Origin of the sequence: Streptomyces sp. NPDC101225 (assembly GCF_044767585.1) — a bacterium.
GTDB lineage: Bacteria > Actinomycetota > Actinomycetes > Streptomycetales > Streptomycetaceae > Streptomyces.
In genome coordinates this window covers 112847-170517 of sequence record NZ_JBIWOE010000004.1, presented here as the reverse complement: position 1 = coordinate 170517, position 57671 = coordinate 112847, and the positions used below count along the sequence as shown (strand labels likewise).

Below are 57671 nucleotides of genomic sequence, written 5' to 3'. Positions count from 1 at the left end.
CGCCGAGGAGATCGCCGAGTTCTGCTCGGCGACGTACGGCGTGAGCTTCCCCATGACCGAGAAGGTCGAGGTGAACGGCGACGGCCGGCATCCCCTCTACGACCGCCTGACCGGCTTCGCCGACGCCGAGGGGCACACCGGCGACATCCGCTGGAACTTCGAGAAGTTCCTGATCGGGCGGGACGGAAAGGTCGTCGCCCGCTTCTCCCCGCAGACCGAGCCGGAGGCGGCCCAGCTCGTGGCCGCGGTCGAGAGCGCCCTCGGCTAGCGCCCGCTCACCGTCCGGTCACTTCAGCTCGTCGGGGCAGGGCGTGCCGCGCGGCAGCTGGTACGGCGCCCCCAGCCGGTACAGCCCCGCCTTCGGCGCCACCAGGATCGTCCACTTGTCCCCCTTGCCGTCCTCCTCCGTCTGCATCAGGCAGCCGTTGACGTTGCTGAAGGACTTGGGCGTGCCGTCGGGGCGGTGCTTGGAGGCCTCGGTCTCCTTGGGCGGCTTGACGCCCTTGCCCTTGGCGTCGACGAGGCCGAGCCAGGGCGAGTAGGGGACGCGGATCAGGACGCGGCCCGGCTTCTTGACCTCGATGGTCAGCTCGCCCTGCTCCGCGCGGTCGACGGTCGCGGGCGGGTCGGCCAGCGGCACCGGGTCGGTGACCCGGAACAGCTGCCAGTTGGCGTCGCCCCAGATCTGCTTCAGATACGGCATGCCCCGCTGGACGAGTTCCCGCTCGCGCTCGCCGCCGTCGCCGTCCGGTTCGTCCTTGGGCAGGACGACGTAGTGGACTGCCCAGCGCTGCAGCCACTCGTGGTAGTTCGCCGAGTTGAGCGTGTCGTCGTAGAAGAGGGGGTTGCGCTCCATGTCGGCCTGGCGGTTCCAGCCGCGGGCCAGGTTGACGTACGGGGCGAGCGCGGAGGCCTCGCGGTGGGAGCGGGCCGGGACGACCTCGACGCGGCCCTTCTCGGCGCCGACGTCCTGCAGCTGGTTGACGAGGGGTGCGAGCTCACGCGCCCAGGACGCGGTCGGCGTGGTGTGGACGACGTCGTCGACCGCCTTGAAACCGATCCAGAAGGTGAAGCCGAGGAAGGCCACCACGGCGACGTACCAATTCCGCGAGCGAGGGATCTGGAACGGCAGCGCGGCGACCAGCGTGACGCCCGCGAAGAGCATCGCCAGGCGCGTGATGTTGGAGCCGATCTGCGAACTGACCAGCCACACCGCGACGACCGACAGGCCGTAGACGGCGGAGGTCAGCCGGACGGTCGTCCAGTGCTTCGGGACGAGGACGAAGATGATGACCGAGTAGAGGAAGGGCAGGATCACCGAGCCGAACGCCATCGGCTGGGTGCCGGAGAAGGGGAACAGCCACGCCGAGAGGGCCACGACCACGCTGGGGGCGATGCCCAGGGCCCAGGCACCGGGACGGCGCTTCTCCAGGAACAGGGCGACCGCGACCAGGCCCACGAACAGGCCCGCGACCGGGGACGCCATCGTCGCCAGCGCGGCGAGGGGCGCGGCGCACAGGGCCTTCGCCCAGCGCTTGTAGCGCCACTTGTGCGGCCAGCAGAAGACGACGGCCACCGCGCCCAGCGCGAAGGCCGTGCCGAGCCCGAAGGTCACCCGGCCCGAGGCGGCGTTGCACAGGAACGCGAACACACCGGCGAGCGAGGCCCACAGGGGGTTCTTCACCGACCGGCTGCGGATGAGGATCAGCGTGAGCAGCCCGGCCGAGACGGTGCCCGCGATCATCATCGTCGTACGGACGCCGAGCACCGACATCAGATACGGCGACACCATGCTGTAGGAGACCGGGTGCATGCCGCCGTACCAGGCGAGGTTGTACGCCGAGTCCGGGTGCCGGCCGACGAACTCGGCCCAGGCGTCCTGCGCGGCCAGGTCGCCGCCACTGTTCGCGGACGTGAAGAACCAGACGATGTGCAGGATTCCGGCCAGGGCCGTGATCGAGAGCACGGGATGGCGTAGCAGACGCTCCCGCAGGGCGAGGACGGCCGCTCCCACGCGTGACGGATCGCGCTGTGCGCCGCCCGTCGTACGAGCCGTGTCCCGGCTGTCCGTACGCGGTGCGGGCACCCGTATTCGCGGGCCGGTTCCCGGGCCCGGATCGGCGTCGTCGGCGCGTGTCGGCTCCGCAGTGGCCACCTGAAGGCACTCCCCGTGGTGTCCCGTCTTCTGTTCTGGGACGTGTCCCGTTGCCCGCCCGTTCGCGGCCGCGTCCCCGGGGGTTTCCCGGCCGCGTCCCGTGAGCGACCGCATGCCCCGTTTCGTGACGCTAGCACGCACCCCGCCGGGAAGCGCCCTGGTGGGCACCCCGGCGGAGTGTGGAGATCCCGTGACCGGATCAGGTGATGCGCTTGAGCTTCGCACCGAAGCCGGGCTCGGTGAGGTCCTTCTGCAGGGCGACCGGCACCTTGACCGCGCCGCTCGTGCCGTCGCCCACGGTGAGCGTGCCCACCTTGGTGCCGGCCTTCGCGGAGTGCGGCACGTCGTCGGCGTCGAAGGACAGCTTCACCTTCAGGCCGGCCCAGCCGACCGCCTGGACGTCCTTGGTCAGCACGATCGGGGTGTGGCCGCCGAGCCGGTCGTCCACGTAGCCGACCACGTCGCCCTTCTTGAGGATCTTCCTGGCCTTCAGCGCGTCCTGGGCGCCGATCATCGCGGTCTTGCTGACCGCGTTGACGGTGTCGATGATCGGCGGCGTGTGCTGGCCGAGGATCGCGCCGACGACGGTGACCGTCTCGCCGCCGACCTCCTTGGTGGCGGCGAACAGGAGGTTGCCGCCGGCCTTGGTGGTCGTGCCGGTCTTGATGCCGAGCGCGCCGTTGTAGGGGACGAGCGAGTTGTAGTTGCGCCACTTGTGGCCGGACGGGTCGACCCAGTTCGGCAGCTTGGTGATGGCCATCAGGGCCGGGATCTTCACCAGCTCGTTGCCGAGCAGCACCTGGTCCTGGGCGGTCGAGACGGTGGACTCCTTGAGACCGGAGGCGTCCGTGTACGTCGTGTTCTTCATCCCGAGTTCCTTGGCGGTGTCGTTCATCTTCTTGATGAACGCCGCCTCGGAGCCCGCGTCCCAACGGGCCAGCAGGCGCGCGATGTTGTTCGCGGAGGGGATCATGATGGCCGACAGGGCCTGCTTCTCGGTGAGCGTGTCGCCCTGCTTGACCGTGTTGAGGGTGGACTCACCGTCCTTGTCGTAGCCGCCCTCCTTCTCCGCCGTCGCGTCGACCGTGATCTTCTCGCCCTCCGCACCCGGCTTGAGCGGATGGTCCTTGAGCACGAGGTACGCGGTCATCGCCTTGGCGACGGAACCGACGGCGACGGGGGTCTGCTTGCCGAAGTTCCCCATCGTGCCGATGCCGTTGACGTCCATCCAGCCCTGGCCCTCGCTCGGCCACGGGAGGTCGGCCCCGCTGCCGTCGAAGGTGAAGGAGTCGTCGGCGGTGAGCGTGAGCGCAGGGGTGGGCAGCGGGCGCACGGCCTGCGCGATCGCAAAGACGACCGCCAGGAGCAGGACCAGCGGGGTCCAGATCTTGACGCGGCGGACGATCGTGCGGACCGGGGTGACCGGCGGAGGCGGCGTGTTCGTCAGTTCGGCCAGCAGGTCCATCGGCGGCTTCGGCGGCAGCGGCTGCTGCGCGGTGCGCTCGGGACCGACCTGCGGGATCGCGGCGGTGGCGTCCGCGGGCTTCTTCGCGGACGGCTCGTCCAGCGGCTTGAGCGCGACGAACTTGCTGGTGCGCTCCGCCTCCGGTGTCGGGGCGGGGGTCCTGGCCGCCGCGTCGCCGAGCTTGAGCATGGTGGTGGGCTGATCGACCTGCGGCTTGGCCGGCCGCTTGAAGACGGCGGTCGGCTGGTCGACGTGCCGGGCCCCGCCGGGCTTCCCGCCTTCGCTGTCGCCGTCCTCCGCGTCCTCCGCGTCCTCCGCGTCCTCCGCGGGGCGGTCACCGCGCTTGTCCGCGGCGGCCGCGCCCGTGCCCGCGCCGGGTCCACCGGAGTCGCCGGCACCGGCCGGGACGGCGTCCTCAGGCTCCCCAGGGGTCTCAGGGGGCTCAGGGGCCTCAGGAGCCCCAGGGACCGCGTCCTCGACGTCCTCGACGTCCGCGTCAGTCGCGGCGGTCGCGGCGGTCGCGGCGGTCGCGGTGTCCGCGCCGCCCTCCGCCCGCGCAGGCGCGTCGTCCCCGGCCTGGTCGGCCTGCGGCGCGTCCGCGTCCGGGCCCGTTTCCGCGTCAGGGCCGGCGTCCGCGTCCGTGCCCGCGTCCGGCCGGTCGTCGCCGGAGGCGCCCGCGGCGGTGTCCCGCTCTCCGGCCTTCCGCCCACCGGCCTTCCGCTCACCGCCGGCCTGCTCACCGTCCGTGCCCGGGCCGGGCGCCGCGGAGGCGTCCGCCACGTGGCCGGGAGCCTCGGAGTCCGCGGAATCGTCCGTTCCGGCACTCTCAGGCGCCTTCTCCGGGCCTCGCACGCCCTCGGAGTCCTCGGAGTCGCCCGAGCGGACCCAGGCCGCCACAGCGGCGCGCAGGCGGGCGTCGCCCGACGCATCTGACCCGTCACTGTCCGTCGCGGCGCCCTCGGAATGACCGTCCGCGTCGGCGGCGGTGTCCGCGGCTTCCGTCGCCTCAGCCGATCCCGCGCCTTCCGCCGATCCCGTCGTCTCAGCCGATCCCGTCGTCTCAGCCGGTTCCGTCGTCTCAGCCGCTTCCGCCGCTTCGGTCGATCCCGCGGAAACGTCCCCGCCGCTCGTCGCGGCCTCCCCGGTCTCCGCGTCGCCCTCCGGCTCCGGCTCCGGCGCCGCATCGTCCTCCGGCTCCAGGTCCCGTACGGAAAGGACCCGCGTCGCCGTGTCCACGCCACCGGAACTCCGGGCCTTCCCGGACGCCGAGCCGCCCGAGGACTCCGCGTCCCGGGCCACCGCGAGGCGGGGATCACGCGCTTCGGTGCGGGCTTCGGGAACCGGACCCGTGCTCCCCGACGTCGCTTCTGCCGACGACTCGCGCTTCTTGGACCTGTCGGGGGACTCGCCCGCCACCGATGCCTCCTCCATGCCGCACGCCCTCCGTGCGCCTACCGAACCGTGAACCGCCGCCCGGACACCGGTCAAACACGTTGTCCGAACCATGTACCAGTGTCCTGTGTGCGGACCTGACCCCTGCAGTAGACGAGAACGACATACCTACCGGTTCCCTCACAAAGAGGTCACGCACCCTCGACAGACCAATGTGAGAGGGGTCACCCTGTCTTTCATCCACGCGGGGAGGCATGGATGGGCAGGAGCCGCAGAACACTTCCGGAGGAGCTTCTGCTGCTGGCACTGGACCCGGCCACGGGTACCACTGCACAGCCGCAGTCGCTCGACCTCGGTCTGGCCGGAGCACAGCTAGTGGAGCTGGCGCTGGCCGGACGGATAGCCCCAGACGGGGATCGTATCGCCGTGGTAGCCCCACGGCCGACTGGAGATCCGACTCTGGACTGCGCGTTGGAGTTGCTGCGAAGGCGTGGCGCTCCCGTGCGTGCCGTCCACTGGATCGGCGGGCCCCGTCTCGGGCTGCGCCAGACCTATCTCTCGCATCTGGAGCGGTGCGGCATGGTGCATGCCGTGGCGGGCCAGATGTGCGGAGTGCTGCCGACGACGCGGTACCAGGCGACGGACACCGAAATCAGCCGGGAGATCAGGGCCCGGCTGGATTCCGCGATCCGTACCGGCGTACCGCCGGACCCGCGGACCGCGGCGCTCGCCGCCCTGGCCCACGCGGTCGGCCTCGGCAAGCATCTGTATCCGGGCAACGAGGGACGGTCCTCGCGCTCCCGGCTGCGGGATCTGATCAGGCACGACCCCATGGGCGGCCTCGTGGCGCACGCCGTGATGGACGTCCAGAACGGCGTGGCGGCCCAGCCGCGCCGCAGCCCGGCCGCACCGCCCGGCCGGCAGGCCACGGGACCGGCCAGGTCCGCACCGGAACCCGCGCGCGGCGTTCCGATGCAGCCGCGCCGCGGTTCCATGGCGCGCGTCGTGGCGCACTGAGCCGCATCACCACGACGAGCGGCAGGAACCACCACCGCAGCACCACGCACCGCCGAGCGCCGCACCGAGCCTGAACAGGCAGTCCCCAAGACCCGGTACGGGAGCCGCTGGGTCCGCGCGGAGCGGCGGGACCGTCGCACGCATCCGCCCCTGCGGATGGCATGACGGTCCCGCCGCTCCGCGCGGCCGTGTGTGCGGACAGGGCGGTGAACTGGCGCGTATGCAGCGCACATCCGACAGTTTCCCAGCGGCGGCGAGCACCTTGGTGGCAGTCTGCTCAACAGCAGATACGCAAAGTGGCAAGTCGAGGCACGCAGCCGGAGGTGCACGTCCCGTGGCGTCCAATGTCAATCCCACCGTCAGGCGGCGCCGACTGGGCCAGGAGCTGCGCCGGCTCCGCGAGCTCAAGGGCATGACGGCCGAGGAAGTGGCGGAGCGGCTGCTGGTGTCGCAGTCGAAGATCAGCCGGCTGGAGAACGGCCGCCGCAGCATCAGCCAGCGAGACGTCCGTGACCTGTGCGGGGTCTACGAGGTGGAGGACCACCGGATCGTCGACTCACTCATGCAGATGGCCAAGGACAGCCGCCAGCAGGGCTGGTGGCACTCCTTCGGCGACATTCCCTACAGCGTGTACATCGGCCTGGAGACGGACGCGGCGAGCCTGCGCGTCTACGACCCCCAGGTCGTCCCGGGACTGCTGCAGACCCGGCAGTACGCGGAGGCGCTGATCGCGGGAGCGCTCCCGGAGACCGCGGCCGCCGACATCGAGAAGCGGGTCCAGGTGCGGCTGCGTCGGCAGGAACGAATCACCGCCCCGGAGAACCCGCTGCGGCTGTGGACGGTGATGGACGAGGCGGCGCTGCGGCGCGTGGTGGGCCACCGCTCGCTCATGCGCGACCAGTTGGAGCACCTGGTCGAGCAGTCCCAACTGCCGCACGTCACCGTGCAGGTGATCCCCTTCGACATGGGGGCGCATCCCGGCCTCAACGGCCAGTACGCGATCCTCGAGTTCCCCGACGCGGCCGACTCCAGCGTCGTCTACATCGAGGGCGTCACCAGCGACCTGTACCTGGAGAAGGCCAACGACGTGCAGAAGTACAGCGTGATGTACGAGCACCTGCGCGCCCAGGCCCTGAATCCGGACCAGTCCCGGCAGTTCATCGCGGACATCGCAAAGGAATATGCCCGCTGAAAAGCCGCACCGTACACCTTCCCGGGGTCGAATTGGAAGACCCACCTGGAATATGCCACCCGGTCGAGCGAATAGTCGCTTCGTACGCCGAGGTTCGCGAGTAGCGTCGATCACGCCACCACACACCAGAGGTTGGCGCAAACCGCGCTGTGGATCCGGAGCCGGATCCGCCGTGCGGTGACAGCAACTCCACAACTGGCACTTCGGAGCGAACATGGCAATTCGTCAGGGCGGCACGCACACGTGGACCAAGTCCTCGTACTCCACCGGCAACGGCGCGTGCGTCGAGATCAAGTCACCGGTCCGCGCGGCCATGGCCGTCCGGGACTCCAAGGTCCCGGCGGGCCCCGTGCTGGCCTTCCCCGCCGACGCCTGGAACACCTTCGTCGGCTCGATCAAGGCGTAAGGGGAGGATCTTTCTGATCCTCGACCTGCGTTCACGTTCCACAACTGCACAAGCACCACAGGAAGAGCCCTCTCGTCCAGCTTCGCCGTCCTTGCCGAGGGGGCTCGGCTTGTGCCCGGCCACACCGGCCGGCCGCTACCTCAGGCGGTCCACGTACTGGTCCGTCCCCGGCACGGTCGGGACGAACGGCGCGACCAGCTCCACCCGCCCCAGCCCGGCCTCCCGCACCGGCACGTCCAGGTCCGCGAAATACGCCTCCCAGCACGCGCGCGGATCCGCCTGCAGAAACCACAGCAGGGTCAGCCTCGTGTCCACGCCCTCGACCTGCTTGACGTACGTCATGCGATCGCCGGGCAGCGGCGTCGGCCGGAAGACGGTCACCATCGCGGCCGGCGAGCCCGCCACCCGCTTGGGCAGGTGCCGCGAGCGCAGCCAGTCCAGCAACGCGGCGCGCCGCTCCCCCGATTCGGCGTCGATCACCTCCATGACCAGGCCCGCGTAGGGATGGTCGAGGGCGTGGACGTCGCGCGGTCCGGCCGCCCCGTCCCGGTAGACGGTCGCCTCGTGGTCCTGGAACGCCGTGAAGACGTGCGTACGGTCCTGGTAGACGCGGGCGTCACGGTTGAGGCGCCTGTTGATGGCGACGGTCCACCGCATGTGGTCGTCGTAGCGGCCGTCCGTGATCCAGTACGTGGAGAGGTAGCAGCCCGCGGTGACCGGCTGCGCGACCGCCGACTGCCCGGGATAGCGCAGCAGTTGGAGGTCGCGGGTCGCCACCCAGCGGCGGCCGGCGTACATCCAGGGCATGGCCATCGCGCCGGCGTAGTAGTGGTCGTCCTCGTACCAGCGGTTGTACGCGTACTCGTGGCCGGGGTGGGGCTCGACCATGGTGATCAGGGCGTGGCCCGGGCGGACCCCGTACGGGCCCACGGCGGCCAGCTCCGCGTACGCCTCGCTGCGGGTGTCGGTCTCCTCGGACATGGGCGTTCCCCTTCCTTCGTCGGCCGCTCGCCCATACTCTGACGCCCCGTCAGAAAATGCGCCAGGGTCAGGGCGGAGGTCAGTCATGTCACTGCTAGCGGGCAGAACGGTCGTCGTGTCGGGGGTCGGCGCCGGGCTCGGCCATCAGGTCGCGGCGGCGGTCGTGCGCGACGGCGGCAACGCGGTGCTCGGGGCGCGCACCGAGGCCAGCCTCGCCAAGAGCGCCGCGGACATCGATCCGGACGGGGCACACACGGCGTACCGGCCGACCGACATCACGGACGAGGAGCAGTGCGAGCGGCTCGCGGCGCTCGCGCACGAGCGGTTCGGGCGGATCGACGCGGTGGTCCATGTGGCCGCCTGGGACAGCTACTTCGGCGGCCTCCAGGACGCGGACTTCGCCACCTGGCAGTCGGTGATCGACGTGAACCTGCTGGGCTCGCTGCGGATGACCCGGGCCTGCCTGCCGGGTCTCAAGGAGCATGGCGGTTCGGTGGTGTTCATCGGCACGCAGTCGTCGGTGGCGGCGCCCAGCCAGGTGCGGCAGGCGGCGTACGCGGCCTCCAAGGGGGCGCTGACGAGCGCGATGTACTCCCTCGCCCGCGAGCTCGGCCCGCACCGCATCCGGGTCAACACCGTGCTGCCGGGCTGGATGTGGGGTCCGCCGGTGCAGGCGTACGTGCAGTTCACCGCCCACACGGAGGGCGTGCCCGAGCCGGACGTGCTGCGGCGGCTCACGGAGCGGATGGCGCTGCCGGAGCTGGCGACGGACGGGGACGTGGCCGATGCGGCCGTCTTCCTCGCCTCCGACCGGGCACGCGCCATCACCGGGCAGTCGCTGCTGGTCAACGCCGGGGAGCTGATGCGCTGAGCGCCCTTCCCGATCACCCTTCATTGTTCATGTGAGTGAACACAGGTCAGCAAGACGAACATCTTTACTTGCTCTTGACCTTACGTCCGCTTGTCGTGTCCGCGCTGACGCACCCACGATGAGCGGGCACTTCGCGGCCTCTCCCGGCTTCCCACGCCCCTACCCCGCTCAGGCGAAGTGCCAACCAACTGAGCGCGGTTCACAAGGCGGACCCTGGAAGGGGGCACATGAACAGTCTCGACTGGGCCGTGCTCATCGGCTACTTCGGCGTGATGGTGGCCATCGGCATCTGGTCGCACAAGCGTGTCGACAACGTGAGCGACTTCTTCACCGCCGGCGGGAAGATGCCGTGGTGGCTGTCCGGCATCTCGCACCACATGTCGGGCTACAGCGCGGTGATGTTCACCGGCTACGCGGGCATCGCCTACACCTACGGCGTGACGTCCTTCGTCACGTGGTCCTTCCCCATCGCACTGGGCGTCGCCATCGGCTCGAAACTGTTCGCGCCGCGCATCAACCGGCTGCGCTCACGGCTCCACGTGGCCTCGCCCCTGGAGTACCTGAAGAACCGCTACGACCTCAAGACCCAGCAGGCGCTGGTCTGGTCGGGCATGCTGCTGAAGGTCGTGGACGTCGGCGCGAAGTGGGCGGCGATCGCCACCCTGCTGTCGGTCTTCACCGGCATCTCGCTCAACCAGGGCATCCTCATCACCGGCGCGATCACCGCCGTCTACTGCACCATCGGCGGGCTGTGGGCGGACGCGCTGACCGAACTGGGCCAGTTCCTCATCCAGTTGCTCGCGGGCATCGCGATGTTCGTGGCGGTGGTGCTGAAGCTGAACGACAAGGGCATCGGCCTCTTCGACGCCTTCGACCAGCCGGCCCTGCACGGCCACGGCAAACCGCTGGTGGGCCCCTACGGCACGGTCTTCCTGCTGGCGTTCCTCTTCATCAAGCTCTTCGAGTACAACGGCGGCATGCTCAACCAGGCCCAGCGGTACATGGCGACGGGCAGCGCCCGTGAGGCCGAGCGCTCGGCCCGGCTGTCCGCGGTGCTGTGGCTGGTCTGGCCGGTCGTCCTCTTCTTCCCGATGTGGATATCGCCCCTGCTGGTCCACGCCCAGAAGCCGGACGGCTCCGACTCCTACGGCCTGATGACCGAACAGCTGCTGCCGCACGGCCTGCTGGGCCTGGTCGTCGTGGGCTTCTTCTCCCACACGATGGCCATGTGCTCCTCCGACGCCAACGCGATCGCGGCGGTGTTCACCCGGGACGTGGCTCCGGTGGTGTCGGAGAAGGCCCGGGGCTGGGGCGAACGTTCGGGCCTGATCGCGGCGCGGGTGACCACGGTGCTCTTCCTCGGTCTGTCGATGGCGGTGGCGACGCAGGTCAACTCCCCCACCTTCAAGGACATCATCACCGTCGTCATCAAGTGGGTCGCGGGTCTGATGGGCCCGATCGCCATCCCGATGATGCTGGGACTGCTGCGCCCCTTCCGCCGCTCCGGCCCGACGGCCGCGCTCGTCAGCTGGTCGATGGGTCTGCTGGCCTTCTGGCTGGTCAACTACCCGATCAACTGGAGTGTCGACGGCGGCGTCCCGCTCCAGTACCAGGTGTCGATCCCGCTGGCCGTCTCGCTGGTCCTGTACGTCCTCGTCGGCCATCTGAGGCCCGAGGACACCCCGGAACGGCTGGCGGTCATCGAGAAGATCAACACGGACGACGACGGCGCGGCGGTCGCCGTGCCGGTGCCGGCGGGCGAGGTGGAGGACGTCACGGGACGCACTCCGGTGAAGGACTGACGTTCTGTCAACCCCTTCCGGGGACCCGGGCCGTGAGCCAGGCCCGGGTCCTCCCGCGTGCGCGCGGCGGTGACGCGCGGCGCCGGCATCGGCGTGCCGGGAGATCGTCCGGGCGGCAGACTGTCCGGATGACTCCACCCGATCCCAAGGCCGACCTGCTGCGCTATCTCCAGGACGCCCGCAACGCCCTGCTGTGGAAACTCGAGGGCCTGCGGGAGTACGACGTCCGGCGCCCGATGACGCCGACCGGCACCAACCTGCTGGGCCTGGTCAAGCATGTGACGTTCGTCGAACTGGGCTACCTGGGCGACACGTTCGGCCGCCCGTCCGGCGTGCCGAGCCCCTGGGCCGCGCCCGCCCACGCCGACGATCCGAACGCCGACATGTGGGCCACCGCCGACGAGTCCCGCGAGGACGTCGTCGCCCGCTACCGCGAGGCGTGGGCGCATGCCGACGCGACCGTGCGGGCGCTGCCGCTCGATGCAGCGGGCCATGTGCCGTGGTGGCCGCGCGACAACGACATCACCCTGCACCACGCCCTGGTGCGCGTCCTCGCCGACACGCACCGGCACGCCGGGCACGCCGACATCCTGCGGGAGACCCTCGACGGGGCCACGGGCATGCGGGAGGACAACTCCAGCCTGCCGACCACCGACGCGACGTGGTGGAAGGAGTACCGCGAGCGGCTGGAGCGGACGGCCGAGGAGGCGGCGCGCAAGGCACCATGACGGCGGGGGAACGGGCACTCAGGCCCGCGGATACCGGGCCAGCCACCCCGGCGACGAGCCGGCCGGTCCGTGCAGGGCGGGACCCTGGGTCATCTCCATGGCGAAGTCGTCGGCGAGCTCCAGCAGCGTGGGGCGGCCCTCCAACTCGGCCAGCCAGCCCGGCGGCAGGGCCGTCTCGCCGTGCAGGGCGCCCAGGAGACCACCGGTGAGGGTGGCCGTCGCGCCCGAGGGGCCGTCGTGGTTGACCGCGAGGCACAGGCCGTGGCGGACGTCCTCGCCCACGAGGGCGCAGTACACGGCGGCGGCCAGCACCGCTTCCGCCGTGCCGTCACCGGCCAGTTCGGCGACCCGGGCGGGCGTGGGCATCCCCTGCCGTACCGCGCCGAGGGCGTGCTGCAGCGCGTCCGAGACCGACTGGTGCCCGGGGCGTGCGGCGAGCAGGGCGAGCGAGCGCTGCACGGCGCCGTCGAGGCTCTCGCCGCGGGCCAGGCCGTGCACGATCACGGCGTACGCCCCCGCCGAAAGAAGAGCCACCGGATGCCCGTGGGTCTGGGCCGCGCACTCCACCGCGAGCTGGACCACCAGCTGCGGCTCCCAGCCGACCAGCAGCCCGAAGGGCGCGGACCGGGCGGTCGCCTCCGGGCCGGCCTCGCCGGGGTTCTTCGGCGCCTCCAGGGTCCCCATGTTCTCGTCGCCGAACCCGAGCAGGAGCGACCGGGCGGGGTCCCGCCGGGCGTAGAGCCACTCCTCGCGTGCCAGCCAGCCGTCGTCCTTGCGGCGCTCGTCGGGCCCCCAGTCGCGCTGGGTGGCCGCCCAGCGAAGATAGGCCCGGTGCAGATCGGTCGGCGGATGCCAGGCGCCGGTGTCGCGGCGGACCTGGGCCCGGATCAGCCCGTCCACACTGAACAGGGTGAGCTGGGTGAGATGGGTCACGGCGCCGCGTCTGCCGTAGGCGAAGGTGAGGTCGAGGACGCCGTCGCCGCCGTACTCCTCCCGGATCGCGTCGAGGTCCAGGCCGTCCACGGGCGCTCCCAGGGCGTCCCCGACGGCGCCCCCCAGCAGCGTTCCGCGCACCCGGCTCCGGAAGTCCTGCTGCTCGGCACGGCCCCATACGGCCCCAGCTGTCGCGTCCACAGGACCTCCCTCCGGCACCGTCCGACGCATGACAGTTCAGCACTGTAATCGAACGGGGACGGTGGGTTGAGAGGGCGGTGTGCCATGCGAAATGTGCTCCGAGTGGTCCCGAACGATCCCAAGTGATCCCGAACGACCGAAGTGCGGCCCCGGTGAACTCGCCGCCGCCGCAGGCCCGGTCCGGGTCCGTCGCCCTCCGGGGCCCCGGGGAGAATGGCTGTCATGACCACTACCACCCCCCGCAACGCCCTCTCCCTGGCCGCCGCGCTGCTGACGGCCACCGTCGCCCTCTACATCGCCCTGGTCGCTTTCGGGAACATCACCGACTTCGGCACCAACCAGGCGTTCGTGCAGCACGTCCTGGCCATGGACACCACGTTCAAGGACGACGACCTGATGTGGCGGGCCGTCACCAGCAAGGGACTGCAGAACACCGCCTACGTCGCCATCATCGTCTGGGAGACCGTCGCCGCGCTGGTCCTGATCTACGGCACCTGGCTCTGGGCCCGGCGCGACCACGCCCGTGCGCGTGCCGTGTCGACCTACGGCCTGCTGATGCTGATGCTGCTCTTCGGGGCCGGTTTCATCGCCGTCGGCGGCGAATGGTTCTCCATGTGGCAGTCGAAGACCTGGAACGGACTGGACGCGGCACTGCGGGTGTTCGTGCTGAGCGGCGTCGTCCTGATCGTCGTGCAGCTGACCGGCCGGCGGAGCGAGGGCTGACCCCCGGGCCTACTTGACCACGGCCACCTTCGTCCCGGCCGTCCCGAACGTCCACATCGCCGCCCCGTCCGCCGTCCGCATCCGGATGCCGCCCGTCGGTGTCCCGGAGGCGGGCGGCGGCGAGGATCCGTCGACGGCGTTGGAGAAGGCGATGTTGGAGCCGGAGCGCACGGTGAAGTACACGATGTGCTCGATCTTCACACCGTCCGAGCCGGTGATGGGGCCGTCGGCGCGGGTGCCCACCGTGTAGGTCCCCGGCTGCGGGCTCACCGTCCCGGGCCACACGGCGAAGGTGCGCCGGGCCGCGTCGCCCGCGTCGACCAGCCAGACCGTCTTCCGCCCGAGCGAGTAGACGATACGGCGCCCGGTCCCGGAGCCGTCCGGCACCGCGGCCGGCGCCGTGGACCGCGTGGGCTTGGGATGCGCCGTGGCCGACGCGCTGGGCCGGGCCGCGGCCGCGTGCGGTTTCGGTCCCTTGTCGGCCTGCACGGCCAGGACGGTGACGGCGGCTATCGCTCCCACCGTCAGGCCGGTCACCCAGACCTTCGACGCTGGCACGGCACGCATCTCCTCGGTGACGGGACCCCTCGGACCCGTTGGAACAGGGGTCCGATCATCGTACTGTGGCGCCCTCACTGCTCCGTCCGGGACGGTCCGGGTCCGTGGCTAGTCCAGGACCGGCAGCAGCTCCGGGAGATGCCCGTCGGACGCCGCCGCGGCCCGCTGCCGTTCCTCCGGGACCTCGCCGTACAGCGTGGTCCGCGGCCTCGCCGGCCGGCCGGCCGCCTCCGCCACCGCGATCAGGTCCCGCACCGACTTGTAGGAGCCGTAGGAGGAGCCCGCCATCCGGGAGATCGTCTCCTCCATCAGGGTCCCGCCCAGGTCGTTGGCCCCGGACCGGAGCATCTGGGCCGCGCCCTGCGCGCCCAGTTTCACCCAGCTCGTCTGGATGTTGGGGATGTACGGGTGCAGGAGCAGGCGGGCCATCGCCGTCACGGCGAGGTTGTCCCGCATCGTCGGGCCCGGACGGGCGATCCCCGCCAGGTAGACCGGCGCGTTGGTGTGGATGAAGGGCAGGGTCACGAACTCCGTGAAGCCGCCGGTGCGCTGCTGGATGCCGGCCAGCGTGCGCAGGTGGCCGAGCCAGTGGCGGGGCTGGTCGACATGGCCGTACATCATCGTCGACGAGGAGCGGATGCCCAGCTCGTGCGCGGTCGTGACCACCTCGATCCAGGTCGCCGCCGGCAGCTTGCCCTTCGTCAGGACCCAGCGGACCTCGTCGTCGAGGATCTCCGCGGCCGTCCCGGGGATCGAGCCGAGGCCCGCCTCCTTGGCAGCGCTCAGCCACTCGCGCACCGACATCCCGGTGCGGGTCGCGCCGTTGACGACCTCCATCGGGGAGAAGGCGTGCACGTGCATCCCGGGCACCCGCTCCTTGACGGCCCTCGCGATGTCGAAGTACGCCGTGCCCGGCAGGTCCGGGTGGATGCCGCCCTGCATGCACACCTCCACCGCGCCCACCTCCCAGGCCTGCTCGGCGCGGTCGGCCACCTGGTCCAGGGAGAGGGTGTAGGCGTCGGCGTCCGTGCGGCGCTGCGCGAAGGCGCAGAACCGGCAGCCCGTGTAGCAGACGTTGGTGAAGTTGATGTTGCGCGTGACGATGTACGTCACGTCGTCGCCCACCGCCGACCTGCGGACGTCGTCCGCGACCCGGCACAGCGCGTCCAGCGCCGGGCCGTCCGCGTGCAGCAGGGCCAGGGCCTCGTCGTCGGTGAGCCGGGTGGGGTCGTCGGCCGCCGTCGCCAGGGCCTGGCGCACGTCGGTGTCGATGCGCTCGGGGGCCATGCCGGGGGCGGCCGCCGCGCGCAGTTCGGCCCAGTCGCCGTAGACCTCGTCGAAGTCGTCGCGGCGGTCGGAGGTGCGGCCCTCGGTGTCGATCGAGGTGTGCAGATCCGTACGGCCGGACGCCACGAACACCTCCTCCGGCTCCTGCCAGGCGTGGCCCTCGACCACCGCGTCCGGGCGGGCGAGGCCGGTCTCCGGGTCCGCCAGGGCGCTCACGTGCGGGCGCAGGCGCGGGTCCAGCCAGGGCTCGCCACGCCGCACGAACTCCGGGTAGACGCACAGGCGTTCGCGCAGCTCGAAGCCGGCGGCGTGGGAGCGCTCGGTGAGTTCCTCGATCTGCGGCCAGGGGCGCTCGGGGTTGACGTGGTCGATGGTCAGCGGGGAGACGCCGCCCCAGTCGTCGATGCCGGCGCCGATCAGCCGCTCGTACGCGGAGTCGACCAGGTTGGGCGGGGCCTGCAGACAGGCGCCGGGGCCCATGATGTGCCGGGCGACGGCCACCGTGGCGACCAGCTCGTCCAGTTCGGCGTCCGGCATGCCGCGCATCGCGGTGTCCGGCTTGGCGCGGAAGTTCTGGATGATCAGTTCCTGGATGCCGTGGTACGCCCGCGACACCTTCCGCAGCGCGAACAGCGACTCCGCGCGCTCCTCGTACGTCTCCCCGATGCCGATGAGGAGTCCGGAGGTGAAGGGCACGGAGGAGCGCCCGGCGTCCTCCAGCACCCGCAGGCGGACGGCCGGTTCCTTGTCCGGGGAGCCGAAGTGCGGGCCGCCCGGCTCGGACCACAGCCGGGTCGCGGTCGTCTCCAGCATCATGCCCATCGACGGGGCGACCGGCTTCAGCCGCTGGAAGTCCGTCCAGGACATGACGCCCGGGTTGAGGTGGGGCAGCAGGCCCGTCTCCTCCAGGATGCGGACGGAGACGGCGCGGACGTAGGCGATGGTGTCGTCGTAGCCGTGCGCGTCGAGCCACTCGCGCGCCTCGGGCCACCGGTCCTCGGGCTTGTCGCCCAGGGTGATCAGGGCTTCCTTGCAGCCGAGGGCGGCGCCCTTGCGGGCGATGTCGAGGACCTCGTCGGGCGACATGAACATCCCGTGCCCGGCGCGGCGCAGCTTGCCGGGGACGGTGACGAAGGTGCAGTAGTGGCACTTGTCCCGGCACAGCCGGGTCAGCGGGATGAAGACGCTCTTCGAGTACGTGATGACGCCGGGGCGGCCCGCCGCCTCCAGGCCCGCGTCACGGACCCGGGCGGCGGACGCGGCGAGATCGGTCAGGGCCTCGCCGCGCGCCTGCAGCAGGACGGCCGCCTCGGTGACGTCGAGGGCGACGCCGTCGCGGGCGCGTTTGAGGGCGCGACGCATGGAGTTCTCGGTCGGGCCGGTGCCGCCGGGGCGGTCGGGAGAGCCGGTTCCGGAGCTCACGGAAGTCGTCATCCTTCGAGCATACGGTCGAGCTGATCAGCGCCGGGAGGTCAGCCCAGGAAAGCCCCGTACCCGTCCAGCGCGCGGAACACCTCGGCCTCCCCCGCCGGCGGCAGCTGGACCACGACCTCCTCGATGCCCAGGTCTGCGTAGTGCGCGAGCTTGCCGGGGCTGGGGTAGACGGCGTACGGGACGATCTGCAGGGCCTCCGGGTCGCGGCCCGCCTCCGCCCAGGCCGACCGCAGCACCGGCAGCGACTCGCTCAGCCCGCGCCCGCCGATCGGCATCCAGCCGTCGGCGTAGGCGCAGATGTGGGAGAAGAGCTTGGGGCCGGCCGCCCCGCCGACGAAGGTGCGCGGACCGACGACCGGGCCGCGTGGCTTCTGGGCCGGCTTGGGGTGGGCGTGGGAGGCCCGGACGCTGCCGAACTCCCCCTCGTACGCGGTCGGTTCCTCCGCCCACAGCGCCCGCATCAGGGCCATCCGGTCGCGCACCAGCTCGCGCCGGGTCCGCCACTCCACCCCGTGGTCGGCGGCCTCCTCGACGTTCCAGCCGAAGCCGAGGCCGAGGGTGAAGCGGCCGCCGGAGAGGTGGTCGAGGGTCGCGATCTGCTTGGCGAGGGCGATCGGGTCGTGCTGCGCGACCAGCGTGATGCCGGTGCCGAGGCCCAGCCGCTCGGTCACCGCGGCCGCCTGGCCGAGCGCGACGAAGGGATCGAGGGTGCGGCCGTACTCGGGCGGCAGCTCGCCGCCCGCCGGGTACGGGGTCGTCCGCTCCACCGGGATGTGGGTGTGCTCGGGCAGGTAGAGACCCGCGAAACCGCGCTGTTCCAGCTCACGGGCGAGTCGGACGGGGGCGGCGGTCTCGTCGGTGAGGAAGATCGTGACAGCGATACGCATGAGCCATCTGTACCGGGCCGGACCGCAGATGTCCATACCGACCAGTCGGCCCTGTTTCCCGAAGGGCGCGGGCGGGAGCCACTGCCGCACGGCCGGCTCCCGAATTCATGTACATGCCATATCGTCGAACCCCGATTCCCTCTCCTTCCACGGGAGTTCACGCCCGCGGACGAAGGTGGCTCGCATGTGTGAGGACGCCCACGGCATCGGACGACGCGCCCTGTTCGTGACGGGCACGGCCGCCGCGCTTACGTTGGGAAGCGTGAGCTTCGCGGCGGCCGACGGCCAGGACCACGGGACCGGGACGACAGCGACGATCCGGGGCACGCTGCCCACCGGTTCGCCGGACTACGTCTACGTACCCGTCGAAGTCCCCGCCGGCGTACGGGAGATCAAGGTCGCCTACACCTACGACAAGCCGTCCGTCCCGGCCGGCACCCAGGGCAACGCCCTCGACATCGGCATCTTCGACGAACGCGGCACCGAGCCGGGCGGCCGGGGCTTCCGCGGCTGGTCGGGCGGCGCGCGCTCGGAGTTCTTCCTCCGCGCGGACGACGCCACGCCGGGCTATGTGCCCGGGCCGGTGCGGGAGGGCACCTGGCATGTGGCGCTGGGGCCGTACACGGTCGCCCCGCAGGGACTGTCGTACGAGCTCACGGTCACGCTGACGTACGGGGAGCCGGGCGGGACGCCGACGCCCGCGTACCCGCCGGAGCGGGCGAGGGGGCGGGGCCGCGCCTGGTACCGGGGCGACTGCCACCTGCACTCCTGGTACTCGGACGGGCGCCGCACCCCGGCGGAGATCGCCGCGCTCGCGCGCGCGGCCGGACTGGACTTCATCAACTCCTCGGACCACAACACGCATGCGGCCCATCCGCACTGGGCCCCGGAGGCGGGCGAGGACCTGCTGATCCTGCTCGGCGAGGAGATCACGACGCGCAACGGCCACGTCGTCGCGCTCGGCACCGATCCCGGCACCTTCGTCGACTGGCGTTACCGGGCCCGCGACAACCGCTTCGGCCGTTTCGCCCGCCAGATCCGCCGGGCCGGCGGCCTCGTCGTACCGGCCCATCCGCACGCCACCTGCATCGGGTGCGGCTGGAAGTTCGGGTTCGGCGAGGCCGACGCGATCGAGGTGTGGAACGGCCCGTACACACCCGACGACGAGGTGGCGCTCGCGGAGTGGGACAACCTGCTGGTCGCGTCCGTTCGGGAGGGGCGCGAGGGACGTGACGGGCGTGAGGGGCAGGACGGGCGTGACGGGCGCGGCTGGATCCCGGCCATGGGCAACAGCGACGCGCACCGGGACCCGGACGCCGTGGGCCTCCCGCAGACCGTCGTCCTCGCCGAAGACCTGACCCGCGAGGCCATCCAGTCCGGCATCCGCGCGGGCCGCTCCTACGTCGCCGAGTCCAAGAACGTCTCACTGACCTTCACGGCGAGCGGGGAGCGGGGACGGCACGCGGGGATCGGCGAACGCCTGGAGGTCTCCGCCGACAGCCCCGTCACGGTCCGCGTGGAGGCGTCCGGCGCCCCCCGCTGCACGATCCGCCTCGTCACCGACCAGGGCGTCCTGTTCACCAGCGCCCCGCTCCCGGTCACGGGCTCCGGCACGGCGGAGTGGCACACGACTCCGGCGTACGCGGCCTACGTACGCGCGGAGTTGCGCCATGAGACGGCGGCGGGGCCGGTGCCGGGGGCACTGGCGGCCTTCACGAATCCGATCTTTCTGGGGCGCTGAGAGCCACGCCGCTCGCACCACTGGAGTCCCGCTTCGAAGAGCGCTCCGGATCCGATCTTGGCGCCAGCGTCGCTGCAGCACGACTCTATCTCCGCTGACCGTTCGCGGACCTGCACGCTTATCGTCAGCCCATGGGTTGCAGAAATCCGTCAAGGAGAAGAGATGGATCCATTCCGGAGCTCCACGCGCAATTTTGGGCGATCCATCTGAGAAATCAATACACTTTCACCTTCCCAGCGTACAGCGGTGACGATATCTAGGTCCACCCGCCAGTCAATTTCACCATCATCACACACCGCAAAAACACCAACTTCAGCGATAACGATTAGCCTATCAAGGCTGGAAAAAAGCCTGAAGCTATCAAATCTCGAATCAAGGTTAATTTCACATTCGATGGTCATTCTCGGTGAAATACCATACAGATGCGAGTTGCATCCTATCCAGCACATTCCACCCCACTCGCCGCCAAGGATCGAAGGAGACTCAAATTCCGAATCCATTTGAATACCGACAGCCAACGGCGGACCACCTTGGCTTGAATTACCCGCCGACGAAAAGACATAAACCGGACCGGAGCCGGATCCATACTCGTTCGCAATAACCAGGGTCGGAGACAATCCGGCACGCGCTTCTCCGGAACTCGACCAAATGGAACACTCCATTGCAGCATTGCCGAATGAAATCGTGAAGAGTGACACGACCGTTGCCTACTTTCGATATCTTGAATTAGAGCCGTACAGCTGCCCGGTGATCAATCTGTCACCCTCCCAGATCGTCTCCGTCTTGAGCATTCCATCCGGCCCCTTCAAAAGGCCCTCCCTCACCGTGCGCCCATTCTCCTGGACCCGCACCACCGAGTTCGGATCATTGAAAACTTCCTCAAGATGCTTGGAGAAAGCCGCACGCCCCTTTATATTATCCCGGATCCCAATTCGGTTCAATTGGCTAGCCATGTCGCCGCTTCGTTGAATGTTGTGGGCGTTCCCGGTGGCATTCCCAAAGAAATATTCCAGTTTAGTGCCAATTTCCGGTTCTCTGAGTAGACTCGCAACAGCTGATTCCAGTTCTGCCGCTGCCGCACGGGAAGCGCCGCGCGCTACGAGCGCCTTTCCTGTAGAGCCGAAGGCAAGGCTGGCTACGGTGATGATGTCAGAGACGAGCGCCTCGCCGCAGTCGCCGCGTCCGGTAAGGCAGTGATAGGTCGCCTTGACGCCCCAGGGATCGTTCTCACTTCCGCGGAGCAATCCGGCCCGGCCGGCCGTGTCGCAGAATGCCGCCACGCCACTGCTGCGGATGTAGCACGTCTGTTCGGCCCATTTCGACAACATCTCAGCGTAGGTGATCGAGTCCGGATAACCGCCCCCGTATCCCATCGCGTAGAGCTCGTCCTGGGTGGGAATGGTGATGGTGTCGACCTTGAGCCGACCGGTCGTGGAAGCAGTCCCCGAGCCGCTGTGGACCGTGCCAAGGTTGCTGTTGTCGGGACGGTAAGAGAGCCCGCCGGATTTGTTGTAGCAGCCTTCTGTGGTGCAGCCCGGACCATTCTTCTTGCTCGGGTCCCATGCGCTGTCCGGGTTGTTGACGCTGCACCCGTCGCAGTACAGGCCGCTGGGGTCGCTGTTGGTGACCGGGTTGTTGTCGGCGTAGCCGTAGCCGTTGAGGGACTGCGGGTCGGACGGGTCGAGCAGTGGGTCGGTGCTGAGGAACTGGCCGGTACCCGAGTCGTATTCGCGGGCGCCGATATGAGTCAGACCGGTGGTCGCGTCGCGGGTCTTGCCGAGGAAGCCCTTGTCGTCGGGCCAGGGGCCGTAGGCGGGACGGCCGCGGTCGGCGCCGAAGGGGGTGGTGTAGCGCTTGGTGAAGGACTGCGCGGTGTCGGGGGTCAGCGCGAGGCTGGCCGTTCCGTGCCGGTCGCCGGTGAGGTAGGTGAGCTTGTTGGTGCCGGACTCGTCGGAGCGCATGGCCGCGGTGACACCACCGGCGGCGTAGTAGCGCTCGGCCCAGGTGGTGCCGTCCGCGCGGAGGTGGAGTTCGGTGGCGCCGGCGTACAGGACGCGTTCCCCGTTGGCCGTGGTGCGGATGAGCAGGGTGCCGTCGGCGGCGTAGAGGTAGTCGGTGGAAGTGCCGTTCTCCGTGAGCTTGCTCAGGCGGCCCTCGGGTGACCAGTCCAGGCTCTGGGTGCCGCTGGTGCCGGGGCGGTGGCGTGTGTTGCCCGTGGCGTCGTAGTCGTAGGTGCGCTCCGGGGCGGCGCAGTCGGCCTCGGTCGACGTGCCGGTCAGGGTGTGCGGCTGGGCGGTGTCGGTGTAGCAGTAGGTCGTCTTGGTGTCGCCGCTGCTCTGGTGAACCGTCTCGCTGGTGCGCTGACCCGCGTCGTTGTAGGTGTAGCTGTTCCAGTACGGGGCCGGGCCCGACAGGCCGGAGGCGCTGCGGGCGTCGGAGCATTTCTGCGAGGCGGGGGTCCAGGCCTCGGTCAGGCGCTGGTGGCCGTCGTAGGCGAAGCACTGGGTGTCCGCACTGCTGTCACCGCCCAGGGTGGTGGGGTCGCTGATGGCGGTGACGTTGCCGGTCTGGTCGTAGCTGTAGTTGAGGTCCTGCAGCATGTACGGGTGGGTCTGGTCCGTGACATGGCTGCGCTCGAGGCGGCCGGTGCCCTCCTCGAAGGTGTTGGTGACGTAGATGCTCTTGTTGCCGGTACCGCCGGTGCCCAGGGTCAGCTGCTCCGGCTGGGCCAGGGCCGAGTAGGACACATCCCGCAGGTAGCCGGTCGATCCGCCGATCGAGGTCAGGTCTCCGAGGCCGTCGTACCCGAAGTCGATGATCTCCGACGGCAGGCCGCCCATCGCCGGCTCGTTGTCGTACTGCTGGGTGCCGTCGATGTTGTAGTAGGCCTCGTAGGCCAGCGTGGACGGCTCGCCCGCTTGCACGAACGGGTCGCTTGTCGGGAGTTCCAACTGGGTGCCGGTGGCCCGGCTGAGGCTGTCGTAGGCGGTGACGGCCTGGGTGTAGGCCGCGCCCGTCTTGCCGCCTACGTAACGGGTGGAGGAGGTGGGCAGGCCCTTCAGGAGGGTGTCGTAGGTGTAGCCGCTGAGCTGGTTGGCGTCCGTTTTCGCGTTCGTCCAGGTGCCGGTGACGCGGCCGAGTTCGTCGTAGTCGGTCAGGATCGACGTACCGCGGGAGTCGGTGGACTTGATGACCTGGTCGAGCGCGTTGTACTCGGTGGTCGTGGTGCCCTTGTCCGGGTCGCTGGTGCTGGTCTGGCGGCCGAACAGGTCGTAGGTGTAGGACCACTTGGCGTTGTCCGGTCCTGTGATCGACTTCTGCGCGCCGTCCAGGGTGTAGGTGAATTTGGTCCGGGTGTACGACGAACCGAGGCCGGTGCCGAAGTCGTTGTCGGCCGGGTTCTCGCCCGCGTACTCGCGGGTCTCCGTCGTCTGGCCGCGGACGTCGCTGATCGTGCGCTGGGCGGAGCCGCCCTCCAGGGCGGTCGTGGCGACGGAGTCGCCGGTGTAGCTCGTGGTGGTGGACCACTTCTTGGCCCCGTACACGTACAGATCGCTGGTGGTCGGACGGCCCGCCCCGTCGAACGCGGTCTCCGTCTGCGTGGGGGCCTCGCCGTACTCGGCCCGCGTGTACGTGCCGTTGGGCGTGCTGGTGGTGTCGAAGATGTCCGCGTACGTCTCGTAGGCGAGGCCGCGGGTGTCGTAGCGGGTGTCGGTCAGCAGACGGCCGCCCTGCGGGGTCGGCGACTGGGTCTGCAGGGGGCGCAGGAGTGAGTCGTAGAGCGCGTAGGTCGTGTTGTAGGTGTCGCCGTCCTTCTTGAGGGTCGAGGTCGACACCCAGGACGGCGCGCTGTTGTCCAAGTGGTAGGCGTACGTGACGTTGGGGGCCTGGCCGCCGCCGCGCACCCGGTTCGGCCGCCATACATCGGTCAGGCGACCGAGCGCGTCGTAGTTCAGCTCGGTCTTCTTCAGATTGACGTCGTAGCTGCGCAGGGCCTGTCCACGCCGTGGATCGAGGAAGCTGACGCTGCGATAACCCTTGGGGTCGGTGGTGATGGTCTTGGTCAGCGGTCCTGCGTCAGCGGGAGTGAAGGCCGTCGAGGACGTGTGGCCCGCGTTGTCGGTGACGCTGAGCGGACGGCCGAGGGTGTCGTAGGTCGTGGTGGCGGCTGTCTGCCAACCGGTCGGCAACCGGTCGCCGTCGGAGTCCGCAGTGGTGGCGTAGCCGGTGGCCCTGCCGGTCCAGGTGACCTCGCCCTTGGTGGGCTTCTGGGTGGCCGACCAGCCGGTGGCATCAACGGTGTCGTAGACCGTGGCGGTGTCGGCGAGGACGTCGCCGCGCGTGTCCTTGGTTGCCGGGAGGCTCAGGTCCGCGTCCGTGATCGAGCAGGCACGGCCGACGGTGCGGGTGCGGGAGGCCAGGGCGGTGATGCCGGCAGCGGTGTTGCGGGCGTACCAGGTGCGGGTGCAGGTCTCGTCGCCGCCCGTGCCCAGCAGGCCGGAGTCGCTGACGCTGACGGGCATGCCGTAGTCGTCGTAGCCGGTGCTGACCGCGCGGGCACGCCAGCTCTGCGAGGCGGTCAGGTACGTGTACGTGCTCGTCTTGGCAGTGCGCACATAGCGGGCCACGTGGTCACCGGCACCGGGCGTGCTCTGCCGGGCGGTCTCCTTCGACCACGGGTCGTTCACCGAGGCCGAGATCGGCGACGAGCCGTTGTAGGTGACCTGTTCCCGGAGCTGTCCCGCGTACTGGTTGCTGTCGGTGAGCGAGGCGGCACCCAGGTCGGGAGCCGCCAGCGGGGCGAGGGACACGGACTTGGTGGTGCCGTCCGTCTTCTTGTCGCCGTCCATGCCCTGCAGATAGAGGGACACCGTCTTGGAACGCGTGACGCTGGTCGCGCCGGTCCACGCGGTGACCTGACGGTAGCCGCGCCAGTCCGACCAGGTCCGCTCGTCCTTCGGCGTGAACGGGTCGTCGGCGTAGTGCCAGGCCGCTCCGCTGTAGGAGTAGGCGTGCTCGACCGCCTCGTTGTTCGCCGCCGGGTCGGAGACGTTGACGGCCAGCACGCGGTACTTGTGGAACCAGTCGATCGCCGCGTCCTGCGCGCCGTTGATGTGCCAGAACTGCGGGTAGCAGGATCGGGTGTTGGTGTCCGGCGGCGCGTTCAGCACCTCGCTGCGCTTGCACTCCGGTGAGGACAGCGTCACCGTCGTGATCGCCCCGGTCTCCGAGGTGACGGTGGAGATGCGGGGGCGGGTCAGCGGCAGGATGTCGTCCGTGGCGTCCACCCGGTTGGGCCGCATCTGGTACGTGAACGAGATCGGGTCCAGGTGGATGTAGCTGTCGGCCGTCTTGCCCCATCGGGTGAGGGAGCTGAGGGTGAGTACCTGGTCGCTGCTGTCGCCGATGTCACCGCCGTCCAGGTAGGCCTGCTTCAGCACCCAGGCGTCGACCTTGTCGTACGCGTCGCTCGTGGCGTTGTACGAGTAGGTGTAGATGTCGGTCAGGCGTTTGCGGGTGAAGAACGACGGTCCGGACGCGTTGCAGTCGGCGTCGTCCTTCGAGCAGATGGCGTCGAACGGCACGTCCGGCCAGTTGTCGGCCGTGTCCTTGGTCAGGCTCGAGCAGTCGGAAGCAGTGCAGCGCTCCGCATAGCCGAAGGTGACCTTCGCGTCCGCCTTGTCGGTGAACAGGGCGCCCTTGCGCAGGCCGTACTCGATCCGGTTGAGGTATCCGCCCCGGGTGTAGGCGGCGCCGGCCGTGGTCGCCTTGTTCTTTCTGTAGTAGTTCGACTCCTTGGTGTACCAGTAGGTGGCCGCGTTGCCGTGTGTGTCCTCGACATAGTCGAGATTCCAGCGCCACGCCTGGGTGAGGACGCGATCAGCGAAAGCGTCACCCTTGTCATAGCCGGGCTCGCCCGCGTCGTCGCCGAACACCGGCACCGTCCAGGTGGAGTTGGTGCGCTGGGTGTCCGCACCGTCCAGCTTGTCCAGGCCGAAGACGTACTTGGTGCCGTCGCCGGTGGTGACGGTCCAGTACTCGCCGTTGTCGTCCCCGTTGTCCGCCCCGGTGGCGTGCGTCACCTTCGAGGCGTCGTCGTCCTCCAGCCGCCACTGGCCACTGTCGTCGTCCTTGACCAGGCGGGTGGACCTGCCGTTCAGCACCAGATTCGCGTTGTCGTACTTCCAGCACCGGTCGGAGACGTCCGTGTGACCGTCGTCGTCGCAGGAGCCGTAGCCGCGCTCGATGTAGGACTCGGTCAGCGAGAACCCCTCACCGACCTGCGAGCCCTGGTTGTTCGTGGTCGCGGTGCGGCCGTCGATGCTGCCCGAGTCGTACGACAGCAACAGCGACGGCGCGGGACCGGCCGCCGCCGGCGGCATCGTGAAGTCGTACGACCACGTGAACGAACCCGAGCTGCCGCCCGCCTGCCAGGACGAGGACTCCGACAGCGGCGTCGCCGAATAGTCACCCGTGCCGTTGGGCGACTGCCCCGAACCGGTGCCGGTGGCGGTGACCGCGAGCACCGTCGCGGCGGAGGTGGTGCTCTCCGCCGTGTGCAGAAGCTGCGCCGACGGCCCGCCCGCAGGCTCGGCCAGGCGCACCTTGGCCGAGACGGTCTGGTGCGCGCTGTCGTTGTCCGACGCCAGGGGCCGCTGCTTGCGGCACTCCGGCTTCTGGGGAGTGGTCAGTGCGCAAGCGGGCAACTGCACCAGGCCGAGCCGCTGGGACCATGCTCCGCCCACCGCCGAGGCGAAGCTGCTGTAGTCGACGCTCACGCCGGTGCGGCCGGCCGTGTCCGCCTCGGCCGTCAGCAGGACACCCGTGACGCCCGCCTTACGGGCGGCCTTCTGGTCCAGCACGGTGATCCGCGCCGTACCGCCCGCAGCGGCCCTGCCTCCCGGGGACGGGCTGAGCGTGACCGGCACGCCGCCCGGCGAGGCCTTGCCCTCCTTGCCGCCTGCGAGGGTGAGCGTCGCCGCGCTCTGCTTGGGCCAGGCGGCCTTTTGCTCCTTGCGGGCCCGCCCCGCCTGGGCCGCGTTGCCCTTCTCGTCCCGGGCGACCCGCTGCCGCGCCTTCTTCGCCCCCGGACCGTCGAAGGCTTTGACCTTGCTCACCCGGGACTTGGGCACATCGGGACGCCCCAGACCACCTGGCGCTGCCGCCTGGGCCACCTGGGCCCATCCCAGGGGCACCACCAGCGCCAGAGCCAGCGACTGCACCAGCAACCGACCGGCACGGTGTCGTGTTCTTGAGGTGCCTATGCCAAAGGCCATCGTGTTCGTCCCACCCAGTCCCGTAAAGAAGTCCAGCAAGCCGTCTGCGGACCGCCGCGTCCGCCGTGCCCGGGGGTGAGGACAGCCCCGTGTCTTCAGAGCTGTCCTCACCCCGCCTGTCAGTCGCCCACGGTTTCCTCAACCTGCTCATCACCGGCCATCGCACCTGCCCAGATGCGTACTTCCGCGACCCGGCCGGGCAGATAGTGCTGCCAAGCACCGCCGGTGAAGCCCTTGCCGATCGCGAAATCGCCCGAGCCCGCTTTCGCCGTGAACGCGCGTGCCTCGTCGTTCTGCGTGTGCCCGAGATAGAGACTGATCGTTCCCGCCTGGGCGTCGAAGACACCGCTGAGCCGGACCATGCCGTCCAGCAGCGCACCTTCGTCCGATGCCACCGCGCTGAAGGTTCCGTCAGCATTGAGTCGACCGAAGCGCCAGAACCCCACGGGCACGGTCTTCTCTTCGAGCGTGTCGTTGTCGACCACGGTCTGCTTGCCCGTCAGCTCGTACCAGAACCCCCACGCCGACCCGTCCGCGGTCCGCTGTCCGAGCACCTGCCCGGTGTATCCGACGGCCTTGGCCGCGAGCTTGTCCCCGTCCAGGGACGCCAGCGTGGTGACCGTGAACGACCCGGTGTCGTCCACCACCGGCCCGGATGTGCTCGCCGCGCCGTCCACCCCGTCCAGCGCGATCGACTCACCGTCCAGCGAGGCCCCGCCGGTCAACGTCAGGGACCTGCCGTAGCCCGAGGTCGTGTCCGGGACGCTGCTGCCGCTGCCCTGGTCCGCCGACCAGTCGGCCACCAGCTCCACACCCGCGTACTTCTGCGAGGTCAGCAACCGCGCCTCGTCGGCGACCTCGGCAGCGGACAACGCCCGTTGCCACACCGTCACCTCGTCCGCGCTGCCGCCCAAGTAGTCCACATAACTGCCGGCGTACATCGCTCGGCCGATCTGCAGCGGACCGGTCGCCTTCCATACCGTCCCGGCGTCCACCGTGGACTGCAACCGCCCGTTGAGGTAGAGGCTGACCTTCTGAGTTGCCGCGTCGTACACCCCGGCCACCTGAGCCCACACACCGCGGGGCGTGGCCTGCTGAGCCTTGGCCTCATGAAACGTACCGTCGCTCGCCAGCACCCGCATGCTCCACGTGTTGGCTCCTCCACCTGCGTACGACAGGAGGAACGGGCTGTATTTCTTCGAGAAGGGGGCGGCGCTCTCCGGCGTCTGGCCCAGCATGGTCATCGTGTGTGACACGCCGGCATCGACACGCGCCCACGCCGAGACGGTGTAGGAGGAGGCGGTGTCGAGCACACTGTCGGTGGTCTCCGCGTACGCCGTGGTGCCGTTGAGACTGAGCCCCTTGTCAGTGACCGGTGTATCCAGCGGCTGTCCCTGCGCATCGCGGGCCAGCACACCACGACGGCCCCGGTCGTCCCTGACAGCGCCTCCGGCAAGCGCCACATCGTGCCCTGTCGTCCCGTCGGCCGCGGAGGAGTCGATCGCAGCGCCGTCGGATTCGGCAAAGTGCCACCGTCCCAGCGGGCCCGCACCGTCGTGCACCGCGAAGTCCACGTAGGCCCAGGCGCCGGCACGGCCCGAACCGACATCGTCCCGAGCGCGGACAGCGAGATGGTAGGTAGCAGCGTGATCAGGGATGATGACGGCCTGCCAGCCGACGAAGTAGGGGCTGCTCTCGTCAAGGGCAGCACAGGTCCACTCGGGAACCCCCGTTGTGCACGTCTTCTTCGCGCTGGCCCAGGTCGAGCCCGAATTCAGGCTGTACTCATAGGCCACGTTGTTCGTGTCGCCGTCGGCAGCCCGGAACGTGAAGGTGGCCTGCTGCCCGGGGCCGCCGTTGGCCACACAGTCGTTGCTCGTGCACTCTGTGTACGGGGAACCGATGGTCACCTGCGGTGCGTTCGGCGCGGTCGGGTCGACCTTGAAGTAACACCAGCCTGTCGTCGACGCGTTCGACGTCCCGGCCAGGTAGTCGTTGCCGCCGTTGTAGTACGAGCGTACCCAGGCCCGATAGCGGTAAAGGGTGCCCTCGGCCAGGGTGGACCAGGACATCGACAACTTACTCCCGTCCCCCACATATCCGGTCGACGGTCTCAGGTCGCCGTTGCCGGCCGAGGTGTCGGACCACGCGCCGTCGCTGCCCTGTTGGTCGATGTCGAAGTAGACCCGCAACTGGGCGTCCTTCTCACCACCGGGCTTGGTCTGCGCGGTGGCCATCAACGAGGGAGTCGGATCGGACACCACCAGGGGGTCGGTGGAACTCGTCGCGCAGGAAGGCCTGTTGTCGACGTTCAGCCCAATGCCGCTCGGCTTGTCCGGCAGGCCCACGAAGTCCACCGCCAGCACCGCGTCGTTCTTGAACCGCTTCCACGCCGAGGTGTCCGACTCGTCGTGCGCCTTGATCTCCAGCGTGAGCCGGGAGAACTTGCCCGCCGCGAAGTTCGCCACCGTCGGCGTCAGGTTCTCGTTCGACTCGGCCGGGTTGTCGTTGAACTCGATCGGCGCGTCCGGCGAGTCCGGATCGCACAACGACCCGCGCCCCGCCGACACGTTCCGGTCCACCATCAGGTCCAGTTCCTTCGGCCGCGACGACCATGTGGTGGAGGAGGAGATGTTGTTCGTCCGCACCAGGTCCACCCAGCGCGGGTCGCACTGGAACGCCCACGGCTCGGTCACCCGGAACGTGGCGTCCAGGACCTTCTTGCCCTTCAGACTGGCCGGGGAGAACTCGTAGTACAGCTTCTGCACATACCCAGGGCCGCAGTAATAGCCGCTCCAGGTGCCGCACTTGCCCGCGCCCTTGCCCTGGCCGTCGTCCCCGTTGCCCCATCCGTAGGACTCGTAGCCGTCCGACCGCAGCAGGGTGCGCTCCGACTCCCCCCACGTCACCGTCGGATCGATGAACAGCGGGAACGCGGAGGTATCGGTCTTGGTCAGCATCCGCGCGTCCGGAACCACCGACAGGGAGTCCCGGGTGACGTCCACGTCCATGCGCGCCACCGCGTCGCCCTGGCCGGGCTCGATTCCCGATCCCGACGACGCCGCCTCCGAGGGGTCGGACGGCTCGGCCACCTCATCACCCGCGGCCGACCTCACCGCCGCCAACTGCCCCTGCGTCCCTGCCCGTCCCGCCGAGTCCCACATCCGCGCGGGCGGCGACTTGAACACCGTACGGCCGCTGCCGTCCACGGCCGCGAGATTGCCGTCCGGCCCCTGGCGAACCGCCAGCCCCCGGGCCTTGAGCCCGAAGCTGAGCTTCTTCAGTTCCCCGCCCGCCGCGGCCTTCGGAGTCTTGACGACGAACACGGGCTGGAAGCTCTGGGGCGTCGCGGTCACCTTCAGGTCCACGCCCGGCAGCACATCGGCGTACAGGGCGCTGGATCCGTCCAGTTCCGGGGTCGGCAAGGTGCCCGGCCACGCGAGCTCCAGACTCTCGCCCTGATCGGCGATCCGGGCCAGAGGAGCCGTGTCGCCACCGCCCGAGAACGCCATGTCGACCGCGGCCGCCTTCGGCGTCACCGCGCCGTCGGAACGCTTCTCCAGGGTGGCGTCGGGAGCCTGCCATCCACCGTCCGGCTTCGCGACGCGGACCGGGACGGCCGACTCCTCCAGGGTGAAGGTGTAGCCGTCGGGGTTGGCGTAGACCGTGGTCCGGTCCGTGCGCTCGCCCGTCACCTCCACCCGCTGACCGGACTGCTCCGCCTCCGCCAGGGCCCGCTGCCCCTCCGACAGGGTCGCCGGGGCCGACTCCCCGGCAGCGGCGGCGAACGCCACCGGGCCCGGGAGGGCCAACAGCGCCGTCAGCGTGGCGCAGGCCACCGCCAGCACACCTGCCGTGCTGCGCCGACCGTCTCCACGGCGCCCCGGCACGCCACAGCTCCCCCACCCCACCGACACAGAACCACGCCCCCGTAGTCACAGAACATTCAAAAGAGAACAGGAGTCAAACCCGCCTCTTACCTTCTGTCAAGAACACGTCACGCGTCCGCTACCCCGCCCCGCACTCCGCCCACAGCAGCTTGCCGCCCTTCGACGCGCCCAGTTCGCGGAGCACCGACGCGCCCCAGGCGTCCGCGCACGCCCGTACCAGGGGCAGGCCGCGGCCGTGTTCGGCGTGCGGCGGGGGTACCGGGACGCGGGCATCGGAGAAGGCGGGCGGGACGCGGGGGTCGGTGTCCCAGACGGCCACGCGGAGTCGGCCGGGCTCGGCCGAGCGGACACGGAGGGCGTAGGGCCCCTTGGTGTGGCAGTGGGAGTTGGCCAGCAGCTCCCCGGCCAGCAGCTCCGCCGTGGGAGCGAGGTCGGGCATCTCGTGCGCGGCCAGGATCAGCCGGAGGGCGCCCCGCGCGACACCCGGTGCGCGTGGATCGTGCGGAAGGTGCAGGGTGTAGTTCCAGGACGGGGATACGGTGGCCATCGGAAGTCTCCGGTCACTGAGGGGAGTTGGACAGATGCCTGGTGTCTCCGCCGTGGCGTCCCACGGTGCGCTTCCAGACGGGGCGCCTGAGGATCAAGATAGGGGCTCCGCAAATGTCATTTGCGGGATCCGGAGATGCTAGGACCTGATTCCCTCGCGTGAGTGACCCGACGAGGGAACGCATGTCCAGGAGGAGCACACATGCCCGCTAGACCGCCGCTGACGGCGCGCCGCCTTCGGCTCGCCACCGAGCTGCGCAAGATGCGCGAGCGCGCGGGCATGACGGTCACCGAGGCCGCTCGGGCACTCGGCACGAGCCAAGGGCAGCTCAGCAACGTGGAGTCCGGCCGGTTCGGAGTGAGCCCCGACCGCATCCGGGCTCTGGCCGGCATCTACTCCTGCCCGGACCAGGGAATCATCGAGGCCCTGGTCGTACTGGCGACGGACAGGACGTTCGGCTGGTGGGAGTCGTACCGCGAAGTGCTGCCCTCGGGCCTTCTCGACCTCGCCGAACTCGAGCACCACGCCATCGCCGTGCGGACCGCGTACACCTCCCAGATGCCGGGGCTGCTGCAAACCGCCGACCACGCGCGCGAGATCTTCCGGCACGTCATCCCGGCGCCCACGCCGCCCGAGGTCGAGCACCGCGTCTCACATCGGATCAAGCGGCAGGGCGTGCTCTACGGCACCGAGCCGACTCCGTACCGGACCACCGTGCACGAGGCCGCTCTGCACATGCGCGTCGGCGGCCGGAGCGTGACCCGCGCGCAGTTGCACCATCTGCTGGACATGGGCGAACGGGAGCACATCACCATCCGTGTACTCCCTTACGAGGTCGGCGCGTTCCCTGGGTCGGGCCAGTCCATCAACTACCTGTACGGCCCCGTACCGCAGCTCGACACGGCGCAACTCGACCAGTTCCACGGTCCGGTACTCCTCGACGCGGAGGCTCTCCTCGACAAGTACCGGAATCTGCTCGACATCGTCGAAGCCACCGCACTCAGCCCCGAGAAGTCCCGGGATCTGATCCACGCGATCGCCCAGAAGCTGTGAAGGAGCCGGTATGTCCCCGCACCGCTGGGAGAAGTCGTCCTACTGCCAGGAAGGCGACGCCTGCGTCCACATATCCACCACCCCCACCGCCATACACCTCACCGACCGCCCCGCCCCACCCCACACCGTCCTCACCGTCGGCCCCGACGCCTTCGCCGCCCTTCTCCGGGCGCTGAAGTGCCGCGCGTTCACCGCAGGGTGAGGTCCGCGACCACCGCCGTGTGGTCGGAGGGCCGGACGCCGTCGACCGGAGCGTCGCCCGCCCGCCGCACGTGCTCGACGGTGCCGATGCCGTCCGGGCCGGCCGGGGCGCCGACGTGGATGTAGTCGATGCGCGTGCTCGGGCCGAGGCCCGGGTGCACGTACTCGTTCGCCGTGTCCCAGGTGGCGGACGGGGCCGCCGGGTCGGCGTACTCCCAGGCGTCGAAGAAGACCTGTCCCGGCACGACGGGAGCGGTGCGGAAGCCGCCGAAGAGGCGGATCTCGTCGGAGTCGGGCGCGGCGTTGAAGTCGCCGGTGACGACGGGTGGGAAGCCGGTGCCCGCGCGGTGGGCGGCGACGAACTCGGCGAGCGCCGTGACCTGGGTGCGGCGTACGGCGGAGGCGTGCAGCGGCGAGGACAGGTGGACGGTGAAGAAGGGGATCGGGTGGCCGGGGGCGTCCAGGCGGGCGTAGAGGGCGAGGCGTCCGTCGTCGAGGTCGGGGGGCGCGGGCAGTCGGAGCACCTCCCGCTCCACGACCGGCCACCGGCTCAGTACCGCGTTGCCGACCTCCACCCCGCTCTCCCCGATCCGCCGCTGCCAGCGCTCGGAAGCGGGCGAGGCGGCCCAGGTCCAGTGCAGGCCGAGTTCGCCGGCGAGCCATTCGGCGAGGTTCTCGCCGTCGGCCGCCCACACCTCCTGCAGGCCGACGACATCGGGCTGCAGATCCCGCAGCACCGACAGAACGGCCTTCTGCCGGTCGGCCCAGGGGCCGAAGCGCCACCACAGGTTCCAGGTCACCACCCGCATGAGGCCGCCCGCCTCTCCTGGAGGAACGTTCGAGGTTCCGCCGTCCGTCCGATCCCCCGTGAGAGACATTGAAGAGCATCGAGACCGCCCAGTGACAGGAGAACCGGAAACATGCCCCGCGACCCGGAGTCCAAGTACCGCGCCGTCACGGCCTTTCAGCGCCGTCTCAACGCCGTCGTGCGGCGGCTGCCGGCACACACCCTGCTGGAGACGACCGGGCGCGGTTCGGGGCTGCCGCGGCGGACCCCCGTCGGCGGGCGGCGGGTCGGCAGGGCGTTCTGGCTGGTCTCGGAGTTCGGCGAGCGGTCCCAGTACGTGCGCAACATCAAGGCGGACCCGCGGGTGCGGGTCCGCCTTCGCGGGCGCTGGTACACCGGGACGGCGCATCTCCTGCCGGACGACGATCCGGTGGCGCGGCTGCGCAGCCTGCCCCGGATGAACAGCCTGGCCGTGCGGGCGATGGGGGCGACGCTGCTGACGGTGCGGGTGGACCTCGACGAGTGACCGGGACCGGTCGGGCAGGGCGCCGGTCAGCAGGGCGGCAGGGTGGCCGATCAGCCGGCCAGCCCCTCGGCCGGTCAGCCCGTCGACCCGGGCAGCCGGCAGGCCGGACGGTCAGCCCGGCCAGACGATCGACTGCACCTCGCTGTACGCGTGCAGCGCGTACGAACCCACGTCCCGGCCGACCCCGCTCTTCCTGAACCCCCCGAACGGCGCCTCCATGTTGCGTCCGACGGTGTTCACGCCCACTCCCCCGGCCCGCAGCCGCCGGGCCACGCGGAAGGCCCGCGCCACGTCCCCCGACCACACGTAGTCGATCAGGCCGTAGTCGCTGTCGTTGGCGAGGGCGACGCCCTCCTCCTCGTCGTCGAAGGGGATCACCACGACCACCGGGCCGAAGATCTCCTCGCGGGCCACCCGCATGTCGTTGGTGCAGTCGGCGAGGAGGGTGGGGGCGACGTAGAAGCCGCGCTCGTGCGGCGGTCGTTCGCCGCCCGCCACCACCACCGCGCCCTCCTTGCGGCCCAGTTCGACGTAGGACTCCACCCGGTCCCGGTGGGCGGCGGAGATCACCGGGCCCACCACCGTGTCGGGTTCCCTGGGGTCTCCCACCTTCAACCGGGCTGCGTAGGCCGCGAGTTGCTCGACCAGGCGGTCGTAGACGCCCCGCTGTGCCAGCACCCGCGTCGGTGCCGTGCAGATCTGGCCGCTGTAGAAGGAGAAGGTGGTGCCGATCCCCGCCACCGCCGACGCCAGGTCCGCGTCGTCGAGGACCAGGGCCGCGCCCTTGCCGCCCAGCTCCATCAGCTGGCGTTTCATGGCGCGGCCGCACACCTCGGCGATGCGCTGCCCGACCGCCGTGGAGCCGGTGAAGCTCACCATGTCGACGTCGGCCGACTCCACCGCCGCCTCGCCGACCGAGGCCGACTGCCCGCAGACCACGTTCACCACGCCCGGCGGTGCCCCAGCCGCCTCCAGCGCCTGAGCCATCCGGTACACCGACAGCGGATCCTGCGGGGCCGGCTTCACGACCACCGTGTTGCCCATCGCGAGAGCCGGGGCGATCTTGCCCGCCGGGTTCGCCCACGGGTTGTTGTACGAGGTGATGCAGGTGACGACGCCGACCGGCTGGCGCACGGCGAGCGCGCCCATCACGCCCGCCTTCCCCATGGGGCCGGCCTCGTTGATCTGCGGGGCGATCGCCCACTCGGCGGGCTCCACGCGCGCGTAGCGCCGGAAGCGGGCCATGCCCACCCCGACCTGCATCGCCCGCGCCGTCGCCGTGGTGGCGCCGGTCTCCGCCCGCGCCAGCTCGGCGTACGGCGCGAAGTGGGCGCCGATGATGTCCGCCGCGCGGCCGAGGACCGCGGCCCGTTCCGCGGGCGGGGTCCTCGACCACGGGCCGGAGGCCTCGCGGGCCGCGGCACACGCCGCGGCCGCCTGGTCCCGCGACGCCTCCGGCGCCCAGCCGACGGTCTCCTCGGTCGCCGGGTCGGTGACGGCGTAGTGCCCGCCGCCGGGTTCGACCCACTCACCCCCGACGAACAGCCGCTGCCCGTCGGCCGCTTGGCTCACCGGGTGCTCACCGTCGTCGTGTCCCGCCCGGACCTGAGCACCGTGCCCGGTACGGCGCCGCTCACCACGTCGTCCCGGATCGCCTCGACGCCGTTGACCCACACGGCCCGCACCCCGATCGCCTTGGCGTCCAGGCGCGGACTGTCGCCCGGCAGGTCGTGCACCAGGGTGGCCTGGCCCGCGTCGATCCGTTCCGGGTCGAAGAGCACCAGGTCCGCATGGAAGCCCTCCCGCACCCGGCCCCGCTCGCGCAGCCCGAACAGCCGCGCCGGGTCGTCGGTCAGCATCTTCACCGCCTGCTCCAGACCGACCAGCTTGCGGCGGCGCAGGCAGTCGCCCAGGAAGCGGGTGGTGTACGGCGCCCCGCACATGCGGTCCAGGTGCGCCCCGGCGTCCGACCCGCCGAGCAGGACGTCCTCGTGCTGCCAGGTCTCGGCCCGCAGCGCCCAGGACGCCGGGTCGTTGTCGGTGGGCATCGGCCACAGGACGGTGCGCAGGTCGTCGGCGGCGCAGATCTCGACCAGGCAGTGGAAGGGGTCGAGCCCCCGCTCCCCGGCGATGTCCCGCACCACGCGCCCGGACAGGCCCTCGTTGGCCTCGCTGTAGGTGTCGCCGATGACGTACCGGCCGAAGTCGGCGAGCCGCCGGAAGACGCCCGCCTCCTTGGACTCGGCGCGCCGCAGCATCTCGGCCCGTACGTCCGCGTCGCGCAGCCTGGCGATCCGCTCCGGGACGGGCAGTCCCAGGATCGGCCCCCAGCCGGGTATCAGGTTCAGCGCGCAGAACGTGCCGAGCGACATGTTCATCGGCGTCAGGATCGGCATGGTGAGCGCGACGATCCGGCCGCCCGCCTTGCGCGCCCGTTCGCTCGCGAACAGCTGTCGCGGCACGCGCTCGGGGACGGCCGCGTCGATGGTCAGCACGTTCCAGTTCAGGGGCCGGCCGGCCGTGGCGCTCATCTCCACCAGCAGATCGATCTCGGCGTCGCCGAACTGGTCGAGGCAGCCCGCGACGATCGCCTCGATCTGTGTTCCCTCGTGCTCACCGACGGCCCGGGAGAGCGCGAGCAGCTCCGCCGGTTTCGCGTGCCGGGAGGCGACCGGCCGGCCGTCGCCGTCGGAGTGGGTGGAGGACTGGGTGGTGGAGAACCCCCAGGCGCCGGCGTCCATGGCCTCGTGCAGCAGCCTTACGATCTCGGCGAGTTGCTCCTCGCCGGGCTGCCCGCCGACCGCGTCGGGCCCCATCACGTACCGCCGCAGCGCACAGTGCCCGACCATGAAACCGGCGTTGACGGCGATCCGGCCCTCAAGAGCGTCCAGGTACTCCCCGAAGGAGTTCCAGCTCCAGGGCGCCCCTTCTTCCAGCGCCACCAGCGACATGCCCTCCACCTTGGACATCATTCGCCGGGTGTAGTCGGCGTCCTCGGGCCGGGCGGGGTTCAGCGGGGCGAGGGTGAAGCCGCAGTTGCCGGCGGCCACGGTGGTCACCCCGTGGTTCAGGGACGGCGTGGCGTACGGGTCCCAGAACAGCTGGGCGTCGTAGTGCGTGTGCGGGTCGACGAAGCCGGGCGCGAGGACGAGCCCGGCGGCGTCCTCCGACGAGCGCGTCTCCCCGGTCACGGTCCCGATGACGGCGATCCGCCCGTCGCGGATGCCGACGTCGGCGGTGTAGGCGGGCGCGCCCGTGCCGTCCACCACGGTGGCGCCCTTGATCAGGTGGTCGAGCATGACCCGCGCCCCCTCACACAGCCTGACGGAACCGCGAGGTCCGGTGAACGGGATCCGTGTCGATCTTCGGAATGACGTGCTCCCCGATCAGCCGGATCGTCTGCAGCGTCTCCTCCTTCGGCACCCCCACCGGCAGCCCGAAGCTCAGCTGGTCCGCGCCGGCCTGCTCCCACCGCTTGCACTGGGTGAGCACCTCGTCCGGGTCGCCGCAGATCAGCAACTCCTCCTCGATGAGGAGCTCGACGAACTCCGGTGTGTACTCGGGCAGCGTCTCCGGCCAGACCGGGAAGCCGTCGGGCCGCGGGAAGGTGTCGTGGTAGCGGAAGACCAGCGAGGGCAGGTAGTGCAGTCCGCCGTGCACGGCGATGTCGATGGCCTGCGCGTGCGTGGGCGCGCAGATCGCCGTCGTCGTCACCATCACGTTGTCGTTGACGAAGTCGCCGACCGGCTCCGCGTTCACGACCGCCGTCTTGTACTGCTCCAGCACCCACTCCATGTCGGACACCTTCTGGATGCTGAACCCCAGCACCCCGAGGCCCTTCTTCGCGGCCATCGCGTACGAGGGCGGCGATCCGGCGGCGTACCACATGGCGGGGTGCGACTTGCCGTACGGCTTGGGCAGGACCTTGCGCGGCGGCAGCTGCCAGTGCTTGCCCCGGAAGCCGGTGTACTCGTCCTGGAGCCACATCTTGGGGAACTCGGCGATGGTCTCCTCCCAGATCTCCTTGGTGTAGTTCATGTCGGTCACGCCCGGTATGAACCCGAGGATCTCGTGGGAGCCGGCCCCGCGGCCGCTGCCGAACTCGAAGCGGTTCTCGGTGAGGTGGTCGAGCATCGCGACCTTCTCGGCCACCTTGACCGGGTGGTTGACCTGGGCGAGCGGGTTGAAGATCCCGGAGCCGAGGTGGATGCGGTCGGTGGCGTGCGCCAGGTACCCGAGGAAGACGTCGTTGGCGGAGAGGTGCGAGTACTCCTCCAGGAAGTGGTGCTCGGACGCCCAGGCGTACTTGAAGCCCGACCGGTCCGCCTGGATGACGTACTCGGTCTCCTCCATCAGCGCCTTGTGTTCGGCGAGCGGGTCGGTCTCGGCGCGCTTGCCCACGTATCCCTGTACAAAGAGCCCGAATTCCAAGGCGGGTCACCATCCCTACGTTCCTGACGCACCGTCAGATTCTCTGCCGCCGAACTGTTGCACCGCGGGCATGCACCGTCAATAGCTGACGGCCAGTCAGATAGTGTCCGGGCGCCGGTCAGACGATCGAGACGCCCGCCAGCCAGCCCCCGTCGATCACGAACGGCTGCCCGGTGATGTAGGAGGAGTCGTCGCAGGTGAGGAAGAGGGCGAGGCGGGCCACCTCCTCCGGGCGCCCGATCCGGCCGAGCGGCACGAGCTTGCGGTACAGCTCGTCCAGCGCCCGGCTCATCCCCTCCGCGTCCGCCGCCGGGTCGAGCTGGGCGGGGTTGGACATCGCGGTGTCGATCGCGCCGGGACACATCGCGTTGACCCGGATGCGCCGGTCGGCCAGTTCCAGCGCGGCGACCCGGGTGAGGCCGAGGACGGCGTGCTTGGTGGCGGCGTAGGAGCCCACCGCGGCCATGCCGGTCACGGCCGTGTAGGAGGCGGTGTTGACGATCGTGCCGCCGTCCTCCATCACCGGCGCCACCGTCTTCATGCCGAGGAAGCAGCCGACCTGGTTGACCTGCACGACCTGCATGAACTCGTCGAGGGGGGTGTCGAGCAGGGAGTTGAAGCGCAGGATGCCGGCGTTGTTGACCAGCCCGTCGATGCGGCCGTAGGCGTCCTTGACCGTGCCGACCGCCGACCGCCACTCGTCCTCCCGGCTCACGTCCAGGTGGACGTAGCGGGCACCCAGTTCCTCGGCGAGCGCCCGGCCCTGTTCGTCCAGCACGTCGGCGACCACGACCTCGGCCCCCTCCGCTCCGAACAGGCGGGCCTCCTGCTCCCCCTGTCCGCGCGCCGCACCGGTGACGATCACGACGCGTCCGTCCAGCTTGCCCATGCCGTACTCCTCAGAGATGGGGCGCCACGTCGGCGCCGAACGCGGCCATCTGGTCGGTGAGTTCGCTCCGGCTGCGGCAGCGGAACCGCACCTGGATCTGGTGCACGCCCATCGCCCGGTACGCGCGCAGGGACTCCGCGAGCCTCTCCGGGGAGCCGGTGAGGGTGCGCCGCCCGACGTCCCAGCCGGGCGTGCCGACGTACAGCGGCTCGGTGATGGCGCCGACGGTGATCGGGTCCTCGACGCCGGCCTCGGCGCGCAGCCGGTTGAGCGTGCCGATCTGCTGGGGCAGACGGTCCCGCGGGTCGCCCTGCGGCAGCCAGCCGTCGCCCTTGACGGCGGCCCGGCGCACGGCGGCGGGCGAGGAGCCGCCGACCCAGACGGGGACCTTCTGCTGTGCGGGCCTCGGCAGCTGGCCCAGGCCCTCGAAGTCGTAGAGCTTGCCGTGGTGTTCGGGGAACTCCTGCGGGCCGAGCGCGGCGCGCAGGGCGTCGATGGTCTCGTCGAGCACGGCCCCACGCCGCTCGAAGTCGGCGCCGAGGACCTCGAACTCCTCCCGGACGTGCCCGGCCCCGACGCCGAGGATCAGCCGGCCTGCGGCGAGGTGGTCGAGGGTCGCGTACTGCTTGGCGGTCAGCAGGGGGTGCCGCAGCCCCACGACGGCGACGTGACTGAGCAGCCGCACGCGCCCGGTCACGCCCGCGAGGTAGGCGAGGGTGGCCACGGGGTCGTACCAGACGGTGCTCATGGCGGAGGCCAGACGGCGCGGGATGGCGACGTGGTCGCAGCTCGCGACGTAGTCGAAGCCGGCGCGCTCGGCGGTGCGGGCGATCTCCACCAGGTCCCCCGGCCCGGCGCCGGCCTCCCAGCCCTCGGCGTACATCGTGCTCTGGGACTGGACGGGCAGCTGGATGCCGTAGGCGAGACCGGTGCTCACCGCGCCCCGCTCCACAGTCCCTCGCCGGTCAGGCCCAGCAGCTCGATGGCGTTGCCGCGCACGATCCGCTCCACCACGTCCGGTGCCAGGTGGCCCATCTGTGCCTCGCCGACCTCGCGGGACTTGGGCCAGGTGGAGTCGGAGTGCGGGTAGTCGGTCTCGTACAGGACGTTGCCCAGGCCGATGGCGTCGAGGTTCCTGAGCCCGAAGGCGTCGTCGAAGAAGCAGCCGTGGACGTGCTCGGCGAAGAGTTCGGACGGCGGGCGGTGGACCTTGTCGGCGACCCCGCCCCAGCCGCGGTTCTCCTCCCAGACCACGTCCGCGCGCTCCAGGATGTAGGGGATCCAGCCGATCTGGCCCTCGGCGTACATCACCTTCAGGTTCGGGAAGCGCTCGAACTTGCCGCTCATCAGCCAGTCGACCATGGAGAAGCAGCAGTTGGCGAAGGTGATGGTCGAACCGACCGCGGGCGGGGCGTCCTTGGAGGTGGAGGGCATCCGGCTGCTGGAGCCGATGTGCATGGCGACGACCGTGCCGGTCTCGTCGCAGGCGGCGAGGAAGGGGTCCCAGTCGTCGCCGTGGACGGAGGGCAGGCCCAGGTAGGGCGGTATCTCGGAGAACGCGACCGCGCGGACGCCGCGGGCCGCGTTGCGCCGCACCTCGGCGGCCGCGAGCTCGGGGTCCCACAGGGGTATGAGCGTGAGGGGGATCAGCCGGCCCCGGGCCTTCGGGCCGCACCACTCCTCCACCATCCAGTCGTTGTACGCCCGCACGCACAGCAGGCCGAGCTCGCGGTCCTTGGCCTCGGTGAAGGTCTGGCCGCAGAAGCGCGGGAAGGTCGGGAAGCACACCGCGGACTGGACGTGGTTGACGTCCATGTCGGCGAGGCGCTGCGGGACGTCGTAGGAGCCGGGCCGCATCTGCTCGTAGGTGATGATCTCGAGCTTGATCTCGTCCCTGCTGTAGCCGACCGCCGTGTCCAGCCGGGTGAGGGGGCGGTGCAGGTCCTCGTAGACCCACCAGTCGCCGACCGGGCCCTCGTCGCCGGGACCGCCCATCACCGGCCGGAACCGGCCGCCCAGGAAGGACATTTCCTTCAGCGGGGCGCGCACGATGCGCGGTCCGGTGTCCTGGTACTTCCTCGGCAGGCGGCTGGTCCAGACGTCGGCGGGCTCCACGGTGTGGTCGTCGACGGAGATGATCAGGGGAAACGCGTCCTGGGTGCCGGGTTGGGTGTCCATGGCGGCCACGGTAGCGCCGATCTGACGGTCCGTCAGCTATGCGGCCGCGGAGATCTTGGCGCTCGGATCCGGCCCGAAAGTGTGCGAAGACCGGGTGTGGGCCTTGTGACATCCCACGCGTCTGCCTGTGAGCGCGCTCTCCACAGCTGACGCATCCGCCGTGGACAAGGCAGACTGACGGGGTTGCTCACAGGGTCTAGGGGGACGGCGATGGACGGTGTACCGCGAGTGCCGGAGCAGAGGCGTGCCGGCTCCTCGGCGGAGCCTGCCGCGCTGGCCTTCGCCGTGCTCGGTCCGGTGCGGGCCCGGCGCGGCGACGAGGTCGTCGCCACCGGCTCCCCCCAGCAACGCGCCCTGCTCGCCGCCCTGCTGCTGCGCGAGGGCCGTACCGCGACCGCGGCCGAGCTGATCGACGCCCTGTGGGGCGAGGAGCCGCCGTCGCAGGCGCTCGCGGCGCTGCGGACGTACGCCTCCCGGCTGCGCAAGGTGCTGGACCCCGGGGTCCTGGTCAGCGAGTCCGGCGGTTACGCGGTGCGCGGGCTCGGCGAGGGCGCGCTGGACCTGGCGGTGGCGCAGGAGCTGGCGGCCGAGGCGGAGAAGGCGCGCGGCGCCGGCGACCTGTGCCGGGCGCGTGCGGTGCTGGGCCGGGCGCTCGCGCTGTGGGAGGGCGAGACGCTGGCCGGGGTGCCGGGCCCGTACGCGGAGGCGCAGCGGGTCCGCCTGGAGGAGTGGCGGCTGCAACTGCTGGAGTCCCGGCTGGACATGGACCTGGAACAGGGCTGCCACGCGGAGGCCGTGTCGGAGCTGACCGCGCTGACCGCCGAGCACCCCCTGCGCGAGCGGCTGCGCGAGCTGCTGATGCTGGCGCTGTACCGCAGCGGCCGGCAGGCGGAGGCCCTGGCGGTCTACACGGACACCCGGCAGCTGCTCGCCGCCGAGCTGGGCGTGGACCCGCGGCCCGGCCTGCGGGAACTGCAGCAGCGGATCCTCCAGGCCGACCCGGGACTCGCGGAGCCGTCCGCCCCGGCGGCCGAGCCGGCCTCCGCGCCGGTGCGGCCGGCCCAACTCCCCGCGACCGTGCCCGACTTCACCGGGCGTTCGGCCTTCGTGGCCGAGCTGGGCGAGGTGCTGGCCTCGGCCGAGGGCCGCGTCATGGCCGTCTCGGCGGTCGCGGGCATCGGCGGCGTGGGCAAGACGACGCTCGCCGTGCACGTCGCCCACCAGGCACGGGCCGCCTTCCCGGACGGGCAGCTGTACGTCGACCTGCAGGGCGCGGGGGCGAGTTCGGCGGAGCCGGAGACGGTGCTCGGCTCCTTCCTGCGCGCGCTCGGCACGGCGGACCCGGCGATCCCCGACTCCCTGGAGGAGCGCGCGGCGCTGTACCGCTCGGTCCTGGACGGCCGCCGCGTGCTGGTGCTGCTGGACAACGCCCGGGACGCGGCCCAGGTGCGGCCCCTGCTGCCCGGCACCGAGGGCTGCGCGGCCCTGGTGACGTCGCGGGTGCGGATGGTCGACCTGGCCGGCGCGCACCTGGTCGACCTGGACGTGATGTCGCCGGACGAGGCGCTGTCGCTGTTCACGAAGATCGTGGGCGAGGAGCGGGTGGCCGCCGAGCGGGAGGCCGCCCTGGACGTCGTCGCGGCCTGCGGCTTCCTCCCGCTGGCCATCCGGATCGCGGCCTCCCGGCTGGCGGCCCGGCGCACCTGGACCGTCTCCGCCCTCGCCGCGAAGCTCGCGGACGAGCGCCGCCGCCTGGACGAGCTCCAGGCCGGCGACCTCGCGGTCAAGGCGACCTTCGAACTCGGCTACGGCGCGCTGGAACCGCCCCAGGCACGGGCGTTCCGGCTGCTGGGCCTGGCGGACGGCCCGGACATCTCGCTGGCGGCGGCCGCGGCGGTCCTCGACCTACCGCCGGAGGAGACGGAGGACCTGCTGGAGTCCCTCGTCGACACCTCGCTGCTGGAGTCGGCGGCGCCCGGCCGCTACCGCTACCACGACCTGGTCCGGCTCTACGCGCGCGCGTGCGCCGAGCGCGACGAGTCGCCGCCGGACGCGGGAGCGCCTCCCCCGCCTTCCGGGCAGTGGGGCAGGCTCGCGGCGATCTCCCGGCTGCTGGACTTCTACCTGGCCACGGCGGCCGGGGTGTACGCGACGGAGCGGCCGGGCGACCGACTGGTGGACCACCTGGAGCCGACGACGTATCCCGGCCTCCGCTTCGGGGACCGGCACGAGGCGCAGGACTGGCTGTACGCGGAGGCGGTCTGCCTGCTGGCCTGCGTCGCGCAGTCCGCGGGCCGGCCGGAGACCCTCGCCCGCGCCATCGACCTGCTGTGGGCCGCCCACGACCTGTCCGAGTCGGGCGCCAACGCCAAGGGCTACGAGGCGACCGCGGAGGCGGTGCTGGCGGCGGCCCGGCTCCACGGCGACCCACGGGCCGAGGCGCGCGCCCTGACCACGCTGGTCAACGTCCATCACGTCAGCGGCCGTTTCGAGCAGGCGGGCCGGGAGGCCGAGCGCGCCACGCTCCTCGCGCGGCAGGCGGGCGACCTCCTGCCGGTCTGCTGGGCGGGCAACGCGCTCGGCATCATCGCGCTCTACCAGAGCCGTCACCAGGACGGCGAGGAGCATCTCTCGCAGGCCATCGAGCACTTCCGCACACTGGGCGACCGTCCCGGCGAGGCCAGCGCCCTGTGCAACCTCTCCCGCATCCACCTCGCCACCGGGCGGACGGCCGGCGCGGTCGCGCTGGCCCGGGAGGGCATCGAGATCTACGACGCCATGGGCAACACCATGCGCGGCGCCAACGCCCGCTACGCGCTCGGCCTGGCGCTCACCCAGAGCGGCGAGCTGGACTCCGCGGCCGAGCGGCTGCACGAGGCGCTGGAGGTGTTCCGGGACAGCCGCCAGCGCCTGTGGGAGGGCATGAGCCTGTTCCGCCTGGCCGAGGTCGACCTCGCCGCCCGGCGCCCCGCGCAGGCCGCCACCCGTGCCGAGATGGCGCTGACCGTGCTGCGCGGCATCGGCGGCGAGTGGCGCCGGGGCAACGTCCTGACGGTCCTCGGCCGCGCCCTCGCCGGCATCGGCCAGATGGGCCGCGCGCGGGTCTGCTGGCGTGAGGCCATGGGGATCTACGAGGAGCTGGGCTCGCCCGAGGCCGCGGAGGTGCGGGCCCTGCTGACGCCCGTGCAGGCGGCCTGACGGACCCGGGGACCGTCGCCACGGGCCCCGGCCGAGGCGTTCATCGTTCGTTTATCGCCGCGCGCCATGCTGGACGCAGTCGATCCGTCGCGTCGGGGGGCAGACGGGTCACTGCTGAGGGGCCGCCACCTGCGAACCGGTGGGAGCGCCCCGCAAGGGCCCGTCCGGCCGCCCTCGGGGGAGCGACCGGACGGGCCCTGGCCATCCATCCATGTGAACCGTCCCGAAGGGGAGTTGACGACCATGAGCGACCAGCTCAAGCCCGCCGACCTGCACGCCACCGGCACCACCGACGGCGAGGTGACCACCCAGGACCTGCACGCCACGGACGAGCCCGTGACGACGGACGACCTGCACGCCACCGACGAGCCCGTCGAGACCAAGGACCTGCACGCCACCTCGGAGCCGTTCAAGCCGGCCGAGTAGGGCTCCCCGCAAGGGGATCGACCGCGGCGGCGCGGAGGGGAGCCGCCGCGGTCCTCGTGCGTGCGCGGCGGCGCTACCGTGTGCGGCCACGCAGCTCCCCCTTGACCACCTTCCCGCTCGCGTTGCGCGGCAGCTCCGTCAGGAACTCCACCTGCCGCGGCACCTTGTAGTTGGCCATCTCGCGCCGGGCCCAGGCGATCAGGTCGTCGCCGGTGAGCACCGAGCCGGGCCGCCGGACGACGTAGGCCCTGCCGACCTCGCCCAGCCGCGGGTCCGGCACGCCGACGACCGCGACGTCCGCCACCGCCGGGTGCAGGCCGAGCAGTTGCTCGATCTCCGCCGGGTAGGCGTTGAAGCCGCCGACGATGTACATGTCCTTGATGCGGTCGGTGATGCGCAGGTTGCCGTCCTCGTCCAGCACGCCCACGTCCCCGGTGCGCAGCCAGCCGTCCCGCGTCAGCGTCCGCTCCGTGGCGGCCGCGTCCTCGTAGTAGCCGCGCATCACGTTGAAGCCGCGCACCAGGACCTCGCCGGGCCGTCCGCGCGGCGCCTCCACCCGCACCTCGGTGCCCGGGATCGCCCGTCCGGAGGTCGAGGCGATCACCGCCGGGGAGTCGCCGCGCCGGCACATCGTCACGATGCCGCTGGCCTCCGAGAGGCCGTACGCCGTCAGGACCGTCTCCACGCCCAGCTCCCCGCGCAGCCGCTCCACCAGCCGCAGGGGCACCACGGCGGCGCCCGTCACCACCAGCCGCAGGGCCGAGAGGTCGTGGGTGTCGCGGGCGGGATGGTCCAGCAGGGACTGGTGCAGGGTCGGCGGGCCCGGCAGCACCGACACCCGCTCCGCGGCGATGTTGGCCAGCACGGTGTCGATGTCGAAGACCGGCTGGGGGATCATCGTCGCGCCGCGCATCAGACAGGCCAGCACCCCGGCCTTGTAGCCGAAGGTGTGGAAGAAGGGGTTCACGATCAGATAGCGGTCGCCCTGCCGGAGCCCGGCGAGATCGCACCAGATCTCGTACGCCCTGAGCGTCTGCGCGTGCGTGATCACCGCGCCCTTGGGACGGCCCGTCGTGCCGGACGTGAAGACGATGTCCGACGGCCGGGAGCCGTCCACGGCCGCCTCGCGGGCCCGTACCTCCGCCTCACCCACCCCGTCGCCGCCGGCCAGGAAGTCCTTCCAGGTGCGGAAGTCGGCGGGCGCGTCGTCGGAGAGCACCACCACCTGCTCCAGGTCCGGCAGCCCCGGGCCCCGGGCGATCTCCCGCCGCAAGGACGCCACGTACGAGGTCCCCAGGAACGTGCCGGTCACGAACAGCAGCCGCGCCCCGCTGCGCCGCAGCACATCGGCCGCCTCGCCGCCCTTGAAGCGGGTGTTCACCGGCACCAGCACCGCGCCCGCCGACACCGCGCCGAGCGCCGCCACGATCCAGTCCAGCGAGTTGGGGGCCCAGAGGGCGACCCGGTCGCCCGGCGCGACCCCGCCCGCCATGCAGGCCGCCGCCGAACGCTCGACGCGGGCGCCGAGTTCGGCGTACGAGACCCGCGTGCGCCCGTCCACCACCGCCTCGGCGTCCGCGTACCGACCGGCCGCGGACCGGACGAGTTCCGGAATGCTCCCCCACTCCAAGTCACCGCGCACCACGACCTCCAGACCCACTAGCTGACTACCCGTCAGATTAGCGGTAGCCTGACGCCCTGTCAGCAGCCGCTTCAGCATGCGGAGGTGCGCGCAGCATGACGTCAGGCACCGGCCTCAAGGACGCCACCGCGATCGTCGGCATCGGTCAGACACCCTTCGCCAAGAACCTCCCGGACGACGAGAGAACCCTGGCCTGCCGGGCCGTTCTCGCCGCCCTCGACGACGCCGGCATCGACCCCGGCGAGGTCGACGCCCTCGCCTCGTACACCATGGAGGAGACGGACGAGGTCGAGCTGGCGAAGGCGGTCGGCCTCGGCGACCTCACCTTCTTCAGCAAGGTCGGCTACGGCGGCGGCGGTTCGTGCGCCACCGTCGCCCACCTGGCCACCGCCATCGCCGGCGGACAGGCGGGCGTCGGCGTCGCCTGGCGCTCGCGCAAGCGCGGCAGCGGGCCCCGGCCCTGGCGCAACACCACCGTCCAGCTGCCCACGCCCGCCCAGTGGACGCGGCCCTACGGCCTGCTGCGGCCGGTGGACGAGATCGCCATGCTCGCCCGGCGCTACCTGCACGAGTTCGGCGCCACCCGGGACCACCTGTTCAACGTCGCGCTCGCCTGCCGCAACCGGGCCAACCAGAACCCCGCCGCGGTCATGTACGAGCGGCCCCTGACCCGCGAGATGTACATGACCTCCCGCTGGATCAGCGAGCCGCTGTGCCTGTTCGACAACTGCCTGGAGTCGGACGGGGCGCTGGCCTGCGTGGTCGTCTCCGCGGAACGGGCACGCGACTGCCGCCGGCCCCCCGTCTACGTCCACTCCGCCGCCCAGGGCCTGCCCGCGCAGCACCACGGCATGGTCAACTACTGGAACGACGACCCGCTCACCGGCCCCGCCTGGTCCGCCGCCCGCCACCTGTGGAAGCACGCCGACTTCACGCCCCAGGACGTGGACGTGGCCCAGATCTACGACGCGTTCACCGCGCTCGTACCGCTCTCCCTGGAGGGCTACGGCTTCTGCGGCCGGGGTGAGGGCGGCGCCTTCACCGAGCAGGGCGCCCTGGAGATCGGCGGCCGGCTGCCGCTGAACACCGGTGGCGGCGGGCTCAGCGAGGCGTACGTGCACGGGTTCAACCTCATCACCGAGGGGGTCAAGCAGCTGCGCGGCACCAGCACCGCGCAGGTCCCGGGCGCCGCCACCTGCCTGGTCACCGCCGGCGAGGGCGTCCCCACCTCCGCGCTGCTCCTGAGGAGTTGATCCACGATGCTCTCCCCCGTCACCGATCCCGACGGCGCCCCCTTCTGGGACTACGCGCGCCAGGGCGAACTCCGCGTGCAGGCCTGCGCCTCCTGCGGCGAACTCCGCTTCCCGCCACGCCCCTGCTGCCCGCACTGCCGGTCCTTCGCGAGCGAGTGGCGCAGGGTCTCCGGCCACGGCCGCGTCTGGTCCTACGTCGTCCCGCACCCGCCCCTGCTGCCCGGCTACGCCGAGCAGGCGCCGTACAACGTCGTCGTCGTCGAACTCGTCGAGGCGCCCCGCATCCGGCTGGTCGGCAACCTGGTCGCCGAGGCCGGTGCCCGCCTCGACTCCGTACCGCCCGAACGCATCCGGATCGGCGCCCGGGTGCAGGTCGTGTTCGGCGCGGACGGGCTGCCGCGGTGGGTCCTGGAGCGGGTATGACGACCGCCGTGCGGTTCACCGCCGACCGGGACACCGGCGTCGCGGTCGTCACCCTCGACCGCCCGGACCGGCTCAACGCCGTCGACCTCACCATGCGGGACGAACTGCGGGCGGTCTGGCGGGAGGTGCGGTTCGACGACTCCGTACGGGCCGTCGTCCTGACGGGGGCGGGCGGTCGGGCGTTCTGCACCGGCCTGGACCGCGACGCCGTCGTACCGCAGCCCCCCTCCCCCTACATGGCGGACGACCCGCTCCTGCGCGTCGGCCCGAAGTCCAACGACTGCTGGAAACCGGTGATCGCCGCCGTGCAGGGCATGGCCTGCGGGGGCGCCTTCTACCTGCTCGGCGAGAGCGACTTCCTCGTCGCCGACACCACCGCCTCCTTCTTCGACCCGCACACCGCCTACGGCATGGTCAGCGCCTACGAATCGGTGCTGATGGCGCAGCGGATGCCGTACGGCGAAGCGGCCCGGATGATGCTCATGGGCACCGCGGAGCGGATGTCCGCCAAGCGCGCCTTCGCCATCGGCCTCGTCTCCGAGCTCACCGAACCCGGCGGGGCGCTCGCGGCGGCGACCGCCTGCGCCGCCGTGCTCGCCGGGTATCCGGCCGAGGGTGTGCAGGGCACCGTACGGGCCCTGTGGGCCGCCAGGGAACCGGCGATCGCGGCCGGGTTCGCCCAGGCGCCGCACCTGATCGCGCTCGGCAACCTGCCGGGCGACCGGCAGGCGGAGCTGTTCACGGCGCGGCGCGGGGCGTTCCGGACGCGCTGACGTCAACTCACCGGCCGGGCCGACCGGGCCAGTGCGCAGTGGTCGACGCGGGCGGCGCCGCCGCTCACGTACGCGCGCACCGTCACCGTCCCGTTCGCCGGCACGTCCACCTGGTCGAGCCGGCTGCCGACGGCCGCGTTCCCGGCGTCCTCGAAGGTCACGTCCACCGTGAAGGTGCCGTCCGTGCCGTTCGGGTTGGTGACCTCGACGGTCGCGTACGGCCGCGTGGCGGTCGCGCAGCTCACCAGTCTCGTGGTCGCGTCCCGCAGCCGCGACGCGGTGGGCGTGGAGCCCGCCGAGCCGGAGCGGCCGTGGCCGTAGGAGGTGCGCCGGGTGATCGTCGAGCTGTCGTGGTCCTGCGCGCTGCTGCTGCAGCCGCCCCCGCTGCTCCCGTGGCTCCCGCGGCTCTTGCGGACACCGTGGTGCCCGTGCCCCGTGAACCCGGTCAGCGAGAGGACCACGAATCCCAGTACCGCCGTGAACTTGAGTCTGCGTCCCCGTAGATGCATGCCGAGACTCTATCGATCACCTGTCACGAGCATGTCACCGCGTGGCACCCGTCGCGTGCCCGGCGTAGCGTCTGCCTGGGACGGCCGCCGTCCGGACCCTTCCGTGAACCCGTGCGACGGCCGTCACCGAACCGCCTACGTGGTACGGGCCGTTCCGGTGCCCTTCTCCGCGTCCAGCGCGTACACGCAGCGGTCCTTGCTGCACGCGTACACGACGCCGTCCCTGACCACCGGCGAGCCGGTGATCTCGCCGCCGGTCGCCAGCTTCCAGCGCAGCCGTCCGTCGTCGGCCTTCAGCGTGTAGAGCAGATGGTCGGTCGAGCCGAAGTGGATACGGCCCGCGGCCACCGCCGGGGCGCCCACGATCTCGCCGCCCGACTGGAAGCGCCACTTGGGCGTGCCGGTGACCGCGTCCAGGGTGTACAGCCCCTTGCCGCTGCCCACGTGCACATGCCCCGCCGCCACCAGCACCGGTTCGGTCGACGCACGGGACTCGGTGGCGATGCGCCAGCGGTCGCGGCCGTCGGCGGCGTCGAGGGCGTAGACCGTGCCGAGGTAGTCGGCGAGATAGATGCCACCGCCGGTCACCGCCGGGCCCGGCGCGAACGTGGGCGGGCTGAGGAAGACCGCCGGGGCCTCGAAGTGCCAGCGCACCCGGCCGCTCGCCACCTCGATCGCCAGCACCCGGCTGCCGGCGCAGACGTACACATGGCCGTCCGGCGCGTACGTCACCCGCAGCGGCACCCCGCCGCAGGAGGCCGCGTCGCCGATCGGGTACGACCAGCGCTCGTCGCCCGTACGGGCGTCCAGGGCGCGCAGCCGGGCGTCCTGCCAGACGTAGACGGTGCCGTCGTGCACCGCGGGCCCCGCCTCGGGCGACTCGAAGTCGGTCTGGGCTCCGGTGAGCTCCCACAGCTTCTGCCCGCCGGCGGCCTCCCACGCCTGGACGCCGCCGCCGCGCGTGCCGGTGACGACCGTGCCCCGGTCGGCCTGGAGCGAGTAGACCCAGGCGTCGGTGGACAGCCGCCACAGGTCCGCTCCCTCGCGGCAGTCCAGGGCGAACAGGGTGGGCCCGTCGGAGGCGTGGATCCGGCCGTCCGAGATCGCCATCGACCAGGCCACGTCCCGCGTCTTGAAGCGCCGGCGGCCGGTGGCCACGTCCAGGGCGTGCACCTCGAAGGAGGTGACGTAGACGAGGTCGCCCGCGACCGAGGGGGTGCCCCACACGTCGTTCGACATCCGGAAGCGCCAGGGGCGCCAGCCCGCCGGGGCCTCGGGGGGCGCGGAGGGCAGCGCCGTGGGCACGACGGGGTCGGCGCCGTTGACGCCGGGGCGCGGCTTGGACCAGGTGCCGGCCAGTGCCGCTTCGGGAGGGGGCGCCTGCACGGCGGCGGCGCGCACGTCGGAGACCCGCGGTCCGGGCCCGATGGGCACCTGGGCGCCGGCCAGCCGCACCGGTCCGGTGTCGGGGACGCCGGCGGCCACCGGCACCACGGGGTCGTGCGGGGGCAGGGGCGGCACGCCCCCGGGCCGCGCGCCGCCTGCGCCGCGGCCGCCGCCCTGGGCGCCGGGCTTGACCGCGGGGCGGCCGTTGCGCCGCCCCTCGATGAGGGCGACCGCCTTCTCCGGCAGCCAGGCCGAGGCCGTGCCGCTGTCGTCGGAGCCCGAGCCGAAGAGGTGCGGGGCCAGCTGGGCCTGGAGGTCGGCCGGGTTCGGGCGGCCCGTGGCCTCCATCTGCATGCAGGACTCGATCAGCGGGCGCAGCTCCTCGGGCAGGCCCTGGAGGTCGGGCCCCTCCCTGAGCAGCATGAAGACCGTCTCGACCGGGTTGGCGCCGTGGAAGGGCGGGTGCCCGGTCGCGGCGAAGACGAGCATCGAGCCGAGCGAGAAGACGTCGCTCGCGCCGGTCACGCTGCGCGAGTCCTTGGCCTGCTCCGGCGACATGTACGCGGGCGTGCCCACGGCCACGTTCGTCATCGTCAGACGCGTGTTCGAGACACCGGACGCGATACCGAAGTCGATGACCCGGGGACCGTCCTCCACGACGAGCACGTTCGACGGCTTCAGGTCGCGGTGCACCAGCCCCGCGCCGTGGATCGACTGCAGCGCCTCGGCGACACCGGCCGCCAGCCAGCGCACCGCCTGGGCCGGGAGCGGCCCGCAGTCGTTCACTATCTCCTCGAGGGAGGGCGCGGGGACGTAGGCGGTGGCCAGCCACGGCACGGCCGCACGGGCGTCGGCGTCGACCACGGCCGCCGTGTAGAAGCCGGAGACCGCACGGGCGGCCTCGACCTCACGCGAGAAGCGGACGCGGAACAGCTGGTCCTCGGCGAGCTCCGTACGGACGGTCTTGATCGCCACACGCCGGCCGGACGCCGAGCGCGCGAGATAGACCAGCCCCATGCCGCCGGCACCGAGCCGTCCCAGCACCTCGAACGGACCGATACGCCGCGGATCGTGCTGCGTCAGCTGATCCACCACTTGCCTGCCACCTCCCCGTCCGGGCCGCGCCGCCCACCTTTGCACGCGACCCCGTGCAGCGTCTCACCACCGCACCGCCATGGCGGCACGCACCCCGATTCTTCCTGGCCCGGGCACTGGTTGCGAACCCGGGGTCGAGTCGGGATGTCTCACCCCAAATGGGTACGTTTCATCGCTCGGTCTGGTTCAGTCGCTCCAGTACGGCGAACGATGCCCCCTGATTGTCGGTGACGACGGCCACCCTTCCGTACGACGTCTCGAATGGTGGCGCCTGGATCCGACCGCCGAGACGGCTCACCGTACCGAGAACGGCCTCGCAGTCGTCGACGCCGAAGTGGACCAGGAAGTGCGGCGGCATCTCGGCCGGGAAGACCTCCGAGACCGGCGCCCGCCCGAAGTCGGGCTCGGCGTCCGGCCCGAACAGGGCCTCGTGGAAGAGCTCGCCGTAGAAGACGTTGGCGGCCTCGGTGTCGCGGGCGTACAGCTCCGCCCAGACGAAGGTGCCGGTCTCGTGCCGCCTGCCGAAACCCGGATGGCCGGCCGGCTCCCAGAGGCCGAAGACGGCGCCCTCCGGGTCGGTGACCAGCGCGGACGTGCCCAGGTCCGCCAGCGGCACGGGTGTGGTCACGACCTGTCCGCCGGCGGCGTGGATCCGGTCGGCCAGCCCCTCCGCGTCCGGCGTCGCGAAGTACACCGTCCACACGGTCGGCAGCCGCCCGTCCGTCTTGCGCGCGAGCCCGGCGACCGCCTCCCCCTCGCGCCGCGCCCAGCAGGAGCCGGGCACCTCGGGCCGGTCCTCGAAGGTCCACCCGAAGAGCTCACCGTAGAACCGCCTGCCCGCCTCCACGTCGGAAAGCTGTGCGTCCACCCAGCACGGGACGCCCTCCGTGTACGCGGCTGCCCTGTTTTCGGCCATAGCGCCAAAGTAACCGCGGCGCACGCGGCCCGCAGACCAGGCACACCCGCCTCCACGCCCTCATGCACCCCATTTGCAGTCGGCCGAATCGCGCTCCGATCACCCCTCGGTAAGCTGACGGCATGACAGGACAAGTGCGTACCGTCGACGGCCGCGTGGCCGGCCGGCGTGGGCAGGCGACCCGGCAGAAGCTGCTCGACTGCCTCAGCGAGATGCTCAGCTCCTCCCCCTACCGGGACGTCAAAGTCATCGATGTCGCCCGGAAGGCGGGCACTTCGCCCGCCACCTTCTACCAGTACTTCCCGGACGTCGAAGGCGCCGTCCTGGAGATCGCCGAGCAAATGGCCACCGAGGGAGCCGGGTTGACCGAGCTGCTCGAGGGCCGGTCGTGGGTCGGCAAGGCCGGCTGGCAGACCGCGCAGGAACTCGTCGACGGCTTCCTGGAGTTCTGGCGCCGGAACGACGCGATCCTGCGCGTGGTCGACCTCGGTGCGGCCGAGGGCGACAAGCGGTTCTACAAGATCCGCATGAAGATCCTGAACTCCGTGAACAACTCCCTTGCCGACTCGGTCGCCGAACTCCAGGCCAAGGGCCGCGTCGACAAGGACGTGAACCCCGCCGCGGTGGCCGGCTCACTGGTCGCGATGCTCGCGGCCGTCGCCTCGCACCAGAAGGGCTTCCAGACCTGGGGCGTCAAGCAGGCCGAACTCAAGCCGAATCTGGCGCTGTTGGTGCACCTGGGCGTGACGGGAAGGAAGCCGACGAAGTAGCGGGCCGCGCCCCCCTTTTTTCCGGTATCCAGGCCCCCAAGTCCTGTCTGGCAGGCGGTGGTTCACGGTCGATCCCGTGGATCACCGCCTGTTGTGCTGTGCGGGCAGCGGACGGTCCCTGACCACGTGCTTCATCACCAGCGTGGAGGTGAGCCGCTGCACCCCGGGCAACGTGGCCAGCCGCTCGTCGTACAGCCGCTGGTAGCCGGCCAGGTCGGCGGCGACGACCCGCAGCAGATAGTCCGGCTCCCCGAACAGCCGCTGCGCCTCCACCACCTCCGCCACCTCGCCGAGCGCCCGCTCGAACCCCGCGACCGTCTCCCGGTCCTCCTGCCGCATGGAGACGAAGACCAGCGCCTCGAAGGCGAGCCCGACGGCCGCGGGCTCGACGACGGCGCGGTAACCGCTGATGGCTCCCGAGCGCTCCAGCTCACGCAGCCGCCGGTGGCACGGCGAGACGCTGAGGCGCACCCGCGCGGCCAGTTCGGTCACGGTCAGCCGCCCATCCCGCTGAAGCTCGGCAAGGATGTGCCTGTCCACGTCGTCCATGAAGAAGATTCTTCCATTGATGCCCCGATCACGGGCAAAATTCGGGAACACCTTCGCTCCGTTCGCGCCTAATGTCCCCCTCATGAACGCGGCACCCCTGCTCTCCTTCCTCGCCCTCGACCTGCTCCTCGTCTGCGTACCGGGGGCGGACTGGGCGTACGTGATCGCGGCCGGGGTGCGCGGCCGGCCGGTGGCGCGGGCGGTGGCGGGGCTGGTCGCCGGGTACGCGGTGCACACGGCGCTCGCCGTCGCCGGCCTCGCCGTCCTGGTGGCGAGCTCACCCGGGCTGCTCACCGCGCTGACGGTCGCGGGAGCCGGATACCTGGTGTGGCTGGGCTGGAGCGTGCTGCGCCGCCCGGCGGCACCGCCGGCGGACGCCGGGGAGCGGTCCGGGGGGCTCTTCCTGCGCGGTGCCGCGATCAGCGGCCTCAACCCCAAGGGCCTGCTGCTCTACCTCTCGGTGCTGCCCCAGTTCCTGGCCACCGGCGGCGCACACCCGCCCGTCGCCGCGCAGACGGCCGTACTGGGCCTGCTGCACATGGCGTGCTGCACCGCCGTCTACACGACCGTCGGTGTCACCGCCCGCGCCCTGCTCGCGGCGCGTCCCACCGCGGCCCGCGCGGTCAGCCGCACCTCGGGGGCGGCGATGCTCGGCATCGGCGCGCTCCTGCTGGCGCAGCACGCGCTATGACGGCCGCCGGGTGAGCCGGAAGACACGCAGCTCCCGCGCCACCCGCCGCTGGTAGGTGGCGTACGGCGGCCAGAAGGTCAGCACGCTCCGCCACGCCCGCGCGCGTTCCTCCCCTCGCAGCAGCCGGGCCCGCACCGGGATCTCCGTGCCCTTCCAGTCGATCCCGGCGTCGGGGTGGGCGAGCAGGTTGTGGGTCCAGGCCGGGTGGTCCGCGCGGCCGAAGTTGGAGCCGACGAGGATCCAGCTGCGGCCGCCCTCCTCGGGCATGCAGGCGAGGGGCGTGCGGCGGGCCAGCCCGCTGCGGGCGCCCGTGGAGGTGAGGATGGCCCCCGGGAGCATCCGGGCGCTGGGCAGCACCCGGCCGCGGGTGAGCCGGTGGACGGCGCGGTCGAGGACGGGGACGACGTGCGGGGCGACCTTCGCGAAGCCGCGCGTCGAGGAGAGCCGCTGCACCGCGCGCTCGCCGATCACACCGTCACCTCCCGGCCCTCGAAGAGCCGCGCCGCGTGCGCGGCGTGCGCCCGCAGCCGGTGCACCGGGCCGAGGAGCAGGTCGTCGCCGGCGGCCCGCTTGAAGGACAGGTGGGCCTCGTGCTCCCAGGTGAACCCGATGCCGCCGTGCAGCTGGATGCCCTCGGCGGCCGCGGTGCGCAGGGCCTGAAGCGCCTGCGCGAGGGCGAGCCCGCCCACCCGCTCGTCGTGCGCGGCCGCCCAGGCCGCGTAGTAGGCGGCCGACCGTGCCGCCTGCACCCGCACGTACACGTCGGCCAGCCGGTGCTTGACCGCCTGGAAGGACCCGATCGCCCGCCCGAACTGCTCCCGCCCGCGCACGTACGCCACCGTCCGCTCCAGCGCCCGGTCGGCCGCCCCGACGGCCTCGCAGGCCAGGACGGCGGCGGCCGTGTCCCCGGTACGGGCGAGCGCCCCGAGCACGTCGGCGCCGTCCTCCCCCAGCAGCTCGGCCTCCACCTCGCGCAGTTGGACACGCGCCTGGGGCCGGGTGGCGTCCAGCGCGGTCTGCCGTGTCCGCACGGCCCCGTCCGCGTCCCCCGGCACCAGGAAGAGCAGCGTCCGCGAGCGGGCGAAGCCCCCGGTGTGCGCGGCGACCAGCAACAGGCCCGCGCTGTGCCCGTCCAGCACCTGCTCGGCCTGCCCGTACAGCCGCCACCCCTCGCCCGCGCGCCGGGCCTGCACGCCCCCGGCCCGTCCGCCGCCCGCCCACTCCCCGCCGTTGTCGCCGGTCAGGGCGAGGGCGGTGGCGAGCGCGGCGCCGGGGACCGCGAGGGTGGCGGTGAGGGCGCCCGAGGCCAGCCGGGGCAGCAGACGGGCCCGTTGGGCGCCGGTGCCGAGGGCGAGGATCAGCGGCGCGGCGAGGACGGCGGTGGCCAGGAAGGGGGAGGGGGCGAGCGCGCGGCCCGTCTCCTCCGCCGCCAGGGCGAGCTCCGTCACCGAGCAGCCGACGCCGCCGTACGCCTCCGGGAGGGCGAGTCCGGGCAGCCCGAGCCGGTCGGCCAGCGCCGTCCACAGGGCCGGGTCGTGCCCGGCCGGGGTGTCGAGGGCGGCGCGCAGCGCCTCGGGTCCGCAGCGCCTGGCGAGCAGCTCGCGCAGGGTGCGGCGGATCTCGTCCTGCTCCGCGGTGAAGCCGGCGTCCATGGCCTTCCCCTCTTCCCTACGGATCTGACGGTCCGTCATATTAGGAGGGCCGGAGCGATATGCCCAGGGGCAGGAGGCCGTTCATGAGTCGCGGGAGCCGGAACGTCGCCGTGGTCGGTGTGGCCCTGTCGGACTGCGGGCGGGTGGAGGAGGCGACCCCCTACGCCCTGCACGCCCAGGCGGCCCGCCGTGCGCTGGCCGACGCGGGGCTCGGCCGTGGGGTGGTGGACGGTTTCGCCTCGGCCGGGCTCGGCACGCTGGCCCCCGTGGAGGTCGCCGAGTATCTCGGGCTGCGTCCCACCTGGGTCGACTCCACCTCCGTCGGCGGCTGCACGTGGGAGGTCATGGCGGCGCACGCGGCGGACGCGATAGCGGCGGGGCACGCGAACGCGGTGCTCCTGGTCTACGGCTCCACGGCCCGCGCGGACGTCAAGGCGGGGCGGCGCACCGGGAACCTGTCCTTCGGCGCCCACGGCCCGCTCCAGTTCGAGGTGCCCTACGGCCACACGCTGATCGCCAAGTACGCCATGGCCGCCCGCCGCCACATGATCGAACACGGCACGGCCGTCGAGCAGTTGGCGGAGGTGGCCGTGCAGGCGCGGGCGAACGCCGCCCTGAATCCCGACGCCATGTTCCGCGACCCGGTCACGGTCGACGACGTGCTGTCCGGTCCGATGATCGCGGACCCCTTCACCAAGCTGCACTGCTGCATCCGCTCCGACGGCGGCGCGGCCGTGCTGCTCGCGGCCGAGGAGTACGTGCGGGACTGCCGCACCGCCCCCGTCTGGGTGCTCGGCACCGGCGAGCACGTCTCGCACGCCGCGATGTCGGAGTGG

The 57671-nt window shown here is 71.4% G+C and carries 45 protein-coding genes (2 of these 45 running past the window's edge); 20 read left to right on the top strand and 25 right to left on the bottom strand.

What is annotated here, in order from left to right; translation table 11 throughout:
* Positions 1-268, top strand: the 3' portion of a protein-coding gene (locus tag ACIRPX_RS07575; RefSeq protein ID WP_404189668.1) for a glutathione peroxidase. It extends 242 nt beyond the left edge of the window; only the last 268 of its 510 coding nucleotides appear in the window; the start codon falls outside the window, past its left edge; its stop codon occupies positions 266-268.
* A gap of 18 nt (positions 269-286) precedes the next feature.
* On the opposite strand, the gene ACIRPX_RS07570 is transcribed toward ACIRPX_RS07575, so the two are convergent.
* Both ACIRPX_RS07570 and ACIRPX_RS07565 read right to left on the bottom strand, forming a co-directional pair.
* Positions 287-2155 carry an MFS transporter gene (locus tag ACIRPX_RS07570; protein WP_404189665.1) on the bottom strand — a complete coding sequence of 623 codons (1869 nt, stop codon included), beginning with the start codon at positions 2153-2155 and terminating at the stop codon, positions 287-289.
* A 199-nt stretch (positions 2156-2354) separates the two neighbouring features.
* On the bottom strand, positions 2355-5051 hold the full coding sequence (locus ACIRPX_RS07565; protein WP_404189662.1) for a D-alanyl-D-alanine carboxypeptidase: 2697 nt from the start codon (positions 5049-5051) through the stop codon (positions 2355-2357).
* A gap of 219 nt (positions 5052-5270) precedes the next feature.
* Here ACIRPX_RS07565 and ACIRPX_RS07560 point away from each other — a divergent pair, with 219 nt between their 5' ends.
* The 3 genes from ACIRPX_RS07560 to ACIRPX_RS07550 all read left to right on the top strand — a co-directional run bounded on the left by ACIRPX_RS07560 (position 5271) and on the right by ACIRPX_RS07550 (position 7627).
* The gene (locus ACIRPX_RS07560) at positions 5271-6029 is read left to right on the top strand and encodes a GPP34 family phosphoprotein (protein ID WP_404189659.1); all 759 of its coding nucleotides are present in this window, start codon (positions 5271-5273) and stop codon (positions 6027-6029) included.
* Positions 6030-6363: 334 nt separating this feature from the next.
* Positions 6364-7221 (top strand): helix-turn-helix domain-containing protein, encoded by an 858-nt coding sequence (locus tag ACIRPX_RS07555; RefSeq protein WP_404189656.1) that lies wholly within the window; start codon positions 6364-6366, stop codon positions 7219-7221.
* Positions 7222-7435: 214 nt separating this feature from the next.
* Positions 7436-7627, top strand: coding sequence for a DUF397 domain-containing protein (locus ACIRPX_RS07550; RefSeq protein WP_404189653.1), 192 nt, complete (start codon positions 7436-7438; stop codon positions 7625-7627).
* Positions 7628-7762: 135 nt separating this feature from the next.
* Here the strand turns inward: ACIRPX_RS07550 and ACIRPX_RS07545 are convergent, their stop codons facing one another.
* A complete protein-coding gene (locus ACIRPX_RS07545; RefSeq protein WP_404189651.1) occupies positions 7763-8608 on the bottom strand; it encodes a hypothetical protein in 846 nt (281 codons plus the stop codon).
* 85 nt (positions 8609-8693) lie between these two features.
* Here ACIRPX_RS07545 and ACIRPX_RS07540 point away from each other — a divergent pair, with 85 nt between their 5' ends.
* From ACIRPX_RS07540 to ACIRPX_RS07530, 3 genes are all read left to right on the top strand, one after another.
* Positions 8694-9479: an SDR family oxidoreductase gene (locus ACIRPX_RS07540; RefSeq protein ID WP_404189648.1), complete on the top strand. Its 786-nt coding sequence runs from the start codon at positions 8694-8696 to the stop codon at positions 9477-9479.
* A gap of 227 nt (positions 9480-9706) precedes the next feature.
* Positions 9707-11281 (top strand): sodium:solute symporter family protein, encoded by a 1575-nt coding sequence (locus ACIRPX_RS07535; protein ID WP_404189645.1) that lies wholly within the window; start codon positions 9707-9709, stop codon positions 11279-11281.
* A gap of 128 nt (positions 11282-11409) precedes the next feature.
* Positions 11410-12009 (top strand): DinB family protein, encoded by a 600-nt coding sequence (locus tag ACIRPX_RS07530; protein ID WP_404189643.1) that lies wholly within the window; start codon positions 11410-11412, stop codon positions 12007-12009.
* Positions 12010-12027: 18 nt separating this feature from the next.
* Here the strand turns inward: ACIRPX_RS07530 and ACIRPX_RS07525 are convergent, their stop codons facing one another.
* A complete protein-coding gene (locus ACIRPX_RS07525) occupies positions 12028-13143 on the bottom strand; it encodes an ADP-ribosylglycohydrolase family protein (protein WP_404189641.1) in 1116 nt (371 codons plus the stop codon).
* A gap of 222 nt (positions 13144-13365) precedes the next feature.
* Between ACIRPX_RS07525 and ACIRPX_RS07520 the strand changes: the two genes are divergently transcribed.
* Complete coding sequence (locus ACIRPX_RS07520; protein ID WP_404189639.1) at positions 13366-13866, top strand: DUF2165 domain-containing protein; 501 nt, start codon at positions 13366-13368, stop codon at positions 13864-13866.
* Positions 13867-13875: 9 nt separating this feature from the next.
* Here ACIRPX_RS07520 and ACIRPX_RS07515 read toward each other — a convergent pair whose 3' ends face one another.
* The 3 genes from ACIRPX_RS07515 to ACIRPX_RS07505 all read right to left on the bottom strand — a co-directional run bounded on the left by ACIRPX_RS07515 (position 13876) and on the right by ACIRPX_RS07505 (position 18032).
* Positions 13876-14433 carry a hypothetical protein gene (locus ACIRPX_RS07515; protein ID WP_404189637.1) on the bottom strand — a complete coding sequence of 186 codons (558 nt, stop codon included), beginning with the start codon at positions 14431-14433 and terminating at the stop codon, positions 13876-13878.
* A 99-nt stretch (positions 14434-14532) separates the two neighbouring features.
* Complete coding sequence (locus ACIRPX_RS07510) at positions 14533-17145, bottom strand: bifunctional FO biosynthesis protein CofGH (protein WP_404189634.1); 2613 nt, start codon at positions 17143-17145, stop codon at positions 14533-14535.
* 38 nt (positions 17146-17183) lie between these two features.
* The gene (locus ACIRPX_RS07505) at positions 17184-18032 is read right to left on the bottom strand and encodes an LLM class F420-dependent oxidoreductase (protein WP_404189631.1); all 849 of its coding nucleotides are present in this window, start codon (positions 18030-18032) and stop codon (positions 17184-17186) included.
* A 184-nt stretch (positions 18033-18216) separates the two neighbouring features.
* On the opposite strand from ACIRPX_RS07505, the gene ACIRPX_RS07500 reads away from it, so the two are divergent.
* Complete coding sequence (locus ACIRPX_RS07500; protein ID WP_404189628.1) at positions 18217-19773, top strand: CehA/McbA family metallohydrolase; 1557 nt, start codon at positions 18217-18219, stop codon at positions 19771-19773.
* Positions 19774-19922: 149 nt separating this feature from the next.
* Here the strand turns inward: ACIRPX_RS07500 and ACIRPX_RS07495 are convergent, their stop codons facing one another.
* The 4 genes from ACIRPX_RS07495 to ACIRPX_RS07480 all read right to left on the bottom strand — a co-directional run bounded on the left by ACIRPX_RS07495 (position 19923) and on the right by ACIRPX_RS07480 (position 31487).
* Positions 19923-20471, bottom strand: a complete 549-nt coding sequence (locus tag ACIRPX_RS07495) for a hypothetical protein (protein ID WP_404189625.1) — start codon at positions 20469-20471, stop codon at positions 19923-19925.
* A gap of 9 nt (positions 20472-20480) precedes the next feature.
* Positions 20481-27050, bottom strand: coding sequence for an RHS repeat-associated core domain-containing protein (locus ACIRPX_RS07490; protein WP_404189623.1), 6570 nt, complete (start codon positions 27048-27050; stop codon positions 20481-20483).
* Positions 27051-27169: 119 nt separating this feature from the next.
* A complete protein-coding gene (locus ACIRPX_RS07485) occupies positions 27170-30562 on the bottom strand; it encodes a LamG-like jellyroll fold domain-containing protein (protein ID WP_404190253.1) in 3393 nt (1130 codons plus the stop codon).
* Positions 30563-31058: 496 nt separating this feature from the next.
* On the bottom strand, positions 31059-31487 hold the full coding sequence (locus ACIRPX_RS07480) for an ATP-binding protein (protein ID WP_404189620.1): 429 nt from the start codon (positions 31485-31487) through the stop codon (positions 31059-31061).
* Between the two features lie 201 nt (positions 31488-31688).
* On the opposite strand from ACIRPX_RS07480, the gene ACIRPX_RS07475 reads away from it, so the two are divergent.
* The gene (locus tag ACIRPX_RS07475) at positions 31689-32540 is read left to right on the top strand and encodes a helix-turn-helix transcriptional regulator (RefSeq protein ID WP_404189618.1); all 852 of its coding nucleotides are present in this window, start codon (positions 31689-31691) and stop codon (positions 32538-32540) included.
* A 10-nt stretch (positions 32541-32550) separates the two neighbouring features.
* A complete protein-coding gene (locus ACIRPX_RS07470; RefSeq protein ID WP_404189615.1) occupies positions 32551-32742 on the top strand; it encodes a DUF397 domain-containing protein in 192 nt (63 codons plus the stop codon).
* On the opposite strand, the gene ACIRPX_RS07465 is transcribed toward ACIRPX_RS07470, so the two are convergent.
* Positions 32729-33550, bottom strand: a complete 822-nt coding sequence (locus ACIRPX_RS07465) for an endonuclease/exonuclease/phosphatase family protein (RefSeq protein ID WP_404189612.1) — start codon at positions 33548-33550, stop codon at positions 32729-32731. The two genes, ACIRPX_RS07470 and ACIRPX_RS07465, sit on opposite strands and share 14 nt — an antisense overlap.
* Positions 33551-33661: 111 nt before the next feature.
* Here ACIRPX_RS07465 and ACIRPX_RS07460 point away from each other — a divergent pair, with 111 nt between their 5' ends.
* Entirely contained in the window at positions 33662-34054 is a 393-nt protein-coding gene (locus ACIRPX_RS07460) for a nitroreductase/quinone reductase family protein (protein WP_404189609.1), read from the top strand.
* A gap of 111 nt (positions 34055-34165) precedes the next feature.
* Here the strand turns inward: ACIRPX_RS07460 and ACIRPX_RS07455 are convergent, their stop codons facing one another.
* The 6 genes from ACIRPX_RS07455 to ACIRPX_RS07430 form a co-directional block, all read right to left on the bottom strand.
* A complete protein-coding gene (locus ACIRPX_RS07455) occupies positions 34166-35626 on the bottom strand; it encodes an aldehyde dehydrogenase family protein (RefSeq protein WP_404189607.1) in 1461 nt (486 codons plus the stop codon).
* Entirely contained in the window at positions 35623-37353 is a 1731-nt protein-coding gene (locus tag ACIRPX_RS07450) for an amidohydrolase family protein (protein ID WP_404189604.1), read from the bottom strand. Before ACIRPX_RS07450 ends, ACIRPX_RS07455 begins: the two co-directional genes overlap by 4 nt.
* A 13-nt stretch (positions 37354-37366) precedes the next feature.
* The gene (locus ACIRPX_RS07445; protein WP_404189601.1) at positions 37367-38485 is read right to left on the bottom strand and encodes an LLM class flavin-dependent oxidoreductase; all 1119 of its coding nucleotides are present in this window, start codon (positions 38483-38485) and stop codon (positions 37367-37369) included.
* A 118-nt stretch (positions 38486-38603) separates the two neighbouring features.
* Positions 38604-39374: an SDR family NAD(P)-dependent oxidoreductase gene (locus ACIRPX_RS07440; RefSeq protein ID WP_404189599.1), complete on the bottom strand. Its 771-nt coding sequence runs from the start codon at positions 39372-39374 to the stop codon at positions 38604-38606.
* A gap of 10 nt (positions 39375-39384) precedes the next feature.
* On the bottom strand, positions 39385-40311 hold the full coding sequence (locus tag ACIRPX_RS07435; RefSeq protein WP_404189597.1) for an LLM class F420-dependent oxidoreductase: 927 nt from the start codon (positions 40309-40311) through the stop codon (positions 39385-39387).
* Positions 40308-41552, bottom strand: a complete 1245-nt coding sequence (locus tag ACIRPX_RS07430; protein WP_404189594.1) for an amidohydrolase family protein — start codon at positions 41550-41552, stop codon at positions 40308-40310. The genes ACIRPX_RS07435 and ACIRPX_RS07430 overlap by 4 nt, the downstream gene beginning before the upstream one ends.
* A 210-nt stretch (positions 41553-41762) precedes the next feature.
* Here ACIRPX_RS07430 and ACIRPX_RS07425 point away from each other — a divergent pair, with 210 nt between their 5' ends.
* Together ACIRPX_RS07425 and ACIRPX_RS07420 are read left to right on the top strand one after the other, a co-directional pair.
* A complete protein-coding gene (locus tag ACIRPX_RS07425; RefSeq protein ID WP_404189591.1) occupies positions 41763-44750 on the top strand; it encodes a BTAD domain-containing putative transcriptional regulator in 2988 nt (995 codons plus the stop codon).
* Between the two features lie 243 nt (positions 44751-44993).
* Positions 44994-45176 (top strand): hypothetical protein, encoded by a 183-nt coding sequence (locus ACIRPX_RS07420; RefSeq protein ID WP_404189588.1) that lies wholly within the window; start codon positions 44994-44996, stop codon positions 45174-45176.
* 73 nt (positions 45177-45249) lie between these two features.
* Here the strand turns inward: ACIRPX_RS07420 and ACIRPX_RS07415 are convergent, their stop codons facing one another.
* The gene (locus ACIRPX_RS07415) at positions 45250-46818 is read right to left on the bottom strand and encodes a FadD3 family acyl-CoA ligase (RefSeq protein WP_404189585.1); all 1569 of its coding nucleotides are present in this window, start codon (positions 46816-46818) and stop codon (positions 45250-45252) included.
* Positions 46819-46913: 95 nt separating this feature from the next.
* Between ACIRPX_RS07415 and ACIRPX_RS07410 the strand changes: the two genes are divergently transcribed.
* From ACIRPX_RS07410 to ACIRPX_RS07400, 3 genes are read left to right on the top strand one after another with little or no spacing between them, the layout of a single operon-like run.
* Positions 46914-48071: a lipid-transfer protein gene (locus ACIRPX_RS07410; RefSeq protein WP_404189582.1), complete on the top strand. Its 1158-nt coding sequence runs from the start codon at positions 46914-46916 to the stop codon at positions 48069-48071.
* Positions 48072-48077: 6 nt separating this feature from the next.
* Positions 48078-48494 carry a Zn-ribbon domain-containing OB-fold protein gene (locus ACIRPX_RS07405; RefSeq protein ID WP_404189580.1) on the top strand — a complete coding sequence of 139 codons (417 nt, stop codon included), beginning with the start codon at positions 48078-48080 and terminating at the stop codon, positions 48492-48494.
* Positions 48491-49267 (top strand): enoyl-CoA hydratase/isomerase family protein, encoded by a 777-nt coding sequence (locus tag ACIRPX_RS07400; RefSeq protein WP_404189578.1) that lies wholly within the window; start codon positions 48491-48493, stop codon positions 49265-49267. Before ACIRPX_RS07405 ends, ACIRPX_RS07400 begins: the two co-directional genes overlap by 4 nt.
* Positions 49268-49269: 2 nt before the next feature.
* Here ACIRPX_RS07400 and ACIRPX_RS07395 read toward each other — a convergent pair whose 3' ends face one another.
* From ACIRPX_RS07395 to ACIRPX_RS07385, 3 genes are all read right to left on the bottom strand, one after another.
* The gene (locus ACIRPX_RS07395) at positions 49270-49776 is read right to left on the bottom strand and encodes a hypothetical protein (RefSeq protein ID WP_404189575.1); all 507 of its coding nucleotides are present in this window, start codon (positions 49774-49776) and stop codon (positions 49270-49272) included.
* 135 nt (positions 49777-49911) lie between these two features.
* Complete coding sequence (locus ACIRPX_RS07390) at positions 49912-52257, bottom strand: PQQ-binding-like beta-propeller repeat protein (RefSeq protein ID WP_404189573.1); 2346 nt, start codon at positions 52255-52257, stop codon at positions 49912-49914.
* 169 nt (positions 52258-52426) lie between these two features.
* On the bottom strand, positions 52427-53173 hold the full coding sequence (locus tag ACIRPX_RS07385) for a VOC family protein (protein ID WP_404189570.1): 747 nt from the start codon (positions 53171-53173) through the stop codon (positions 52427-52429).
* Between the two features lie 134 nt (positions 53174-53307).
* On the opposite strand from ACIRPX_RS07385, the gene ACIRPX_RS07380 reads away from it, so the two are divergent.
* Positions 53308-53943, top strand: a complete 636-nt coding sequence (locus tag ACIRPX_RS07380; protein ID WP_404190251.1) for a TetR family transcriptional regulator — start codon at positions 53308-53310, stop codon at positions 53941-53943.
* 81 nt (positions 53944-54024) lie between these two features.
* Here ACIRPX_RS07380 and ACIRPX_RS07375 read toward each other — a convergent pair whose 3' ends face one another.
* Positions 54025-54492: an Lrp/AsnC family transcriptional regulator gene (locus tag ACIRPX_RS07375; protein ID WP_404189567.1), complete on the bottom strand. Its 468-nt coding sequence runs from the start codon at positions 54490-54492 to the stop codon at positions 54025-54027.
* A gap of 82 nt (positions 54493-54574) precedes the next feature.
* On the opposite strand from ACIRPX_RS07375, the gene ACIRPX_RS07370 reads away from it, so the two are divergent.
* The gene (locus tag ACIRPX_RS07370; RefSeq protein ID WP_404189564.1) at positions 54575-55183 is read left to right on the top strand and encodes a LysE family translocator; all 609 of its coding nucleotides are present in this window, start codon (positions 54575-54577) and stop codon (positions 55181-55183) included.
* Here the strand turns inward: ACIRPX_RS07370 and ACIRPX_RS07365 are convergent.
* Together ACIRPX_RS07365 and ACIRPX_RS07360 are read right to left on the bottom strand one after the other, a co-directional pair.
* Positions 55178-55654, bottom strand: a complete 477-nt coding sequence (locus tag ACIRPX_RS07365) for a nitroreductase/quinone reductase family protein (RefSeq protein ID WP_404189561.1) — start codon at positions 55652-55654, stop codon at positions 55178-55180. The two genes, ACIRPX_RS07370 and ACIRPX_RS07365, sit on opposite strands and share 6 nt — an antisense overlap.
* Positions 55651-56835, bottom strand: a complete 1185-nt coding sequence (locus tag ACIRPX_RS07360; protein WP_404190248.1) for an acyl-CoA dehydrogenase family protein — start codon at positions 56833-56835, stop codon at positions 55651-55653. Before ACIRPX_RS07360 ends, ACIRPX_RS07365 begins: the two co-directional genes overlap by 4 nt.
* An 83-nt stretch (positions 56836-56918) precedes the next feature.
* Here ACIRPX_RS07360 and ACIRPX_RS07355 point away from each other — a divergent pair, with 83 nt between their 5' ends.
* On the top strand, positions 56919-57671 hold the 5' portion of the coding sequence (locus ACIRPX_RS07355; protein ID WP_404189558.1) for a thiolase C-terminal domain-containing protein. The gene runs 417 nt beyond the window's last position; 753 of the gene's 1170 nt are visible here — the first part of the coding sequence; its start codon is at positions 56919-56921; its stop codon lies off the right edge, out of view.

Bases quoted from the DNA above. Each gene is read 5' to 3' on its own strand.
- ACIRPX_RS07565 (WP_404189662.1), bottom strand. From the start codon at position 5,051: ATGGAGGAGGCATCGGTGGCGGGCGAGTCCCCCGACAGGTCCAAGAAG.
- ACIRPX_RS07560 (WP_404189659.1), top strand. From the start codon at position 5,271: ATGGGCAGGAGCCGCAGAACACTTCCGGAGGAGCTTCTGCTGCTGGCA.
- ACIRPX_RS07550 (WP_404189653.1), top strand. From the start codon at position 7,436: ATGGCAATTCGTCAGGGCGGCACGCACACGTGGACCAAGTCCTCGTAC.
- ACIRPX_RS07545 (WP_404189651.1), bottom strand. From the start codon at position 8,608: ATGTCCGAGGAGACCGACACCCGCAGCGAGGCGTACGCGGAGCTGGCC.
- ACIRPX_RS07540 (WP_404189648.1), top strand. From the start codon at position 8,694: ATGTCACTGCTAGCGGGCAGAACGGTCGTCGTGTCGGGGGTCGGCGCC.
- ACIRPX_RS07535 (WP_404189645.1), top strand. From the start codon at position 9,707: ATGAACAGTCTCGACTGGGCCGTGCTCATCGGCTACTTCGGCGTGATG.
- ACIRPX_RS07530 (WP_404189643.1), top strand. From the start codon at position 11,410: ATGACTCCACCCGATCCCAAGGCCGACCTGCTGCGCTATCTCCAGGAC.
- ACIRPX_RS07520 (WP_404189639.1), top strand. From the start codon at position 13,366: ATGACCACTACCACCCCCCGCAACGCCCTCTCCCTGGCCGCCGCGCTG.
- ACIRPX_RS07515 (WP_404189637.1), bottom strand. From the start codon at position 14,433: ATGCGTGCCGTGCCAGCGTCGAAGGTCTGGGTGACCGGCCTGACGGTG.
- ACIRPX_RS07510 (WP_404189634.1), bottom strand. From the start codon at position 17,145: ATGACGACTTCCGTGAGCTCCGGAACCGGCTCTCCCGACCGCCCCGGC.
- ACIRPX_RS07505 (WP_404189631.1), bottom strand. From the start codon at position 18,032: ATGCGTATCGCTGTCACGATCTTCCTCACCGACGAGACCGCCGCCCCC.
- ACIRPX_RS07500 (WP_404189628.1), top strand. From the start codon at position 18,217: ATGTGTGAGGACGCCCACGGCATCGGACGACGCGCCCTGTTCGTGACG.
- ACIRPX_RS07490 (WP_404189623.1), bottom strand. From the start codon at position 27,050: ATGGCCTTTGGCATAGGCACCTCAAGAACACGACACCGTGCCGGTCGG.
- ACIRPX_RS07485 (WP_404190253.1), bottom strand. From the start codon at position 30,562: ATGGCGTTCTCGGGCGGTGGCGACACGGCTCCTCTGGCCCGGATCGCC.
- ACIRPX_RS07480 (WP_404189620.1), bottom strand. From the start codon at position 31,487: ATGGCCACCGTATCCCCGTCCTGGAACTACACCCTGCACCTTCCGCAC.
- ACIRPX_RS07475 (WP_404189618.1), top strand. From the start codon at position 31,689: ATGCCCGCTAGACCGCCGCTGACGGCGCGCCGCCTTCGGCTCGCCACC.
- ACIRPX_RS07470 (WP_404189615.1), top strand. From the start codon at position 32,551: ATGTCCCCGCACCGCTGGGAGAAGTCGTCCTACTGCCAGGAAGGCGAC.
- ACIRPX_RS07465 (WP_404189612.1), bottom strand. From the start codon at position 33,550: ATGCGGGTGGTGACCTGGAACCTGTGGTGGCGCTTCGGCCCCTGGGCC.
- ACIRPX_RS07460 (WP_404189609.1), top strand. From the start codon at position 33,662: ATGCCCCGCGACCCGGAGTCCAAGTACCGCGCCGTCACGGCCTTTCAG.
- ACIRPX_RS07450 (WP_404189604.1), bottom strand. From the start codon at position 37,353: ATGCTCGACCACCTGATCAAGGGCGCCACCGTGGTGGACGGCACGGGC.
- ACIRPX_RS07440 (WP_404189599.1), bottom strand. From the start codon at position 39,374: ATGGGCAAGCTGGACGGACGCGTCGTGATCGTCACCGGTGCGGCGCGC.
- ACIRPX_RS07430 (WP_404189594.1), bottom strand. From the start codon at position 41,552: ATGGACACCCAACCCGGCACCCAGGACGCGTTTCCCCTGATCATCTCC.
- ACIRPX_RS07425 (WP_404189591.1), top strand. From the start codon at position 41,763: ATGGACGGTGTACCGCGAGTGCCGGAGCAGAGGCGTGCCGGCTCCTCG.
- ACIRPX_RS07420 (WP_404189588.1), top strand. From the start codon at position 44,994: ATGAGCGACCAGCTCAAGCCCGCCGACCTGCACGCCACCGGCACCACC.
- ACIRPX_RS07410 (WP_404189582.1), top strand. From the start codon at position 46,914: ATGACGTCAGGCACCGGCCTCAAGGACGCCACCGCGATCGTCGGCATC.
- ACIRPX_RS07405 (WP_404189580.1), top strand. From the start codon at position 48,078: ATGCTCTCCCCCGTCACCGATCCCGACGGCGCCCCCTTCTGGGACTAC.
- ACIRPX_RS07400 (WP_404189578.1), top strand. From the start codon at position 48,491: ATGACGACCGCCGTGCGGTTCACCGCCGACCGGGACACCGGCGTCGCG.
- ACIRPX_RS07395 (WP_404189575.1), bottom strand. From the start codon at position 49,776: ATGCATCTACGGGGACGCAGACTCAAGTTCACGGCGGTACTGGGATTC.
- ACIRPX_RS07385 (WP_404189570.1), bottom strand. From the start codon at position 53,173: ATGGCCGAAAACAGGGCAGCCGCGTACACGGAGGGCGTCCCGTGCTGG.
- ACIRPX_RS07375 (WP_404189567.1), bottom strand. From the start codon at position 54,492: ATGGACGACGTGGACAGGCACATCCTTGCCGAGCTTCAGCGGGATGGG.
- ACIRPX_RS07370 (WP_404189564.1), top strand. From the start codon at position 54,575: ATGAACGCGGCACCCCTGCTCTCCTTCCTCGCCCTCGACCTGCTCCTC.
- ACIRPX_RS07360 (WP_404190248.1), bottom strand. From the start codon at position 56,835: ATGGACGCCGGCTTCACCGCGGAGCAGGACGAGATCCGCCGCACCCTG.